Below are 55,493 nucleotides of genomic sequence, written 5' to 3'. Positions count from 1 at the left end.
CCCCGGGCGGGTACGCCGAGGTCCGTATCGTCGCCGACTCGCCCGAGGCCGCACGTCGGGTCGCCGAGGCTCTCCGACGCTGCTTCGCCACCACCGAGCAGCGCAGCTATCCCGCCGGTGCCGACGGGGGAACACGCCTCGATCTCACTGTGGACACCGCCCGCGCGGCAGAACCGGCACGGTCGTGGCTGGAGAGCAGCCGGCCCGAAGAGATCACCCGTCGGCGGAAGTGAGCCGGGGGGCACGGAACGGTCCCCCCGGACCCCTGCGGGGAGTAGCGTGAAGGCATCGGGAGCACTTCGCACACCGGCTCCGATGCCGGTGCCGTTCCCGGTGAGCGACGACACCGGACGGCTGCGCGACGCAGGGTCCGGAGACGGGTCTTGCGTGATGTCCGCGACCATCCCTCTTCCTCCGCCGCGGGCCGTTCCCTTCAGGGCTCCGACCGCGCGCCTCGCGCTGAAGTCCGAGAGCCCTTCCGGTGGGTCCGCCGGGCTGGACGGCGCCTGGTGGCCCCGCTCACGCGAACTGTCGGCCGAACTCTCCGCGCTGGCCGACGTGCTGGATCCGCTGTGGGGACGGATCACCCGAGTGGCCCTCAACACCCGGCACTGGCCGATCCTCCCGTCCAGGGTCTTCGTCAACGGCCATGCGGTGAGGGTCGGTTGGTTCACGGCGGAGCTGGATCCGCACGCGATCCTTCTGCAGTCCTTCACGGCGGGCCGCTGGAACCTGCTGGTGATTCCTCCGGAGACCGGTGCCTCCTCGGCCGCCCGGCTGCTGGCGGCCACGAGTGCGGATACCGGCCGGCCGACGACCGCGACCGCGCTCATGACGGCGGAACGGGCTCGTGGGGCAGGCCCGGAGGCCGGAAAGAGCGGGAGTGGCAGGGCTTTGTCGTCGCCCGGCATGAACCAGCAGCACGCCGTGGGGGTGTGAACGCCGTGTTCGCCGCCCTGGTGGTCAGCGCTCTGCTGATCCTGGTGGTCGTCGCGACCCGCCTGGTTCTCCGGTTCGAGGCACCGCGCGCGCAACCCACCGACTGCCACGGCCGCGAGGTGCGTGGCGGGTCGCGTCACACATGACCGTCGGCCGCAGCCGCCATGAGCGGTCCCGCGGCCTCCTCGGTCGTGTCGGGGGGCACGACCACCAGATCCCAGCGCCCCTGGCCGGGAGTGAGCAGGACGATGGTGTGAGGGGCGGACGGCGTGAGGTTCCTGCGCAGCCGTAGGACCTGGTTGGCGACGAGCATCCGGCCAGGTCCGGCGGGCCAGGTCGCCCCGTTGACGGTGACGCTGGTGATGTGGCCCCACGTGCACGGCAACCCGGCGAGCAGCCGGGGAAGCTCGGTGAACAGGTCGTACGACCGGGGCCACCACGCTCCGTCGATCGGCCTCGGCAGATTGCCGCGGGGGGCGAGTCGAAGGCGCAGGAGAGGATGAGAGGGAGGCGGGGGTTGCAGTGCGGTGGCCACGGGGGGCTCCTGCCGGCGAAAGGTACACGGATGAGGGGGTGGCGGATGCCGACGGCTACAGGTCGGGTCCCCGGGCTGCCACTGAGGACGGGTGACGTGCGGTGGAAGGAGCGCGGTCCGGTGGACTCACCGGAACACGAGGACCGGAATACGAGAGGGCGTTCCTGAGCCGGTCCGAGTTTCGGCATACGAAAGGTCCTCGTCTCCTTCACCGTACTCCCGCCTGTGTAACAACCGCGGCTGCTCGCGAGCGGCAGTCGTGCTGATCGCCCTGACACAGGCCGATGTCCGCACGACACAAGGGAAAGCGGTACTCGACGATGTACGGCCGGACACGCTCCCAACAACCCGCGGACCAGCCCCGGGACGTCGGGGGACACCATGTCCTCGGCCGGCCGCCGCTGATCCCTTCGGACGCGGGAGCCAAGATCCTCCGGCGCCTCGGGCGGGCCGTCAACACGTGAAAGACGACAAAGACGACGTCGACAGGGCTGTTCAGTCGGCCTTCCCGCGTGAGCGGACGATGTGGCGGCGGCCGTGAGGGATCGGAACGAAGGTCCGGCCGATCCTGACCTGACCGGGTGGTTCCGGACACCGAACGAGCGTCCGGAACCGCCCGGCAAGATCCCGCCAGGACTTTTAATCCATTGGTTGTGGGTTCGAGTCCCACAGGGCCTACGGTTCACGGGCGGAGTCCTCTTCAGCCTGCTGCGCGGCGCCCGAGTCTTCTCGTCGACTCGGGCGCCGCGGCGTCTGTCCGGACGGAGCGGCATCGGAGTTCCGGAACCGGCGCCAGGCGTCACGGGTACGGCTGGCCGAGTCGATCACGGATGATGGCTGCGTCGTCCACTGGTCCTCGGGTTCTCTGGCGTGGGCTGGGTCGGGCGTGTGTGCAGAGATGGCGATTGAATGTGGTGGATCTGTTCGTACTTGGCCAAGATCTGCCGAGCTTGGCCTGACATCCCGGTCTCGGCGCGGTCGCGGGCGATGCTGATGACATCCGCCATCTCGCGTGCGGCGGCTTGATCGTCACCTGCCTCCAAGTGGCCTCTGAGCTCGTCGAACTGGATCTGTGCGGCACGTTCGAAGTGCGAGATGGGCTTGCGTTCCATCTCGTTCTCGACTTCGAGCCAGGCGTTCCATATGTCCTGGAGCGGTCCCAACTCGCCAGGCATGGAACCCTCTTTCGTAGCAGAGTGCTCAGTCCTGGTCGTTGACCAGTGCGCGCAGCCTGTCGAGGTCGAGCAGCGTGAGGGCTACACGGCGTGTGACGTCGAGATGGGAGAGCGTGGCTCTCTCGTTGTCCGACTCCTGTCTGCGGCGGACGGCGCTTCGGTGCATCTGCGGCCAGGGGTGATGTCGGTCGACGAACGCCACGACGTCCTCCGCAGCGATGTCCAGACCGACGACATCACTCACGGCCTTGACCGTGGCCGAGCGTGGTTCACCCGTCAAGGCGCCCTCGTCGCCCATGAGTTCACCCGGGCCGCGGACGGTGAGCAGTGCTTCGGAGTCGTCGAGGGCGGTCTGTGTCACCGCCGTGTTTGTGCTTCGGGTGATCAGTGCGGAGCGGGAGGGCTGCTCCTGGCGGAAGATCACGTGGTTGGCGGGGATGGTTCCTGTCGCCGGTCTGGCGATGTTCCGGGGGGTACTGCTTGAGTGTGAAAGAAGGCTGGGGGGAGTGGCTGGAAGTCGAGCCTTCGGAGAGTGATCCGGTGGTCGAGATGTGCCTGATACCTGAATTTCACGGCTTTTTGCCCGAATCCACGCATCTCGTTTCGGCCGATTGGCGCTGTTGAGTCGGCGCGCGGATCCGGGCACCTTGCCGGCAGATATGCGAGCCGCTCATGCAGGCCGCAAGAGCAGCGGGGAGAAACAGGTGCGGAACGGGCTGTTGGCTGTCGGGGTGGCCGGGTGTCTGGTTGTGGGTGTGGCGGGGCCGGGGGTGGCTGTTTCGGACACGGGGTCGACGCCGTTGCCGGGGACGGGGGCGAAGGTGGAGGTCAACGCTTGGCACTGCAACGTCTACGCGGACAAGTGCTCGTTCAAGACGTCCACGAAGACCCTCAAGGGCGGCAAGAAGTACAAGGTCCGGAAGATCACGAACATGGCGACGGTCAAGGCCAACGGCTGGCAGGCGACGCTGGCGCTGAGTCCGAGCGGTACGCAGGTGAGTGAGAACACCCGGCAGGTCAGCTGGACGAACGAGAACACGTGGATCGCGGACATCAGCGGGATCGCGGATCCCGGAGGTTCGATCAACACGAGTATCACCACGTGCTCGGACGGGGGCGCCTTCAAGGCCGGAGTCAAGGCGTTCGCCTCGGCCTGTGCCAACGACTGATGGCCGGCAAGGGGATGCTCGCCGGCGCGGGTGCGGCGCTCGCCGCGCTGGTGCTGGGCGTCGTGATGCTGGACGGCGGCGAGGTCGAGCGGCCCGCGCGGCCCGGCGAGGACCTCGCCCGGCAGCTGGACGCCCTGCGGGGCGCCAACGACCTGGTGCGGGCGGGCCGTGCCGAGGTGGGCCGGGATCCGGCGCTGTACCCGACGGCGTACGGCCGTCTTGAGGCCGGCGTCGGGACAGGAACCCCGCCCCCGGTCCACCCGGACGCGTTGGCGGGCCTCGCACGTGACGACCGGCTGGACACCCCGGCCTGGCGGGCGCACTACGTCTGTCTCGCCCTCGCCGAGCCGCCAGAACCCGAACCGGGCCTCGGCTCGGAACCCGGCCTCAGCTCGGAATCCGGCCCGCGCCCCGGCCCGCAATCCCGCCCCGGCTCCGCACCCCGACCCACCTCCGCACCACTCCCCGGATCCGCCGCCGCGGTCCTGAGCAGAGCCGGTATCCGCGAGCGCGCCGAGAGCGAGACGCTCGCCTACCTGAAGGCCCCGGACGCGGACGACGACGCGCTGACCTCGCTCGCGACCAGGGCCGCGTTCCTGCGGACGGCGCGCTGTCTGGGCCGGGGCGCGGACGTGCCCCGGGAGGCGCTGGAGCGGCTCGCCGCCGACGCCGGGCGCGCTGATCAGGCCGTACCCGTCCTGTACGCGGTCGAGGCGCTCGCGGAGGCCGGCGTACGGGCCGAGGGGACGCGGGTGCTGCGTACCGGTCGTACCGGGGAGTGCGGGGACGCCACGCGACTGGCCGCCGTGTTCCTGCTCGGGAAACGGACCGTCGCGCGGGACTGTCTGCGGCCCGCGCTCGCCGACCCCGATCCGCAGACCCGGTGGCTGGTCCGGCGGGCGCTCGGCGGGAGCGGGGCGCTGCCCGCCCCGGTGGCCGAGGTGCGCGGCGACGGGCTCGTCGCCAAGTCGCCCGCCCAGCTCGGCACGCTGACCGCCACCTACAACGCCGTACGGGCGCTGACCGCGAGCGCGCGGCAGCAGGACGTACCGCCGTGGCTGACCCGGCGGCTGCGGCAGCTCGGCGCCGACCCCGCGCTGGACCCGTCCGACCGTGTGCTGCTCGCGATGGTGTGCCACCGGCTGGACCTGGACTGCGGACCCCAGGCCGCCCGGGGCAGGGCGGAGGCCGCCGCGCTCACGGTGCCCGCGCGGCTGACGGCCGGGAACCGGCGCGGCTGGTACGGCGCGCTGGCGGCGCGGGCCGAGTTCGGGCTCGGGTGCCGCCGTACGGCTGTCGCGGCGGCGCGGGCGCCCGAGGTGACGGTGCTCGCCGACGCGGGTTGCTCGGCGCAGGCCGAACGGCTCGGCGCGGGAACCGACTTCGTCGCGCAGGCCGGGGCCGCCCTGCGGACGGGGAGGCTGACGGCCGCCTCCGACGCCGTCCAGGCGGCGCTCGCCGCCGGACAGAACGTCCCGTAGGAGTTCTGGGACGGGCTGCCCGCCCAGCTGGAGCGCTACCGGGACCCCGAGTTCCCCGACCTGTACGCCGACGCGCCCGGCGGCGTCGCCTCCGCCGAGGCGACCCGGGCCGCGTACTACCTCCTGGCCTGACACGACCTCGACGAGAACCCGACGAGAACCCGACGAGCCCCCTGACGAGCCCCCCCGACGAGACAAGGACACCGTCGTATGGCCACCGCCCCACCACCCGCCGTCGAAGCCGAGGCCCTGTCCTTCACATACGACTCCGGGGGCGGGCTGGTCCACGCGGATCTGGTCGTCGAGGCGGGGGCGACGGTGGCCGTCCAGGGGCCGTCGGGATCGGGGAAGAGCACCCTGCTCGCGCTGCTCGGCCTGATCCTGTCGCCCGGCGCGGGCAGGCTGAGCATCGCCGGTACGGACGTCGGCCCGCTCACCCCGGCGCACCGGGACCGGATGCGGCAGGCGTCGATCGGGATCGTGCTCCAGGACCTGGGGCTCCTGCCGTTCCTCACCGCCTGGGAGAACGTCGCCGCCGCCTTCGGACCCCGGCTCGCCCCGCACCGTACGCGGGCCCGCGCGCTGCTCGCGGAGCTCGGGATGGAGACGCTCGCTGACGCCCGGGTCACCGGACTGTCCGGCGGCCAGCGGCAGCGGGTCGCCGTCGCGCGGGCCGCCGTGAAGCGGCCGGTGCTCGTGCTGGCGGACGAGCCGACCGCCGGGCTCGACCCCAAGTCGGCCGAGGCGGTGGTGAGTTCGCTGCGGGGGTGCGCCGAGCGGGGCGCGGGGGTCCTCGTCGTGACCCACGATCCGCTGGTCGCCGCGGCCTGCGACCGGCGGTACGCGCTGGAGGCGGGCGTCCTGGCCGCAGCCCACTGTGAGGAGAAGCCGTCGTGAGCCTCTGGAGCGTCCACACCTGGAAGCGCGACCCGGGGTCGCTGCGCCGTGCCGTACCGGCCCTCACCCTCCTCGCCGCGTTCCTCACCGCGTCCGCCGGAGTGGTGGCCGGAGCGACGGCCGCCGTCGAGCGGGATGTGCTCGCGTCGGGTGGGCTCACGCAGATCGAGTTGTCGGCCTTCGAGGGGGCGGCCAGGCCGTTGACGGGGGCGGCGCTCGGGGAGGTGCGGGGGGTGGCCGGGGTGCGGAAGGTGGTCGCCGACTATCCGGCGGCCTTGTACGCGGAGGACGAGGGGACGTACGACCTGGCGAGCCACACCCTCACGCCGGGGGACGATCTGCCGGTCACCGCCGGGACGCTGCCGGCGTCCCTGGCTCCCGGCGAGGTCGTCCTGCCCGCCCGTGCCCAGGGCACCGACTTCGGGCCGTATCTCGGGCGGAGCGTCGGTTTCGGGTACACCAGGGCCACCGGGGACGCGTCCGGCACCACCGCTGTCGTACGGCTGAAGGTCGTCGCCCTGTACGACCCGAGCTGGCAGGCCGACGGGCCCGGAGCCGCGTACCTCGCCGAGGACACCGCCGCGCTGCTGGCCGCGGCGCGGGCCGGGCAGTCGCCGGGGGACTTCCGGGCGCGTAAGGGGGCGCGGTCGGCGGTGGTCGTCGTCCGGCATCAGCGGGAGGTGGCCGGGGTCGCCGGGGTTCTTCAGCGCGCGGGGTTCGCCGCGTCGCCGGTGGCCGACCGGGTGCGGGAGCTGCCCGGGCTGTTCGGGGTGGCGGACCTCGCGATGCGCGTGGGGGTGGTGGCGGTGGCTCTCGGCGCGTTCGGGCTGGGGGTCGTCCGGGCCGGGGACAGTGTGCGGGCGCGGCTTGCGCAGTTCGCCGTACTGCGCGTACTCGGTTGCGGGCGGGGAGAGTTGCGGCGCGTACTGCTGGGGGAAGCGGCGCTCTCCGGGGGTGTCGCCGGGGGCGTCGGGGTGGTCGCCGGGTCCGTCCTGTCCGTCGTCCTCGCCGGGCAGCTCAGCGGGAGCCTCGGACTGCGGATCTTCCGCACGGACGCGCTGCCCGGGGCCGGCTGGGCGCTGGCGGCGCTGCTGCTGCCGGGGGTCGGACTGGCGGCCGGGACCTTGCTGGGCAGCCGGGGCGTGCTCCGACGGGACCCTTATCTGGTGGTGCGGGCGTCGTGATGTGCCGCCGATGAGCCGGAGGCGGGGCGGCGGGTCCGGTGGTGTCGGTGTTCACGCGCACGTTGACGGGCCTTCGACGGCCGGAGGCGGGGCGGCGGGTCCGGCGGTGTCGGTGTTCACGCCCACGCTGGCGGTCCTTCGACGGCCGGTGGCGCCGACGCTCACACCCACGCCGACGGCTCTTCGACGGCCGGTGGCGCTGACGCTCACACCCACGCCGACGGTCCTCCGACGCCCGCGCTGAGGGTCCCTTCGACGCCCACCCCGACGAGGCCCTCCGGCGCCCACCCCGACGAGGTTCTCCCCGATGAGGCCCTCAGACGGCCCCTGTCGGCAGCCCGCCCCGGCTCCTGCCGGCGGCCCTCCGACGGCCCCTGTCGGCAGCCCGCCCCGATTTCCGCCCCGCCCCTGTCCCACAGGCCGCACCCCCGCCCCCCAGCCGTTCTCACCCCGCGTTCAGCTCCGCCAGCGGCAGCGTGTGGCTCGTCTGGAGGACCTTCGCGCGGAGGTAGCGGACATTGTGGGGGGTCGTGAAGACGCCCGTGGGGACGCGGTCGCGGATGGCGACGCCGAGGGCGCGGAGCTGGGCGGCCTTGTCGGGGTTGTTGGAGAGGAGGTCGAGGGACGTGATGCCGAGGGCGGCGAGCATCTGCGCCGCGGCCGTGTAGTCGCGGCCGTCCTCGGGGAGGCCGAGCGCCTTGTTCGCCTCGTACGTGTCGAGGCCCTGGTCCTGGAGGGCGTACGCGTCGAGCTTGTTGTAGAGGCCGATGCCGCGGCCCTCCTGGCGGAGGTAGAGGAGGACGCCGCCGGTTTCCGCTATGCGTTCCACCGCCTCGCGCAGCTGCGGGCCGCAGTCGCAGCGGGCGGAGCCGAAGACGTCGCCGGTGAGGCACTCGGAGTGGAGGCGGACGAGGGGGGTGGCGGAAGCGGGGTCGCCGAGGACGAGGGCGATGTGTTCCTGGCCGTCGGCGAGGCCGTCGAAGGTGACGATCTCGGACTCGACGCTGTAACCGTCGGCGAAGCGCAGCGGGACCCGGACGCGGGAGCGCGGCGTGGCGGCGGGGAAGTCGGGCATGCGGGTCTCCGGGGGCCGGGGCGGGTGAGCCAACGGGCATCTGTTTCAGATTTGAAGCAGATGCTCGGTTCCCGACCATACTCCTCGTTTTAAAGTTGAAGCAACTGGTTTTGATGTACGTCACGTGACGCCTTCGCACCCCGAGGATCTGCGCCGCCAGGGGACCTCCTCCCCTTCGAGCCCCTCGGTGATCCGTCGGCTGATCTCCTCCAACTGCCCCACCTGCTCCGGCGTGAGCCGGTCGAACAGCACCGAGCGGACCGTCTCGACGTGGCCCGGCGCGACGCGCTCCAGGATCGCCAGCCCCTCCCCGGTGAGCGCCGCGATGCTCCCCCGCTTGTCCCACCGGCACTGCTCGCGCCGGACCAGACCGTCCTTTTCCAGCCGAGTCACGGCATACGTCAGACGGCTGCGCGTGATCTTCGTACTCTCGGCGAGGTCCGTCATGCGCATGCGGTGTTCCGGAGCGTCGGAGAGGTTGGCGAGGATGGAGTAGTAGAGGTGAGGCATACCGGCGTCCTGCTGGAGCTGCCGGTCGAGCGCGTCCTCCACCAGGAACAGCGCGGAGACGTACGCGCGCCAGGCGCGCATCTCGTCGGGACTGAGCCAGCGGGTCGTCATACGGCCAGTGTAGTTTTGTTTCAAACTTGAACCAAGCGTCAGCCATGCGAGCCAACGTCAGCCATACGAGCCTGGGGAGACCGCACCGATGCCCTACCCGTACGTCCTCCTCTCCGCAGCCGTCTCCCTCGACGGCTACCTCGACGACACCGCCCCCGCCCGCCTCCTCCTCTCCGGCCCCGCCGACTTCGACCGCGTCGACGAGGTCCGCGCCTCCGCCGACGCGATCCTGATCGGCGCCGGCACGATCCGCGCCGACAACCCGCGCCTCCTCGTCTACTCCGAGGAGCGCCGCGCCGCCCGCCTCGCCGAGGGCCGCGCCGAGTACCCCCTGAAGGTGACGGTCACCGCGTCCGGTGACCTCGATCCCGACGCGAAGTTCTGGCACACCGGCGGCGAGAAGGCCGTCTATACGACGGACCTGGGCGCCCGCCGCGTCGCGGAACTCGGCATCCGCGCCGACGTCGTACCCCTCGGACCGGAGCTCGACTGGCACCGGCTGCTCACGGACCTGTACGCGAAGGGGGTCAGGCGGCTGATGGTCGAGGGCGGGGGGACGATCCACACGCAGCTCGTGCAGGCGGGGCTGGCGGACGAACTCCAGCTCGTGGTGGCCCCGTTGTTCGTCGGCGACCCGAAGGCGCCCCGGCTGTTCGGGCCCGGCGAGTACGAGCGCGGCCGGCTCCGGCTGATCGAGACGCGGCAGCTGGAGGACGTCGTGCTGATGCGGTACCGGCCCGGCGTGACCCCGGCCGACCACCACTGGCTGGGCGTCGCCTGCGACCTCGCCGCGCTCTGCCCGCCCTCGGAGACCGCCTTCAGCGTCGGGGCGGTGATCGTCGCGCGGGACGGTACGGAACTGGCGCGCGGGCATTCGCGGGAGGGCGCCGACACCGTCGTCCACGCCGAGGAGGCGGCGCTCGCGAAGCTGGACCCGGCGGATCCGCGGCTGGCCGGGGCGACGGTGTACTCCAGCCTGGAGCCGTGCGCGCGCAGGGCCTCCCGGCCGGCGCCGTGCGCGCGGCTGATCCTGGACGCGGGGGTGCGGCGGGTGGTGACCGCCTGGATCGAGCCGGACACCTTCGTCCAGGACGCGGACGGGAACGGGCTGCTGCGGGACGCGGGGGTGGACGTGGTGCTGCTGCCGGAGTACGAGGCGAGGGCGAAGGCACCGAACGCGCACCTGACGGAGGCGTGAGGCACTGAGGGGGCGCGCGGCGTACGGCTGCCGCCTCCTCGGGGCGCCTCAGAGGTGCGGGGCGCGGCTGCCACCGCGTGAGCGGGCCCGCGCGCACCCCACACGACCGGCCCACCCCAGCCTGCGTACCGCCCTCGCGCGGGTGACGCTGCCCACATGAGGTCAGCCAACGCCGTAACCGCCCTCCTCCTGGGCGCAGCCCTAGCCGCCTGTTCCACCTCCGCCGGTGAGACCCGCCAGATGGCCCGAGCCCTCCCCCCGGACGCGTCGTTCACGCATCCGGGGGTCCTCGTGAACGGTGCCCAGCTCGACGCCGCCCGCGAGAACGTGCACGCGGGCAAGCAGCCCTGGCTGCGCGCCTACCTGGACATGCGGGACAGCGAGTACGGCTCGTACAAGTACCGGCCGCAGCCGTACGAGAGCGTCGACTGCCCCGGCGGCGACCAGCCGGACCGGCCCGCGCACGGCTGCGTGGAGGAGCGGCGGGATGCGATCGCCGCGTACACGCAGGCCCTGCTGTTCCGGGTGACCGGCAAGCCGGCGCACGCCGTGAAGGCGCGGGAGATCATGGACGCCTGGTCGGGGAGGATCCGGCGGCACACCGAGGACGACGCCGGGTTGCAGACCGCGTGGGCGGGGTCGACGTGGGCGCGGGCGGCGGAGATCGTCCGGCACACGCCGGGGGCGGGGTGGCCGGCGGAGCGGGTGCGCAGGTTCGAGGACATGCTCAGGAACGCGTACCTGCCCGTCGTATCGCGCGAAGTCCCCGACTACAACGGGAACTGGGACCTCGCGATGACGGACGCGGCGATCGGCATCGGGGTCTTCACGAACGACCACAAGGTGTTCGACCGGGCGCTGAGCCGGTTCCGGGCGCGGGTCCCGGCGTACTTCTATCTGGAGAAGGACGGCAAGGTCCCGATCGCGCCCGCCCGCTCGGGGCTCGACGACCCGGCGAAGCTCACGAAGTACTGGTTCGGGCAGACGACGTTCAAGGACGGCGTCTCCCAGGAGACGTGCCGCAACTTCAAGCACGCCGGGTACTCGCTGGCCGCGGCCTCGCACATCGCGGAGACGGCCTGGCACCAGGGCGTCGACCTGTACGGCGAGGCCAAGGACCGGCTGAAGGCGGCGGCCGAGCTGCACGCGCGCTACCAGGAGGGCGAGAAGGCCCCGGCGTGGCTGTGCGGCGGCAAGGTCGACCGGAACCTGGGGCCCGACCTGGAGGTCCTGGTCAACCACCTGGAGGGCCGCCTCGACGAGCCCGTCCCGGCGGCGCACCGGCTGGTGGAACGGCACCGGCCCGCCGGGACGGACGACCTGTTCGTGGCCTGGGAGACGCTGACGCACGCCCGTAACCCCTGAGCCGCTCGCGGCGGCAACCTTCTCGTCCTGTGCGGCAACTGGGAGCCGGAAGGCCGAGTCGAACTACCGGATGGACGGGCATGAGGGCAACGAAGCACGCCGCGCCGAGGCCGTGGCGCAGGCGCGGACCGGTCACGGCACCGCCGTGCGGCCGGACGTCGAGCAGCAGCCCGGCGTCCGGTCCGCCCGGCCTTGACTAGCCCGCCGGCCAGCCTTCACCGCCCCGCAACCGAGCACGGCCGCCGTTCGAATCCCGGGCCGGGCACTGTTGGGCTGCGCCCCCAGTCGTTGAAAGCACAAGTAACGCGCACGTCATGGCAAGGAGAGGGCGACCGGGGGATGGTCCTCGATGACGCGTCCGCGGAGTTCCACGAATTCTTCGAACGCCACTACGCCGAGCTCGCTCGTCTGGCACACCTCCTGACCGGCGAGAGCGACGCGGCGGACGACCTCGCGGCGGATGCCCTGGTCGCCCTGTGGCAGCGCTGGGACCGGTTGCGGCAGGCCGACCACCCGCTCGCCTACGCCCGTGGCGTGGTGGCCAACCTCGCGCGGGCACGGATCCGCAGCACGGTGCGGGAGCGGCGCCGGATCACGCTGTTCTGGTCCCGCAGTCCCGAGAAGCCCGAGAAGGTGGAGGGGCCGGACGCGGCGGCCGTACTGGACGTCCGCGCGGCGCTCGCCCGGCTGCCGTTCCGCAAGCGCGCCTGCGTGGTGCTGCGGCACGCCCTCGACCTGTCGGAGAAGGACACGGCGGCGGCACTGGGCATATCGGTCGGAACGGTGAAGAGCCAGACCTCCAAGGGAATGGCCGAGCTGAAGAAGCTCCTGGGCGCCCACGCGGCCGGGGCCCTGGTGCCAGGGAGGGGGAACCGGTGAACGAGATCGACCGTCGGCTGCGCGAGGCCGCCGAGGCCCACCGGCCCGACCGCGCGCGGATGCTGGCCCGGGTGGAACGCGGCATGGCCGGCCCCGCCGTCCGGCACCGCGCGCGACCGTTCGCGAAGTCCGGGACCAGGATCGCCCTCGCCGGGCTCGCCGCCACCGGCATCCTGACGACCGGCGGCCTCGCCGTCGCCGCCATCGTCGCGACCCCGGCGCCCACCGTGACCACGCCTGCCACCCCGTCCCCGACCATCAGCTCCCCGCCCCCGGCATCGGCCCGCCCCACCCCTGTCGCGCCGCCCCCGGCCACCACCCCGGGCAGCCCGCGCCCCACTCCGCCGGCCTCCAGTCCCTCGCCCTCGCCGACCGCTGACGAGAGCCGGAACGGGCCGCTGTGGTCGGCCGGCTCGCTGGACCCGAAGAGCACCGTCTACTGGACGGGCAGCGACCTCGTCCTCAGGACGACCCGGCCCCTCACCTCGCTCACGGTCGAGATCCGGATCGTGCAGACCGGCGGGGCGAAGAACACCGGCACCTGGCAGACCCTGCCGGACGGCGACTTCACCGTCACCGTCCAGGAGACCGGGGGCGCGCTGGTCCACCGCTGGGTCCTCAAGCCGGGCCTGACCGTGCCGGCCGGGAGCCATGAGTTCGCCGCGCAGTTCAACAACGGCCCCGGCGTGCGCAGTGCCGCGGGCGACGGCTACCGCGTCGACGCACAGGGGCCGGACGGCTCCGCGTCGGTCCGGGGAGGGTTCGTCCCGGCCCGGTGAACGCCGCTGTGCGGCAGGCAGGGCGACGGCGCACGGGAGGGGCCGCGGGCAAGCCCGGCGGCTCCACGCAGGCCCTCAGCCCGCCGAAGACGAGGAAGGGCGCCCCCATCGAAGGAGATGGGGGCGCCCTTTCGCGCTGTGTGCTGTACCGCTACTTGAGCGCTGTACCGCCCGAGTTGTGATAGGCGATCGTCTTGTTGATCAGGTTTCCGCCGTCGGACTCGACCGTGGTCTGTTCGTCCTGCCCCGGACCGAAGAACAGGCCGGCGACGTGGGCGTCCGCGACCCGGTCCATGTGGGCGAAGAACCAGTCCACCTTGTCGTCCTTGTAGTGGTTGCGGGTGTTGTTCTGCGCCATGTTGCCCACGGGGATCTGCCACAGGACCACCGGCTTGCCGACGGACTCGGACATCGTCTTGTAGAACTTCAGCGCGGCGGCGGCCTTCTGGTCGGTCCAGAACTTGTCAAGGCCGCCGTGGGCCGACTGCGCGTACCAGCCGGCGTCGCGGTCCGAGACGTCGCTGACCAGGAAGTCGGCGTTCTTCGCCCCGAGGTCCGCGTAGTCCTTGACGCACTTCTGGAGGTTGCTCTCCCAGTCGAAGCAGGAGAGGTGCAGCCCCACGCCGGCGTTCGGCGCGTACGTGTGCGCCATCGAGATCAGGCACTGGGCCAGGCCGGCGGCGCTGTTCTCCCGCGATCCGCAATCCTTCGGATTCGCGCCCGAGACCTGCGCGGGAACCTTGTGCAGATCGCCGAGCGACCGGGCGAAGCCCCAGAAGTCGGGCTCAAGGTCGATCATGTCGTGGGACGTGCCGATCTTCTGGAGGAAGAAGCGGTAGTCGTTCAGGTACCGGGTGAGCAGGTCGGTCCGGTTGATGGCCTTGACCTCGCCGGGGCCGTCGCCCTCGCCCGCCGCGTCCCCGAGGTCGCGCAACGAGTACCAGGTCCAGAGCATCTTCTGCGGACGCGCGCCGCCCTTGTACGTCGCCTTGGACGCCACGTCGTCCCGCCAGGTCACGTACGTGCCGGGCGCCGTGGTGCTGCCGTTCCAGCAGCCCCACCAGCTCGACCACGCGTCCTTGCACTTCGCCGCCGTGTAGTAGTCCGACGAGGGCGCGGGCCGGCTGTGCACATAGGCGTAGCGCGCGTCGAACGGTGCGGCGGTCGCCGAGGCGTCGGTCATCGAGCCGCCGATGATCACCTTGTCACTGCCCATGAACCGCTTCGCCGAGCTGCTGCCACCACCCGCGGGCGACGACGGCGACGACGAGGACGACGGTCGCGTGCCGCCCGGAGCCGGGCTCGCGGGAGCGCTGCTGCTCGGTGCGGTGGGCGTACCGGCGCCGCCGACGCTCCCGGCCGGGACGAGTTGCCACTGCTGATCGGCGCCGCCCCGGTCGCGGTTCTGGACGACGCCGTTCCCGTCGGCCTTGGCGGCGTCGCGGACACCGACAGCCAGGCCGCTGAAGCGATTGACCAGACGCACGTAGCCGTTCGACGACTTGGCCAGTCTGAACTGCTGGTTGGTGCCGTTCAGGTCCTTCCACTGCACGAGGGCGGAGCCGGCGGTCTTCGACCAGCCGAGGTCGTCCAGCACCTTGCCGGAGGTCCGGTTCTTCAGCCGGTAGTACCCGTCACCCGCGTCGATGAACTGCCACTGCTGGTTGGCCCCGCCGTGGCGCGCCCACTGCACCACGGCCGCGCCGTCGTTCCTGGCGGCGCCGAGGTCGTCCAGCACCTTGCCGCTGTTGCGGTTGACCAGGACGTACCACTTCTTCACGTCCAGGGTCTTCTGGTCCGCCGAAGCCTGGCTGACCACGACGGCCGAGCCGGCCACGATCACCATGGCGAGTCCTCCCCAGAGGCCCCGACGCGCGAGCAGCCGACGGCCACGATGCTTCGGACGGCCGCCGCGCGCGCCGCCGTCGGCACGGTGGCCGCCGACATGTCTGCGTTCTCGTTCCAGGGACATGCCTGTGCTCTCTTTCGACTCTTGCGCGTGACCGGACCACTTGGCCGGGCACCACTGAGTGGTCGGAGAGGCCGGGAAAGGTTGCCGCGGAGATCCACAGAGCAGCGATTTGGTGATCCGCCCGGCGTCTGCCTATAGTTAGGCCAACGGCGCGGGGTGGAGCAGCTCGGTAGCTCGCTGGGCTCATAACCCAGAGGTCGCAGGTTCAAATCCTGTCCCCGCTACTGAAAAAGGACCGGGATCCTGGAAACAGGGTCCCGGTTCTTTTGTGCCCGCAGTCGATCACTCTGTGTATCCCACTGTTCTCATCGGCACCCCAACTCGCCCGTTTTTCCCTGCGGTTGACCCAATAATCCCGGGCCAAAAATGTTTGTCGATCAAGAGGAACGGCTTGGAAACGGGCACCCGGGTCGATTAACGTTCGATAACGCAGCACGGTTGTCCCAGCCGTCACCAGAGACGGCTCCGTGCGCACGCGCCGAATCCCGCGAGGGAACCGGGGAACCACCACCTTGGGGTGAATCACGCGGACGCCACCGCTCACGAGCGGCCGGTTTACGCGCGTAGGAGACCTTCCCGCTCCGAACCCGTCAGCTAACCCGGTAGGCGGCGGAAGGAAAGGAGTGCGCCCGCGTGGCGAACCCGACTGCCCAGGAAACCCCTAAGCCGACCTTCGGGTTCGGCGGCTACCGTGCCGAGGACGAGGGCCTCTGGGAGGAGTGGAACCCCACCGCCGACTCCCTCGCGCCGGTCAAGGGCAAGCACCGCGTCGCCAGGCAGCGCGCCGGTGGCGGCGGCTTCGCCCGCAGCTCCACGGTCCTCGGCGTCGGCGTCATCGCCGCGGTCAGCGCGGGCGGCATGGCCAGCGCCAACACGGGCAACGCACCCGTCTCCATCAACGTCGCCGACATACCCGGCGTCGGCTCCCTCGTCTCCGACAGCGGCGACGAGGCCCAGGACCCCGCGCCGATCAGCAACATCGTCGCCGAGGCCGGCCAGGAGTCCGCCGACGCCGCCGAGGCGCTGCGCAGCCGGATCATCGCGCAGGCCGAGTCCCAGCAGACGCAGGCCGAGCAGCAGGCCAAGGTCGCCGCCCAGCGCGCCGAGGCCGAGGCCGCGGCCAAGGCCGCCAAGGCCGCGCAGGCCAACGTCGAGGACGCCAAGGAAGAGGCCGACGCCGCCGCCAAGCGCAAGGCCGAGGAGGCGCGGCTCGCCGAGCTCGCCAAGCAGTACGCGCTGCCGACCTCGTCGTACACCATCACCTCGACGTTCGGGCAGTCCGGGGCGCTGTGGTCGTCCGGCTACCACACCGGGCTCGACTTCGCGGCGCCCACCGGGACGCTCATCAAGGCCGTCCACAGCGGGACCATCACGGAGGCCGGGTACGCCGGGTCGTACGGCTACCGCACCATCCTCACTCTGGATGACGGCACCGAGATCTGGTACGCCCACCAGTCGTCCATCAGCGTCAGTGTCGGCCAGAAAGTCGGTACGGGGGATGTCATCGGGCGGGTCGGGGCCACCGGGAACGTGACCGGGGCGCACCTGCACCTGGAGGTCCACCCCGACGGGGCCGCGACCGGGATCGACCCGATGGCCTGGCTGCGGAGCAACGGGCTGAACCCGTGAGGTCGTTGTAGGACGTGGTTGTTCTGGGGCCGCCTCGGTGTTCGGGGCGGCCCCGGTCTGTGCGGGTCCGGTTCTGACCGGAACTTTGCGGTCCCGGCGGAATGCGCCCGTCCGTGGCCGTCGTTGACGTACATCATGACTACTCTGCGCCCGCTCGGCTCCTCCGACCTCGAAGTCTTCCCCCTCTCCCTCGGCGGCAACGTCTTCGGCTGGACCGCGGACGAGGCGGCCTCCTTCGCCGTCCTCGACGCGTACGCCGCCGCCGGCGGCAACTTCGTCGACACCGCCGACGCCTACTCCGCCTGGGTCGACGGCAACAGCGGCGGCGAGTCCGAGACCATCATCGGCAAGTGGATCGCCTCGCGCGGCAACCGGGACGACGTCGTCATCGCGACCAAGGTCAGCCAGCACCCCGAGTTCCAGGGGCTCTCCGGCGACAACATCAAGGCCGCGGCCGACGCGTCCCTGAAGCGCCTCGGCACCGACCACATCGACCTCTACTACACGCACTTCGACCAGCCGGACACGCCCGTCGAGGAGATCATCGGCGCGCTCGACGAACTCGTCCGGGCGGGGAAGGTGCGGCACATCGCCGCGTCCAACATCTCCGCCGAGCGCCTGCGCGAGTCCCTCGACTTCTCCGACCGCGAGGGCCTCGCCCGGTACGTCGCGATCCAGCCCCACTACAACCTCGTCTCCCGCGACACCTACGAGGGCGCCCTCCGGTCCACCGCCTCCCAGGCCGGCCTCGCCGCCGTCCCCTACTTCGCGCTCGCCTCCGGCTTCCTCACCGGCAAGTACCGGCCGGGCACAGTCGTCGAGGGCGCCCGTGCCGCCGCCGGGGCGGGCAAGCACCTCGACTCCGAGCGGGGCGTCAAGGTCCTCGCCGCGCTCGACGAGGTCGCCGCGGCCCGGGGCGCCGAGGTCGCCACGGTCGCCCTCGCCTGGCTCGCCGCCCAGCCGACGGTTGCCGCGCCGATCGCCTCCGCGCGGGTGGTGGAACAGCTTCCGGCACTCCTCGCGGTGGGCGAGCTGGAGTTGACGGCGGCGGAGGTGGGGCGGCTCACGGAGGCTTCGGCGTAGGGGTACGGGGGCTCGTCGACGCGGGTTCCCGGCGGCGGGGGGTGACGGCCTCGCCGCCGAACCGACTTTCCTCGCCCCCGCCGCCCCTACCCTCCCCCAAGCTCTTCGAGCAGGGGGGATCCCACATCCTCCAGGGGCTCCGCCCCTTCGACCCCGTTCGGCCCGGAGGGCCTCGTCCTCGATCGCCGGACAGGCTGGGTGTGGCTGAGCCGGAGGCTTCCCGAAAGCACACCCCCGCTCCCACCCGTAAAATCGACGCACTGTGTCTGATTCACCGAACCCCAGCAGCGAGCCGGAGACCCCCGGCTCCGAAGTCCACGCCTCCGTCCGGCGCGCCCGCCCCAAAGGCGAGCCCCGGTTTCCCGACGGGCCGAAGGCCGATCCCGCCGGGTCGCATTTCGAGCGGCGGATCCGGAGTTTCCAGCCGCGCCGCAGCAGGGTGACGGCGGGGCAGGCGGACGCGTTGCAGCGGCTGTGGTCGCGGTGGGGGATCGACATCGACGGGCACGCCGTCGAGCTGAGCGAGCTGTACGGGGACGACGCGCCCGTCGTCCTGGAGATCGGATTCGGGATGGGCGAGGCGACGGCGACGATGGCCGCCGCCGACCCTTCGACGAACGTGCTCGCCGTGGACGTCCACACCCCCGGCCAGGGCAACCTCCTCAACCTCGCCGAGCGCGGCGGGCTGACGAACGTCCGGGTCGCCAACGGGGACGCGATCATCCTGTTGCGGGAGATGCTGAAGCCGGACGCGCTGGACGGGCTGCGCGTGTACTTCCCGGACCCGTGGCCGAAGAAGCGCCACCACAAACGGCGGCTGATCCAGGCGGAGTTCCTCGACCTGGCGGCGACGAGGCTGCGGCCCGGGGCGGTCGTGCACTGCGCGACGGACTGGGAGCCGTACGCGGAACAGATGCTCGAAGTCCTCACCGCGCACCCGGAGTTCGAGAACACGCAGGCGGACGGCGGGTTCGCCCCGAGGCCGACTTTCCGCCCCCTGACGCGCTTCGAGGGCCAGGGCATCGAGAAGGGCCACGTGGTACGGGACTTGTTGTTCCGCCGGGTAGAACATCGCCCCTAAGGGGCGCGGGGCTGTATCGATGTGCGGCTCCGCCGCGTGGGCGCGACAAGCCACAACGAACCCGCACCCGCCCAACAACCCATCGCGGCAGAACCCTTCCCTCGTTATGGTCATTGACGTGTCGACCAGTGCCGCGTACCCACCCGTCCCCCTGATACCCCGCCCCCGCTGGTGGCAGCGCCCAGCCGTCCGCTACACCGCCCTGATCACCCTCCTCGCGATCTCCGGCGTCGTCATCCTTGCGCTGGTGCGCGAACAGACCGGCACGCAGGGCCTGTTCGTGGGCCTCGGCCTGGCGGTCTTCCCCGTCCCCCTCCTCGTCACCGCGTTCCGCTGGCTGGACCGGGTGGACCCGGCGCCCTGGCGGAACATGGTGTTCGCGTTCGCCTGGGGCGCCTGCGCGGCGACGCTGATCGCGATCGTGGCGAACACGTTCACGACGCAGTGGATAGCGAACACGACGGCGGACCCGGACGGCGCGGACACCCTCGGCGCCACCTTGATCGCGCCGATCGTCGAGGAGTCGGCGAAGGCCGCGGCCGTCCTGCTCGTCTTCCTGTTCCGCAGGCGGCAGTTCACGGGCCTGGTCGACGGCGTCGTCATCGCGGGAACCGCCGCTGCGGGCTTCGCGTTCACCGAGAACATCCTCTATCTGGGCTCGGCGTACGGCACGGACCAGATCGCCGGCGACAAGGTGTCGGTGACGGCGGCGACGTTCTTCGTACGGGTGATCATGTCCCCGTTCGCGCACCCCCTGTTCACGGTCTTCACCGGCATCGGCTTCGGCCTCTCCGCGCTCACGGTCGCCACCCGCCGGGTACGCCGCGTCCTGTTCCCCCTCACCGGCCTGCTCCTCGCGATGGGCATGCACTCCCTGTGGAACGGCTCCGCGCACTTCGGCCCGCTCGGCTTCTTCGCCGTCTACGGCGTGTTCATGGTCCCGGTGTTCGGCCTCCTGACCTGGCTGGTCATCTGGACCCGTCAACGCGAACTCCGCCACCTCCGCGAGGAACTCCCCCCGTACGTCGCGGCGGGCTGGCTCTCCCCCGCCGAACCCTTCGCCCTCGCCTCGATGAAGGCCCGCCGGGTCGCCCGCGACTACGCGACGCACTACCTGGGCAAACCGGCGGCGCAAACCCTCACCGAGTACGAGTCGACAGCCCTGGCCCTGGCCCAACTCCGCCGCCGAGGCCGCCTCGGCCACGCCCCCGCCGACTTCGTGGCCCGCGAGCAACGCCTCCTGACGGCCCTCTGGACCGCCCGCACCACAACCCGCCCGGCCCTGGAGTACGCGGCCCGCGCGACGGCTCCGCCGATGCCGGTGATCATGCCGTGGCAGCACCACGGCTGGCAGCCGCCGGTGACGTGGCAGCAGCCGGTGGCGTACGGGGTGGCGGCGTATCCGCCCTACGGCGGCTACCGGGCTTAGCGGCGTACCTCAGACGGGCAGCGCCCAGCTCGGGCCGTCCGGCGTACCGAGCCAGACCCGCTGACCGTCCGGGGTGATCGTCAGGCCGAACCCGGAGAGGTGCGGCGACCCGTGGGCCTGCCAGGTGGTGATCGCGTCCTCGACGCTGTCCCAGAGGGGGAGCGGGCCGCGCCGGGTGACGGTCCAGCCGTCGCCGTCGGCCTGGGTCCTGGCCTGCGAGCCGGTGGCCACGTCGAGCAGCACCTGCCCGGCGCCCACACCGAGGCGTTCCGCCGAGGGCGCGGCGAGCTGGGCGACGAAACTGCCGGTCCAGTCGTCGAGGAGGGCGGGGTCGATACGGCTCGGACGCTCGTCCCCCGGCAGGACGTCGTACACGCCGTGCGGCGGGCGGTCGTGCGGGCGCGCGATCATGAACGACGTGTAGCCGGGCAGGAAGCGGCCGTCCGCTGTATCGCCTGCGTCGCCGACGGTGAGCCGGACGAGCCCGTGCGCGAGGCTCCAGCCGGAGAGGGTGACGAGGAGGGTGCCGCCGGGGGCGATCTGGCGGAGCAGTTCGTACGGGACGTACCGCATCGAGCAGAACGCGATGACGACGTGGTACGGGGCGCGGGCGGCGTGGCCGCGCAGGCCGTCGGCGGTGATGAGCGTGGGGGTGTGGCCGGTCGCGGTGAGGGCCTTGCGGGCGCGCTCGGCCACTGACGGGTCGGTCTCGACCGAGGTCACGTTCTCGGCGCCGGCGACCTCGGTGATGTAGGCGGTGGAGAGGCCGGTTCCGGTGCCGATGACGAGTACGCGTCTACCGGGAGCGATACCGGCCTGTTCGATCATTCGGAGGACGAGGCTGGGCAGGGTCGACGACGAGGTCGGGCTGAGACCGGTGACAGGTCCGGTGGCGTTCTCGGCGAGTACGCCGTCGATCTGGGTCACCCAGGTCTGGTCCTGGTAGGTGAGGCGCAGCCATTCGTCGGCCGGAATGTCGTCGCGGCGGACAGGCGTCCAGACAGTGCCGCGTGGGGAACTGTCCGGCCGGTAGACCGCGCTGCCGAGGAACACTTCACGGGGGACCGCCTCAGCCGCGCGACGTACTTCGGGGTCGTGCAGTTCGCCGTCGGCGACGAGCTGTTCGACGAGGCGGTGGCGTAGGTCGGCGGCGGTCTCTCGGGTCATACGGTGTCGCCTTTCTGGAGGGTGTCGGCGAGTGCGCTCGCGATGGCGCGGGTCGTGACCTCGTCGACGAACGCCCACTGCCCATTGGGGTTGCATTCGAGGAACCACCATCGACCCTCCGCGTCGAGGGCGAAGTCGAAAGCGCCGAAGCGGAGCCCGAAGGTGTGAAGGAAGGCCCGCGCGGCGTCGTGGACGGGACGAGGGACGGCAACGGGGGCGCAGGTGATCAGGCTCTGGTCCTGGCGCCAGTCGAGGTGATCACCGATGGTGTCGATGCGGCTCGCGAAGGCTTCGTCTCCGATCATGGCGAGGCGGATGTCGGCGATCTTCGGGACGCAGGCTTGAAAGAGATGCGGGCACAGGGCGATCGAGTCGTCCAGCTCGTCCGCCTGGACGGGCCGTACCCAGACGGTTCGGTTACGGCCGTCCTCGCAGGCGAGGTGGACCCGGTGAACCGGCTTGTAGATCACGCTTCCGTGCTCGGCCGTGAACTGCGAGGCGTCCGCCGGGACGTTCGTGACGAGGGTGTCAGGCACGGAGAAGCCCAGGCGGGCCGCCGTGGAGAGCTGGAGCACCTTGTTCTCGGCGTCGCGGTTTCGCGCGGGGTGGTTGACGTACAGGGCTCCGGGAAGCGCGTGCAGAACTCCCAGGTAGCCGTGGCGTGATTGCTCGGCCGCGAACCGCTGCGCGGGGGGCTCGTTCGGCGTGCCGAAGGGAGTCGGGCGGCGCCAGTAGACGGAGCGGACGTCCGACAGGTCGAGGCGCCGGGTCTTGGTGGTGACCTCGCCGGTGACGGCGCCCTGTCCGAGCCGGGCACTCATCCGGGCGGCGTGCGGGAAGTCGGCGGCAGGGTCGAGCCGTACGGCCGGGACGCCCCGGCCGTAGAGCTCGTCCAGCACCAGGTCGGCTGTGACGTCGCCGAGCGCGGTGACGACGAGAACCGGTGCGTCGGTCATGTCAGGTGTCCGAGTCGGAGTCTTCGGTGAGGTCGGAGTCCGAGGGCGGGGGCGGGTTCGGGCCGCCTCCGTCGGACGAGGTCGAGGTCTGGTCGGCGGTGGTCGTGCCGGTGCCGTGCTTGTTGCCCATGTCGATGCGGGTGCCGTCAGCGTCGAAGTAGCGGGTCGTCTGCGTTTCCGGGTCCAACTCGGTTCGGAGGTAGGGGACTTGGCCGACTTCGGGGTACAGCGCCAATCGCCGTACGGCCCAGGGGGGCGAGGTGGGTACGGTGCCCCTTCGAGAGTCTTGACTCTCTGTGTCGTATCGATCACATAGTGAACGGGGGTGGCGTACGCGCCGAATACTTCGGCAACGAAGTCAAGGCGCTCCGCGAGGCGTTGGGGATGTCGCAGGCCGAGTTCGCGAAGGAGTTGAAGTACGGGGCGGCGCAGGTCTGCAAGGTCGAGGGCGGGCAGGTCCTGGCGTCGGAGTCCTTTGCGGTGGCGGTGGACAGGGTCGCGGGGACACCAGGGGTGTACGCCAGGCTGCGGGCGCGGCTCGTCAACCTCGGCCACCCGGACTGGTTCCTGCCGTACGTCACGCTGGAGGAGAAGGCGATCTGGGTGCGGATGTTCCATCCTCAGCTCGTGCCCGGCCTGGCGCAGACGCCGGAGTACGCGCGAGCGGTGCTGCGGACGGGGCGTCCGGAGAACCTGGAGGAGTTGGTGGCCGCGAGGATGAGCCGCCAGAAGATCCTGCACCGTGAGGACGAGCCTGCCCGTCTGTGGGTGATCATCGGGGAGGCCGCGTTGCGGAACAGGGTCGGTGACTCGGCGGTGATGCGGGGACAGCTCGATCATCTGCGGGCTCTGGCGGAGGTTCCGCGCAACCGGGTGCAGATCATTCCTGACAAGGGGCCGTATCACGGTTACCCCAGTCCGTTCGGTGTGCTGTCCTTCGGCGACGGACCGGACGCGGTGCACGTCGACGGTTACCCCAGGGGGTACGTCCTGCTCGAACCGGACGACGTCCGACAGGCTCGTGAAGCCTATGATCTGATTACGGCCGCCGCCGCGCCGCCGGACGAGACGGCCGCTCTGATCGACTCCGTTCTGAAGGACTGCTACTCATGAACTCCACCGCCCCGCAGAGTGGTTGGCGTGCCTCCTCGTACAGCGGCAACAACGGCGGTGAGTGCCTTGAGTGGGCGCCTGAACACGCCCGTACGACCGGCGAGTTCAAGGTCCGTGACAGCAAGTCCCCTGAGGGCCCCCACCTCACCCTGACCCGCGCGGCCTTCACCGGCCTCATCGCCCTGGCGGCTCGCGGCATCGACGTGCAGTAGTCCCGTTTCAGCCCGTCCGGGGGGCACCTCTCTGCTCGAAGAGGTTGGGGGAGGTGCAGGGGCGAAGAAGCCTCCGTCACACCCCCTCCAGCACCCCCAACGCCCTCCGCGCCACCTCCCGCCCGATCGGCAGCGACGCCGTGGCCGCGGGCGAGGGTGCGTTGAGGACGTGGACCGCACGCGCGCCCTCCTGGATGAGGAAGTCGTCCACCAGCCCCCCGTCCCGGAGGACGGCTTGGGCCCGGACGCCCGCGCCGCCGCGCACGAGGTCGGACTCCTCGACGCCCGGCAACATGCGGCGCACCGCGTCGACGAAGGCGGCCTTGGACAGGGAGCGGTGGATCTCGCCCGCGCCGTAGCGCCAGTGGCGGCGCCCCATGCGCCAGGCGCCCGGCCAGGTCAGGGTCGCGGCGAGTTCGGAACCCCGGACCACCCCCCACCCGTACCCCTCCCGGGCGAGCGCGGGAACGGCGTTGGGCCCGACGTGGACGCCGCCGTCGATGCCCCGGGTGAGGTGGACGCCGAGGAAGGGGAAGGCGGGGTCGGGGACGGGGTAGACGAGGCCCCGTACCAGAGAGGGACGCGTCAGTTCGTAGTACTCGCCCCGGAAGGGGACGATGCGGACCGGCGGTACGTCGCCGGTCATGCGGGCCAGCGTGTCGCAGTACAGCCCGGCGCAGTTGACGAGGACGCGCCCGCGTACGACGTCGCCGCGAGCCGTCAGGACGGCGACGCCCCGGTGCGCGCGCCGGTCGACGCGGACGACCTCGGAGTCGTACCGGATGTCCGCGCCGGAGGCGTCCGCGAGGGCGTGGGCGACGGCGCCGTAGTCGCAGATGCCGGTGCTGCCGACGTGGATGGCGGCGAGGCCGCGCACCTCGGGCTCGTACTCCTGGATCTGGGCGCTGCCCAACTCCCGTACGGTGATGCCGTTTTCCCGGCCTCGTTGCACCAGCGCGTGCAGGCGGGGCAGTTCCGCGCGGTCCGTCGCGACGATCAGCTTGCCGGTGACCTCGTGGGCGATGCCGTACTCGGCGCAGAACTTGACCATCTCGGCGCCGCCCTGGACGGCGTACCGGGCCTTCAGGGAGCCGGGGCGGTAGTAGATCCCGCTGTGGATGACGCCGCTGTTGTGGCCGGTCTGGTGGCGCGCGGGAGCGGTCTCCTTCTCCAGGACGGCGACCTTCGTCCCGGGGGCGGCACGGCTGACGGCGTACGCGGTGGCGAGCCCCACGATGCCGCCACCGACGATCAGCACGTCACAGTCGTACGGAACCCCACCGGACACGAGCACCACCTCCACTCTCGATAGTGCACTGCGCCACTGACAACGCCCTCAAACGTCGAGAACGCCGGGAAACTACGCGGGTGTCATCAGCAGCGGCCGGGCCCGCTCGCGGAGTTCCACGACGCGCGGCTCGTCGCCGTAGGGCTCCAGGCGGTGGAGCAGGTCCTTGACGTACTCGGTGGTGCGGACGGAGGAGATGCGGCCGGCGACCTCGACGGCGCGCACGCCCTGTTCGCAGGCCGCGTCGAGGTTGCCGGACTCCAGCTCGGCGACGGCGGAGACGACGAGGCGCAGGCCGTGGGAGCGGACGAACTCCTCGGTGGGCTGGGAGAGGGCCTGTTCGGTGAAGCGGCGGACCTGGCGGGGCGCCTTGAGGTCGCGGTAGCACTCGGCGGCGTCGGCGGCGAAGCGGTCGTAGGAGTAGAAGCCGAGCCAGGAGGGGTCGCTGTCGCCCTCGCGCGCGCGCTCCAGCCAGCCCTCGGCGGCGCGCAGCGCGGCGCCCGCCGCGTGTGCGTCGCCCGCGCGGGCGTGCGCGCGGGCCTCGACGAGGCGGAAGAAGCTCATCGTGCGCGCGGTCGCGAGGCCCCGGTTGCGCTCCAGGGCGGCCTGGGCGAGGTCGACGCCCTCGTCGCCGAAGCCTCTGTAGGTGGCCTGGAGGGACATCGAGGCGAGGACGTAGCCCCCGAGGGGGACGTCGGCCGCCGCGCGCGCGAGGCGCAGCGCCTGGATGTAGTACCGCTGGGCGGCCTCCTGCTGGCCGGTGTCGAAGGCCATCCATCCGGCGAGGCGGGTGAGTTCGGCGGTGGCGCCGAAGAGGGCGCGGCCGACCTCGTCGGAGTACGCGCCCAGCAGCAGCGGCGCGGCCTCCACGCGCAGGCACTCGGGGACCATGGACGAACGCCAGTCGCCGCCGCCGTACTTGGAGTCCCAGCGGCGCGCGTCCTCGGCGGCCTCCCGGAGCTTGCGGACGTCGCTGTGGCCGACTCTGACCGGCGCGCCCGCGCTCTCCGCGAGGGGCGCCTCGCGGGCGACGGAGCTGTCGGCCGGGGTTATGAGCCACCGGGAGGCGGGTGTCGCGTACGCGCTGACGGCGAACGAGCCCGCGAGGGACTGCCAGATGCCGCCGGAGCCCGCGCGCCTGCCCGCGAGGTCGAGCCGGTACAGCTCGGTCGCGGAGCGGACGGCCTGGCCGACGTCCCGGGGGAAGGCGAGGCCCACCTCGGGCGCGGGATCGGCGTCGGCGAGGCCGATCTCGTGCAGCGGGACGGGCCGGCCGAGCTTCTGGCCGATCGCGGCGGCGATGAGGTGCGGCGCGGCCCCCTGGGGGACCATCCCCTTCGACACCCAGCGCGCCACGGACGTCTTGTCGTACCGCAGCGTCAACCCGCGTTGCGCGCCTAAGTCGTTGACGCGACGCGCGAGCCCCGCGTTGCTGATTCCCGCGAGGGCGAGAACGGCGCCGAGTTTTTCGTTCGGCCCGCGTTGCTCCCTGGACATTGCGCCACCCCTCGACACAGACGGCTGCCGCGCTGGCATAACCACGCGGCATTCGTAAACCCAGCGTAGTTCGCCGCATCCCAAGCGTTAAGAGGCATTGTTCCGGTTGGCGGGATTGTTGCCCGTACGGAAGTGCGGGCTCCGTAGCGGTCCGTCGCGATGTGCTCCCGCTGTGTGGCCGTGCGCCTGTGCGTGCGCTCTTCTCCGGCCATCGCGGGAGCGCTTCGATGGGCCCTGCGTGGGTCGGCCCGCTGTACTGGATCCAGTGGGCTGGGGGACACCGCCGCCTACATCCCCGCGGGCGGCGGAACGGTCCGGGGGGCGAACCCCGTCTCCCGGATCGCGCGCTCGCACAGGGTCGTGCGGGCCGTGTACGGAGCGTGTGCGCGGCGTTCCCGGAAGCTTCCGCAATCGCCGCGTCACGCTACGGATTTGGCCGAAAAACGCCCCTCGGGCCGCCAGGTGATCAAGGCCCCGACCATGGGAATCGAGGGCGCACAGGGCGTCCGGGGGGAGCGTATCGGGGGCGCATTCACGTCGCGGGCGCGGGGGCGCACGCGGGGGTGTACCGGGGTCCCGACCTCGGCAACGGCACGCGCGCGTAGGCGCGTTGCGGTGCCTGTCAGGCGTTCTGCCTTCCGTCATGGGCGCGTTCTTCGTGGCAGCATGGTGAATCGGTTCGTACGGTGCACCGGTTGTCCACAGCCTGTGGAGGCGTCGATGCGGTGGTTGGTGGGTTGGAGCATGACCGCCGCGGGGTCCGCGCCGGGCTTCGGTGACCCCTACGGCGGGTACGACGGCGGCGGCGCCGTCGGCCTCGACGGCGAGGTCGTCCAGCCGGTCGGCTCGCAGCTCCTGTGGGGCGACCCCGACCCCCTGTGGGCCGTCGGCGACTGGCGGCCCGACGAGATCCGCGTCGTGCGCGCCGACGAGCGCACCAGGATCGCCGTACTCGGCCTCTGCGGCGCCAGCGACGAGCAGTTGCGCGTCGGGCTGCTGGCGGCCCGTGGCGGCGCCCTGCGGCACCTCACCGCCTGGCCCGGCAGCTACACCGCCGTCGTCCAGGTCGACCGCCGGATCACCGTCTGCGGCGACCTCGCGGGCGCGCGCCCCGTCTTCCACACGCCCTGGGCGGGCGGTACGGCGTACGCGACCGCCGCGCTCCCGCTCGCCGACCTCGTCGAGGCCAACCTCGACTTCGGGCACCTCGCCGCGCTGCTCGCGGCACCCGACGTACCGGCCGCCCTCCTCGATTCGACGCCCTACGACGGCGTGCGACGTGTGCCCCCGGGGCACGCGCTCGTCCTTCGCGCGGGCGCGCGGGAGGTCGCGAACTACGAGCCGGTCGCCTCGCTCGCCGTCGCCGCCGCGTCCACCGATCCGGACAGCGCCGTCGAGGGGGTGCGGGACGCGCTCGTCGAGGCGGTGCGTACGCGCCTGTCGGCGCCCCGGCATGTGCCCGACATGGACCCCGGGCCCGTGCCCGGGATGGGGCCCGCCGAACGGCGTGCCGCGCGCGGGATGCCGGTGCCGGGGATCGGGGCGGACCTGACGGGCGGGCCCGCCTCGGGGACCCTCGCCCTGCTCGCCGCCGGGCTGCCCGGGAGACCGGGGACGCTCCTCGGGCACGGCACCGGCGCGGGCGAGCGGCTCCTCGCGGTGACCTTCAACGACCTGACCTCCCGGCGTCAGCAGGAGGAGCTGGAGCGGGCCGGCGAGCTCGCCGCGAACCCCCGCCTCCACCACGTCGTCGTCACCGGCGACGCCGAGATGCTCCCCTACGCGGCCCTGGACGGCCCGCTGACGGACGAACCCGGCCCCTCCCTCGTCCTGGCCGCCCGGCACCGCGCACGGCTCGCAGCGGGCAGCGCGGACCACTTCACGGGGCACGGCGCCCGGCAGGCCCTCGACGCGCATCCCGCCCGCCTCGCCGACCTCCTGATGGACCGCAAGCGGCGCCATCTCGTCCGGCCCATGGCCGCGTTGACGAAGGCCGACGGGTCGGTGCTCGTCCCCGCGCGCGTGTACGGCGCCGCCCGGCGGCTCGCGCGCACGCCCTACGCCGCCGGGCTGGAGTCCCTCGCCGACCGTCTGCTGTCCCGGCGCTTCGAGGACACGCCGGGGGCCGTGGGCGCGTCCCTCGCCGCCCTCACCTGGGCTCCCGCCGGGCCCGCCGCCCGCTGGCTCACCGGCGAGGCGCTCGCTGAAGTATCGGTTCGCCTCCAGTCCTCCACGTCCCGCGCGGTCGGGCCCGGGCAGAGACCCGGCGACCACCGCGCGCGTGCGGCTCTCGCCCGGCACGCCGCCGACCTGCGCGTCCTGGAGCAGGCCACCGAGATCCGCTCCCAGCGGCTCCACGCGCCCTACCTCGACAACCAGGTGGTCCGCGCCTGTCAGGCGCTGCCGGAGACGCTTCGGGTGCAGCCGGGGGCGCGTGCGGCGATCCTTCGCCGGGTGCTGAAGGCTTCGGGGGTGGGGGAGTTGCCGCCCGGATGGGGCACCCCGACGCCGGGTTCCGCGACCGCGACGGCTCGCGCGGGGTTGCGGGCGGCGACAGGGAGCGTCCTGACGCTCTTCGAGACGCCGCTGCTCGCCGAGGCGGGGCTCGTCGAGGCACGGGTCGTACGCAAGGCGGTCCGGGCGGCGGCTGCGGGGGAGCCGTTGCCCCTCGCGGGGCTCGCCGACCTGGTGTCGCTGGAGCTGTGGCTGGGGAGGCTCCTCGCGCGCAGGGGGACGTGCTGGACCGGCACACCCGCGCGGGCGCGCGCGGTGCCTGCCGGGATCGCGCCGAGGCGGGGGGCGTTGTCCTCGGGGGGCTGAGGGCGGCCCGGCTCGCAGCGTGCCGGAAATGTCACATTCGAGGCACTTGCTCCTCTTGCTAGCCTCAGGGGACATTTTGTACGCCCGTGTGATCATGTGATGGGGGTTGATCTTGGCCGCTGTCAGCCCTGCCGCGGGTAATCTGCCCGCTGCCCTCAACAGCTTCGTCGGCAGGCGCCGCGAACTCGGCGAGATCCGCCGCCTGCTCGGCGTCGCTCGGCTGGTGACGCTCACCAGGGCGGGCGGTGTGGGCAAGACGCGGCTGGCGCTGGAGGCTGCCGGGGCCTCAAGGAAGGCATTCCCGGACGGCGTGTGGGTCGTCGACCTGGCCTCGGTGCGCGACCCGTCGGCGGTGGCCGCCGAGACCGCGGGTGCGCTGCGGGTCCCGGACCGTGGCGCCAGGCCCGCCCTCGACCGGCTCACGGACCATCTGGCCCGGCACCGGGCGCTGATCGTGCTGGACAACTGCGAGCACCTGACCGACGCGTCCGGGGGGCTGGCGAAGGCGCTGCTGTCGGCCTGCCCGGAGCTGCGCGTCCTGGCGACAAGCCGCCGGACACCGGGGGGCACGGGCGAGAACGTCTTCGTCGTCCCCCCGCTGTCGATACCGGACGAGGCGGTCGAACTGCTGCGGGAGCGGGCCGCCGCCGTACGGCCGGACTTCCGCGTCACCGACGGCGACCGCGCCGGGGCCGCCTGGCTGTGCGCCGACCTCGACGGGCTGCCCCTGGCCATCGAACTGGCCGCCGTGCGGCTGCGGACGCTGACGGTCGAACAGGTCGTGGAGCGACTGGAGGACCGCTTCGCGCTGCTCACCGGCGGTTGCCGGACCACGCTTCCACGCCAGCGCGGGCGGGAGCGGCTCGACGAGTCGGGTTCGGGTGATGCGGGTGATTCGGGTGAAGAGCGACGGCTGCTGCGGCGGCACCGCGATTTCTTCCTCGACCTCGCCGAGCGCACGGCCTCCGGCTGGTTCGGTCCCGGCCAGGAAGAGGCGCTGGCCCGGATGCGTGCCGAGCACGGCAATGTCCGGGTGGCCCTGGACGTCGGGGCGCACCAGCCGGATCCCGCCGACGCACAGGAAGCGCTCCGCCTGGCAACAGCCCTCCGCTTCCACTGGTGCGCCGACGGCTACCTCGCGACGGCCGGCCGCTGGCTGGACGAGGCCGACGAGCTGGACGACGCGTCGGTCCAGCCGTACATCCAGGGCTACCGTGGCGCGTCGGCGGCCTTCCAGGGGCGGATGGCGCAGGCCGTTCCCCTGTACGAAGGGGCGCTGGCCGCTCACGAGAAGGCGGGGGAGGAGCCGGAGCAACTGTTGTGGCTGTTCCAGCTGGTGATCGCCCAGATCTTCCTCGGGGACCCGCGCGCGGCGGAGGAGACGGGCAGGCGCGCGGTGCGGCTCGCGGAAGCCTCCGGGGAGCGGCTGTACGGGGCGTACGCGAAGTGGGCGCTGGGCTACGTGCTCTGGGCACGCGGTGACAGGGACGAGGGGACGGCGCTGACGCGGGCCGCGCTGGAGATCCTGCGGGGCTTCAACGACTACGCCGGCACTGCGGCGGCCCTGGAGGTGTTCGCCTGGAGCACCGCGTCCCTGGGCGACCACGAGCGGGCGGCCCAGCTGCTCGGCGCCGTGCACGCCCTGACCCGGGACATCGGGGACTGCCCCCGTCTCCGCGCTCGGCGCGCACCGGGCCCGCTGCGAGGAAGCGGTCGGCTCCGCCCTGGGCCCGGCCGGTTACGAGAAGGCCCTCGCGGAGGGCGCCCGGCACGACAGCCCGGCCCGCGCCGTCGCGCTCGCCCTGGACACCGGGACCGTGTCCGGCGGCGGGCCGGAGGCTCCGGCGGCCACCGCGCCGAGCCCGCTGAGCCGCCGGGAACGGCAGGTCGCCGCACTGGTCGCGGAGGGCATGACCAACCGGCAGATCGCCGCCGAGCTGGTGCTGTCGCCGCGTACGGTCGGCGGCCACATGGACAGCATCATGACCAAGCTCGGCTGCGGTCGCCGTACCCAGGTCGCCACGTGGTGGGCGGCGACCCGGGTACCTACCGCGTAGCAGCCGGTGGCTACTGGAGCGCGTAGCCGCCCGCGTTGCGGTACGCGGTCGCCTTGTTGACCAGGTTCCCGCCGTCGGTCTCGGGCGACGTCTGGTCGAACCACTCGGCGCCGAAGAACAGGCCGGCGATGTGCGCGTTCGCCACCTGCCACATGTGGGAGAAGAGCCAGTCGACCTTGTCGTCCTGGTAGTGCTGGTAGGTGTTGTTCTGCGCCATGTTGCCGAGGGGGATCTGCCACAGGACGACCGGCTTGCCCACCGACTCGGACATCGTCTTGTAGAACCCGAGCGCGGCGGCGGCCTTCTGGTCGTTCCAGTAGGTGTTACGGCTGCCCTGGGCGGGCAGGGCATCGGCGTTCTTCGCCCCGAGGTCCGCGTAGTCCTTGACGCACGCCTGGGTGTCGGTCTGCCAGTTGAAGCAGGAGAGGTGCAGCCCCACGCCGGCGTTCGGCGCGTACGTGCGGGCCATCGAGATCAGGCACTGGGCCAGGCCGGTGGCGCTGTTCTCCTGCCAGCCGCAGTCCGTCGGGTTCGCGGCCTTGACCTGCGCGGGAACCTTGTGCAGATCGCCGAGCGAGCGGACGTAGCCCCAGAAGCCGGGCTCCAGGTCGATCATGTCCTGTGACGTGCCGATCTTCTGGAGGAAGAAGCGGTAGTCGTTCAGGTACCGGGTGAGCAGGTCGGTCCTGTTGATGGCCTTGACCTCGCCGGGGCCGTCACCCTCGCCCGCCGCGTCCCCGAGGTCCCGCAGGGAGTACCAGCTCCAGAGCATCTTCTGCGGACGTGGATTGCCCTTGTACGTCGCCTGGGCCGCCACGGAGTCCCGCCCAGGTCACCTGGTTTCCGGGCGCCGTGCTGCTGCCGCCCCAGCAGCCCCACCAGCTCTTCCACTCGTCCTTGCAGCGCGCGGCCGTGTAGTAGTCCGAGGAAGGCGCGGGCTGGCTGTGGATGCAGGCGTACCGCATGTCGAACGGCGCGGCGGCTGCGGTGGGGTCGTCCATCTGGGCGCCGACGAGCACCGTGCCGCCGCCCATGAAGCTCTTCGCCGAGGCGCTGCCGGCCGGGGCGAGCTGCCACTGCTGGTTGGCGCCGTTCCAGTCGTGGGCCTGGGCGATGTGGCCCCCGTCGGCCTTGGCGTTGAGTGGGACCTCCGCCGCCATGCCGCTGAAGCGGTTGACCAGACGTACGTAGCCGTCCGGCGAGTCCGCCATGCGCCACTGCTGGTTGGCGCTGTTCCCGTCGCTCCACTGCACCAGCTCGGAGCCCTCGGTCTTCGACCACCCGCTGTCGTCCAGCACCTTGCCGGAGGCCCGGTTCAGTAGCCGGTAGTACCCGTCACCCGAGTCGAGGAACTTCCACTGCTGATTGGCCGCGCCGGTACGGCTCCACTGCACCACCGGAGCGCCGTCGTTTGTGGCGGAGCCGTAGTCGTCCAGCGCCTTGCCGGTGTTGCGGTTGACCAGCGTGTACCAGGTGTTCGTGTCCGCGGTCTGCGCGGAGGCGGTGTCGACCATGGCCACGGAGCTGCCCACGACCGCCAGGCACACGGTCGCCCAGAGACTCTTTCAGGTGGTGCCGCTGACCGGGTCGGCGGTTGCGCCCCGCCTGCTGGGCGTCATGCGGCCAGGATCAGTGCGGGCCCGCTCCCGGGGATGCGTCGTTCTACGGGGGTGGGTACCCGCTTCTCCGTGTTGGGCAGATGCCTCCCCCGTAAAACTGGACTCCCCTGTACGCACGTCCCCTCCAGGAGTCCCCTCATGTGGTCCAGCGTCATAGCCGTGGCCGGCACCCTCCTCGGCGGGATCTGTGATCCGGTACCGGCGGTCCTTCGACGGACGCGGCGACACACCATCGGTCCGGAGCTTCCGACTGGACGCGGTGGCGTTGGAGCACGCGGCGGCCGAGCGCCGTCCTCATGACCGCCGGGTACGTTCCTGGCGGCGCAGGCCGAGGCGCCATCAGGGGAGGACGCGGCCTGCGCGGAGTCCGTCGATCGTCGCGGCGCTGAGGAGCACGGCCATAAGCGCTGCTCCCGCCGGGCGTAAAGGCGCTACGCGCTTCGCAGCCCGATCGCGACGAGGGCACGAACGGCTTCGGCGCGCGAGCAGGCGTTCTGGTCGGCGTAGGAGTCCACTGCGTCAAGCAGCCCACCCAGCCGTACCTGCACGCGGCCACCGATCTCAGGGCGCCCCGGCCCGCGCTCGGGCGGTAGGTCATGGAGCCAATGCTGGATGGTCTGCTCGTGGCCATTGCGGGTGAGCCAGGCCAGGGCCTGATCGTCGGTCAGGAACCGGTACCGATCTTTGACGGCGTGCCGCGTGCCGGTGTCGTGCGGGATTACGTGGGACTCCAGCACCCAGCGGCGCTCTCCGGTACGCAGGAGGGTGTTTCGTGTGGCCCGGATGGCTCCGGCCTTCCTCGACCGGCGGCGGCGCTCGAACTCCTCGTCCGAGATCGTGTCTGCTTCGGGGTACGAGGCTTTGATGTCGTTGAGGTCGAACCATCCGTCGATCTCTCTTCGGTCACCGTCGTGCCGATGAACCGGCGTCAGCGTCATATACGCCCCCTGGAATAGACGACATCGTTTAATGTCCCGCGCTTCCGGTGCGCAGCCAAGGTGTGCCGTCGGCCAAGTCGCTGCGCGGCCACGGCTCGGGTGGGTACGGGCCGATTACACGCTCTGGCATCATGGCGAAAGAGTGCGGCCTCCCGAAGGTCGAGTTCGGGAGGCCGCACCGTCACTTGGGCGACAGTGGTCGCCAGTTGCTGTGCGTCAGCACGACCTGATGCCGTCGAAACGCATCCAGGAGTGTGCTCTCTTCTGACTCCATAACTCGCCGGGGCCAATGGTGAAGCATTCGCTGTCAGCGCCGTACGCCCACGCGAACTTGATCCGGTAGCTGCTCCCGCACTCGCTGTCGGCGTAGGCGTATCCGTCGGAGTACCACGCCTCGATGCACTGCGGCGGGGCTGCGAGTATGCCCGCGTCCGACTTCGCCGACGGGGCCACGTGAGTTTCTGCACTGGCGGTGCCGACAGCGCCCATGCTCAGCGCCGCGACGGTGGCGGCGAGCGCCAATCCTCGTTTCATGGAACGCAACTGTGCCTCCTTGGTCTGGAGTTGGTGAGGGATTTTTACGTGGTCACGCTAAGCGTGCGCGAAAGTCGTGTAAATGAGTTCATGTGAGGGCCGAGAGGCGGAATTAGCCGTCCCGGAGGAAGGGATGAATCGCGATCTTTCCCGGTTTTCATGGTCATTGCATCGGCTGCTGCGGGCAGGGGTGATGGCTGCGGTGTGCGGCATGTCGGCATGGTTATGGAAGTGCGATATCGAGACGGCAGTGGACAGCGCCACGTTCCGGCAGTGCTGCTTCATCGGTGGCTGTCCGGAGTGGCTCTCTGTCGTGATCGCCCCGTCGGCAGCCGACCGTTGTCGACCACCGGTCGGGATCGCAAGGGCGGTCCGCAAGTGGAATGCGGAGGCATCGACACCGGGGCTGGAGATGTGATGCAGGTCACATGATCGATGCGAACCGTTCGGTGGTCTGCGTCCGACGAGCAGGTGTGAGTTGGCAGGGACGGAGGGAGGTGCAGGAGTGGAGACGGGGGAACAGGACGGGGACGATGAGCTGTTAGCCGCGCTGGGCGAGGGTGATCGGGCCGCGTTCGAGACGCTGTACCGCTGCTATGCGCCCTGGCTCGCCACCCGGCTGCGTTACCGCTGCGCCGACCCGGGGCAACTCGACGACATCGTCCAGGAAACCTTCCTGGCTGTGTGGCGACGGTGCACCGAAGGCCGTCAGCCGGTGGTGCGGGATTTCGGCGGCTGGTTGTGGCGCATCGCCGCCCGGCGCTTGACGGACGAGGCGCGCACGCATGGGGTACACAGCCGCCTGCAGCGGGCGCTGTACGGGCTGCGGGCGCCCGTGAATCCGTCCGCTGAGGACCTGGTTCTGGCGACAGGTCGGTTCGGCCCGCTGGAAGCCGCCCTGGGCAAGCTTTCCCCGGATCTGCGTGAGGTTGTGCAGGCAACCGTGGTGGACGGGCTGACGACGCGGCAGGCCGCGCGACGGCTGCGGGTGCCCCCGGGGACGGTCAAGACCCGCACGATGCGGGCGCGTCGCCTGCTGCGCGAAGAACTCGACCGCTCCGGCGAGGCCGATGACCCGACGCGTGGTCATACGGGCCGGGAAGGGAGACAGGACCCATGACCATCGACACGCCGTATCCGCATCCGCCCGACGAGGTGCTGCGCCACTACGCAAGCGGCGCCCTCGCGGCGGGCCCGCGGCATCGCATCGAGCCGCATCTCGACCGCTGCGCACATTGCCGCACACGGCTGGCCGACTTCACAGACACCCGGTCGCTTGAGCGGATCTGGCAGCGCCTTGACCACGCCATCGACCTTCCCAGCCCGGCACGCTGGGAACGGCTGTTGCTGGCGATCCGCGTGCCGGACCATGTGGCGCGGCTGCTGGTCGCCACCCCGGCGCTGCGCGCTTCGTGGCTGTGCGGCACCGCCGTGACGCTGCTCTTCGCCGTGCTCAGCGCACGGTTGGTACAGCCTGGTGGTGCGCCGCTGACATTCCTGGCGATCGCACCGCTGCTGCCGGCCGCTGGAGTGGCGGGCTCCCTCGCCAGGCGCTTCGACCCGGCGTACGAGCTGGGGCAGGTCGCCGCCCCGAGCGCGTTTCGGCTGGTCCTGCTGCGGGCGTGTGCGGTCCTGGCCGTCACCACGGTCTTGACGGCGAGCGTGTCCTTCGCCCTGCCGCACCTGAGTTACGTCGCCTTCGGCTGGCTACTCCCGTCGGCATTGCTGACCGTGCTCAGCCTGCTCCTGCTGCCCCGGATCGGCGCAGTCCCGGCAGCCGGCGCCACGGGTGCGGCCTGGGTGGGCGCGGTGGCGTTCACACACCACTCCGTCGTGCTGTTCTCCCCCGCCGGGCAGGGGGCCCTGGCGGTGCTGTTGCTCACCGCGCTGCTGATGCTGGTGCGGCTGCGCGCCGACTTCGACTTCGAGAAGGGAACACGGTTATGACGCGCAACACCTCCGCCGCGGCCACAGGCCCCGTCTCCGACACCACGCCCACCTCCGTGCAGGGGCTGACCGTGCGCTACCGCCACACGCTTGCCCTGAACGATGTGACACTGCACCTGACCCGCGGTGTCACCGGGCTGCTCGGCCCCAACGGGGCCGGCAAGACCACTCTGCTGCGCATCCTGGCCACGGCGCTGGTCCCCACCGCCGGCACCGTTCAGGTCCTCGGCCGCGACCCGCTGAGCCCCGACCAGCGCCAGGAGATCCGTCGCCGCGTGGGTTACCTTCCCCAGGCCCCGGGCTTCCACCGGCACTTCACGGCCTTCGAGTTCGTCGACTACGTCGCCATCTTGAAGGAACACACCGTTCGCGCATCACGCCACGCCGAGGTGCGAGAGGTTCTGGAGGCGGTGGGGATGCACACCGAACGCAGCAAGAAGATGAAGGCGCTCTCCGGCGGCATGCGCCAGCGCGTGGCGCTGGCCGCCACACTGATCGGCGACCCGGAACTACTGATCCTCGACGAGCCGACGGTGGGCCTGGACCCGGAGCAACGCCTGCGCTTTCGCGAGCTGATCGCAGACCTGGGAGAAGGCCGCACGGTCCTGCTCTCCACCCACCAGACCGAGGATGTCGCCGCCCTGTGCAGCCGCGTGGTGGTTCTCAGCGCAGGCCGGGTGGTCCACGACACCACCCCGCAAGGCCTCAGCGAGGTAGCCCGCGGCCGGGTCTGGTACAGCCAGGACAAGGACCCACGCTCCGTCGCCGGCTGGCGCACCGGCGCCGGCCAGTACCGCAACATCGGCCTGCCGCCCGAGGGCGCGCACATCGCCGAACCCACCCTGGAAGACGGCTATCTGCTGCTGAACTCCGTGCCGGAAAGGGCCGGGGCATGAGCACCACCGAACGCGACAACGCCGCACCGGAGATGCCGCTGACGATCACCGGCCCGGCGGCCGGGATCCGCGCCCTGGCCCGCGTCGAGGCCCGACGCCTGCTGAAGCACCCGGCGCTGCTGGGCTCCCTGGCCCTGTGCCTGGGCCTGTGGATCTACACCACCGTGGTTTCCGGCAGCACCGACTACCCGGTGCTGCACGATGAGGACCGATACCTGCAGAGCCAGCTGTTGGTGCCGGCCGCCGGCACCTTCCTGGCCATGCACCTGGCCGTGCTGCGACCCTCACGCGAGGACACGGACGCCTGGTTCCAGGCGCTGGTCCTCCAGCCGTGGCAGCGCGCCGTGGCCCATCTGCTGGCGGTGATCCCGGCCGTCGTTCTCACCGCCCTCCTGGGCGGGGCCCGGATGCTCTGGCTGTCTCTCCTGCCCGGTGCGGTGGGCAGCCCATCGCCCAGCGAGCTGGCCACAGGACCCGCCTTGGTGTTGCTCGCCGGCACGCTCGCCGTGCTGACGGGGATGATCACCAGGTCAGTAGCCGCCGGCCCGATCGTCCTGGGACTGGTGGGCATCGCCACTGTCGTCGCCGGTCTCGCCCCGTTCTCCGGCTGGCGCTGGTGGGGCCCCGTCGCACTGGAGGACAGCAGCCGCAGCTCTCTGCCCTCCGGGCTCCTGTACCGCCCGGCCGTCTGGCACCTGCTCTACTTGCTCTTGCTCGCAGCCGCGGTCGCGGTCGTCGCCGTGCTGCGCTCCGGGCTGCGTACCAGAGTTGTGCAGGTCGCCTTCGCACTCGCGCTGGTCGGAGCAGTGGCAGCCGGCGCCATCCAGTTGCGCCCCACGCCGGATTCGGTGACTGCCGCCCGCGAGCATGCGCTCAAGTCGCCGGCCGACGAGCAACGCTGCGTACACCAGGGGCAGCTCACCTACTGTGCGTACCCGGAGTTCGTGGACCGGCACCAACAGTGGTCGAAGGTGGTGGAGGGAGTCCTGCGCTGGGCCCCCGAGCGGGTGCGGGCCGAGAAGTACACCGTGCGGCAGCACGTGGGTCCCTTCACCGAGTCCACCGGTCTGTCGCGGATACAAATACCCGTAGACAGCTGGGCCGAGGACGATCGTCGGGCGGGCACTCCCGGCGCAGTGGTGGTGGGCACCGATTGGGGCAACGGCAGTGACTCCGGTGACGATGCCACCATCGGCCTCGCCACTGCCTTCGCCGAACGGCTGGTCGAGGGCAGCGCGCCCGAAGGCTCCGGCACGCGACAAGGCGGCCCGGTGGGCGGTGTCGAGTCGATGGTCTGCGGCTCGCGCAGCGTCGTGATGCTGTGGCTGGCCGGCCAGGCAACGCAGGAAACCGGCACCGCGTTGCGGTCGCAGCTGGACCGAAGCTTTGGCGGGCTTGTCCATTTCGGCAAACTGACCATGATCCGCACCCGGCGGGCCGACGCCGAGACTGCTCTGAGACTGCTGGACCAGCCCACCAACCAGGTGGGGAACAAGGTCAACCGGCACTGGGACGAGCTCACCGATCCGGACACTACCTCTGCGCAGGCGGCGCAACTCCTCGGCGTCCGTGCCCCCGCCGCGCCGACTGCCGATGAAGGGGAGGCTCCGTTGTGTGTGCGCGACTGACCCCCCAGCCCGATGCCCCCGAGCCATCCAGCCGACCGGTAGATGACGGCCGGCCACGGGGGCGTTCCCGGGTGCACGGCGGAAAGGTTCGTACGAGAGACCTCCTGCCGCACCTGCGTGCTCTCCTGTCGGCCGAGCTCCATGCCGCCCTCACTGTGCCGCTGCTGTGCGGCGCCGCGCTGGGGCTGATCATCTGCGCTGTTCCCCTCGTTTTCTCCCTCCGACTGGGGCTGGGAGCTGCCGCGACCCTGCTGCACCTCGCTGCCGTCATCGGCGGCCTGGGTCTGGCTTTCGTCCTGGACGATCCCGCAGCCGCGACTACCGCGGTCTGCCCCACTCCGTGGTGGCTGCGGCGCTCGCCACGCATCGCCGGTGCTCTTCTCGGCCTCGCCATCACCTGGAGCATCGACGTCCTCCTCGTGCGCGGCGCACTCCACCCGCAGATGCGCCCGGCCTTCCCACGCTGGGAACTGGCGGCCGAACCCGCGGCCCTGTGGCTGTTGGTAGTGGCCTTGGCCTTACTGGGGGTGTGCTTCACCCAGGGCCAGGGCGGCGGAGTGGTCGGAGCATCGGGACTGCTCATTGTCGTGCTCGTGCTCGCGTTCCTCCCGCAGGACGCGGCCTTCTTCGTCGACCCGGCCGACACACGGCGCTGGGGCAACGCGGTGGATCGTTGGCGTCTCATGGCTGTCCTGTCGCTTCTGGCTTCGTTGGCTTTGCTGCCTACGCAACCTTCAGCTCGCCGGTAGCCGAAGCACATCCAGGTGACGCCCAACTGCTCGAAGTCCTGGACCTTCACCTCGCCGCCCGGTCCTACCTGTGAGAGGAGGGGGCGGTCGGGGGTCTTGCTGTCGCGGACGGGGAGGCCGTCGGCGACTGTGAGACTGGACTGCCCTGTACGGACGTTCACCCCAGGAGTCCCCCCATGTGGTCCAGCGTCATAGCCATAGCCGGCACCCTCCTCGGCGGCCTGCTCGCCGGCTTCCTCCAGCAGCGCGGCGAGCGAGCGGCGCGCGCCGAACGCCGGGAAGAGGCGTTGCGCGTGGCGTTGGGGGAACTGGTCGCGGCGTTGGGGGATCACCGCAGGGCGCTCTGGCATCGCGAGGAACTCCGCTTGCAGGGGGCGTCGGAGGAGGCACGCCACTCCGCCAGAACCGCCTCCCACGCGACGCGCTCCGCCCTGACGGCCCCTCTCGTCTCCGTATCCGTCCTGGCCCCGCCCCTCGCCGTCACCGCCCGCGCGGCGGTCCTCGCGGCGGTGAACCTGCGTGACGTCCCGGACCTGGAGGCGCTGTCAGCGCGCAGGGAGGCGGCGATCAGGGCGACGGACGAGCTGGTCGCGGCGGCGGGGAGGGCGTTGGCGGCGTAGGGCCCCTACACCTGCCGATCCCCCCTCCAGCTGACCGAAGTCATCGCACCGAGCCCCCCATTGGCCAGCCCCTTGTACGTCACGGTCCGGGTGGCCCCGGCCTCACGCGCGACCCGTTCCGCCAGCCCGAACCCCTCCCGGAACAACCTCGCGCACTCACTCTCGTACGCCCCGTCCGCCCGATCCCCGGGCCAGGGATTCAGCGCGGCGTCGATGTCACGCGCCCACGCGCGCAACGCCCCCACAAGCCCCTCGGAGAGTTCCAGCGCGGCAACGGGATCGTCGGGACGGAAGTCCCCGAACCCCTCGGCGCGGAGGGGGCTGTACGCGAACTCCCCCTCGACGACGAGGTGGACGGGATGCGGCGGACGATCCTCCGCGTGCTCGTCGTAGAACAGCCCGCACCCCCAGCACACCCGCCGAGCATCCCCCCGGCGCTCGTCCCAGCACCGCACCACCCACTCGTCCCCCAGATGCCGAGCGAGCCGCCGAGTAACGACGAGCCCCGCCTCGTAATCCGCTCCCCCCGCAGCCCACGACCGCAACGCGTCGACGAGACCGGCGTCCAGCCCGAGCCGATCATCATCGAGCGGCACGCTGAACACGTAGTCGTCGTCGAACATCCGCTCCCCGAAGTCGAGCACGCCCCACAGGGGAGACACCCCACCCCGGGCCCGCACGAGTAGGTGAGCCCAGTCGGTCATACGGCCTTTGTACCGCGTACGACGATGGGCGCCCCCCTCACAGCGGCCAGGCGGCCAGCAGATCGCCAGGGCTGTAGGCGGCGTCGAGCCCGGCGCAGTCGACTCCGCCGCGCGAGACCGCCACGACGGGAACGGGGACGTCGGTGAGGGCGGCGCGGTGGCGGTGGAGGGCTGCCAGGTCGTGGCGGTCGAAGGGGGACTGCTCCAGCCATTTGACGGAGCCGACGAAGAGCAGCTCCTTGGCGACGGGAGCGCGGTCGGCTCCGACGATGTCGATCTCGACGTCGTTGGTGCGGGTCCAGTAGCCGCCCACGGCCGGAGCCGCCGGGAGCCGGTCGTCGGGCAGTACCCGGGCGAGCGCCTCGCGGACGATCGGCTCGATCGCCCGGCCACGCCAACTGGTCCAGTTCTCCCGGACTCTTGCGAGGGTCAGGTCACCCCGACCCCGCTCGATCTCCTGCATGGAGGGGCCGATCAGATGCAGCCAGAACCGCAGGTAGGGGTCTGTGACCCGGTACCGGCGGTCCTTCGACGGACGCGGCGACACGGGAAGCTCCGCAGCAACGATCCGCTTGTCCGTGAGCAGCTCCAGCGCCCGCTGCAACGGCGTGGCCCCGATCCCCCCGGCCGCGCGGCCGATGTTGGTGAAGGTCCGCTCGCCACTGCCGATGGCCCCCAGGACCGTACGGGCCTGAGCCTGCGGGGGGAACTCGGCGGCCAGCGACCGCTCGGCCGACACCAGCAGGGCCGAGACGGGATCGTTCAGCGCCTCACCGAGGAAGTCCCACAGCCCGGCGCCGTGCGGCCACTCCGCGCAGATCAGCGGCAGCCCGCCGGTGACCAGCGCGGCGTCGAAGGCCGACGCCGGTTCCAGCCCGAGCATCCGTCCCACCTCGGCGGGGTTCAGCGGCCCGAGCACCATCTCCCGGCCGCGCTGGTGGAAGGGCCTCCCGTAGCTGTTCAGCGCCTCCATCATCGACAGGTCCGAGCCGATGAGGACCAGCAGTACCGGCTTGGTCTCCAGCACCCGGTCCCAGGCCCGTTGCAGCATCCCCTCGAAGGCGCCTGCGGCATCCATCAGGTACGGCACCTCGTCGATGACGAGCACGCTCGCCCGGTCGGCGGGCAACGCCGCGCCCAGCACGTCGAACGCGGCGTCCCAGCTCTCCGGCCGCGCGGCGGCCACGAGCCCCGCCGACGGCAGCGTCGATGCCTGGGCGTCCCGGGCCAGCCGCGCCAGATCGTCCCCGGGGGACGCCCCGGTCGCCGCGTAGAACAGGAACGGCGCTCCGGAACGCTCCGCGAACCGCTCGACCAGCCGCGACTTGCCCACCCGGCGCCGCCCGCGCAGCATCACGCACCGACCGGGCCGTTCACCGCCGACCCCGGCCGCCACCTTCCGCAGCTCTCGCTGCAACGTCGCCAGTTCCTGCCGACGGCCTACGAAATCCACCATGTCTGCCGACCTCCACGCGTGACACTAACCTAAATGTTACTAACATTTGAGTTAGTGAAGAGCTGTCGCCGTCAGTAGCGGTAGCGGGCCGCGAGGATGACGATCTCCTTGTCCGCGGCCAGGTAGACGAGCCGATGCTCGTCGTCGATGCGTCGCGACCACGCCCCCGGCAAGTGGTACTTCAACGGTTCCGGCTTGCCGATTCCCGTGAAGGGGTCACGTCTGACGTCCTCGATGAGCTTGTTGATCCGGGCGAGCATTTTGCGGTCGTTCCTGAGCCAGGACGTGTAGTCCTCCCAGCCCTGGTCCTCGAAGACGAGCCTCACTCGGCACTCGCGGTCGGGTCTGTCGCATCCGGATCGATCAGCTTCCGCTCCGACACGTCGATGTGGGCCAGCGCGTTCTCGTAAGCCCTGAGCAGTCGCCGCGCATTCGCCGGAGAGCGCAGTAGGTACGAGCCCTCGCGCAGCGCCGCGTAGTCCTCGGCCGAGACGAGTACGGCGTTGCCGTGCTTGGAGACGATCTCGATGGCCTCGTGATCGTCGTTGACCTTCTTGATCAGCGGGAACAGAGACTTGCGGGCTTCACTCGCAGTTATCGACATCGCCCGACCCTTCCATCAAGTGGTACTCGATAACGTACCACTCCTGGGCGAGCCCGGGCAGGCGAGGATCTGTCCCGGTGAGCGTCAGGTGGTCCGATGCCGGCCGTCGTGGCCGCCCGGGAACTCGGTGAACAGCGCCCCCGGGTGCGTGTACGGATACTCGATCCCCATCGAGAGGATCTCGGCGGCCTCGGCTTTGGAGGGACTGGTCCAGGGGCGGGACCAGGGGCTCTCGGGGATTACGGGGGCGGGGGCGCCGTGGCGGTGAAGCGGTCGGCGCTGTGGCGGCCGGGGCGGCGTCGGGGCATGAGGGCGCGGAGGGCGCACGAGGGGGCGCGGAGGATAAGGTCGTACAAGGTTGGAACAGCTCCTTAGTCAAGCTGGTTCGGCTTAGCCCCGGGGGATCGTTCCCGCGATCCATCGGGGCGCTTCTGTGTCGTGGGCGCAGACCGTAGGGCATCGCACACAACTGGAGAAGTGGCTCAACTGGCTGCCCTTTAGGGCAAGTTCAGCGTCACCCACACCACTTTCCCGACCCCGTCCCGAGCCCCGGTCCCCCACTCCGTCGCGAGCGCGTCCACCAGTACGAGCCCCCGCCCGCCCTCGTCCAACGCCCCGGCGTGCCTCAACTCCGGCTGCTCGTCACTGGCATCGGCGACCTCGATCCGCAACTCCCGCTCGGTGAGGGCGACTTCGACGAGGATCTCCCGCCCGGGAAGCGTCTTCGCGTTCACGGCGTTGGTGACCAGCTCGGAGAGCAACAGCTCGGCGTTGTCGGCGAGTTCACCGCCGATACGCCAGCGGGCGAGCTGGCGGCGGAGGTCGTCGCGGGCGAGGGGGACGGTGCGGTGGAGGCGGGGGTACTGGTGGCTGGTGGTCTGGGGGGTGGTGGTGTGTGCAGCCATGGTTCAGCTCCGGTGGGGGATGACTGGACGTCGAAGTTACTCATCGCGCCTGAAGTTACGCGTTGAGTAACTGGAACCAGCGTCCTCCGGTCCATCGCGATTCGCAATTAGAACTTGGAAATTTTCCATGATCTTTTGTGGACGCTAGAGTTCTGCGGCTGAAGCCCATTCCGGAGGGGGTACTCGTGGCCGGTTCACGCCCGACCGTTCGACGTCGTCGACTCGCCGCTCGGCTGGTCGAGTTCCGTGAGGCCGCAGGCATGAACATCGACGACGCGGCGGAGCGCATCGGCTGTCACCGCACGAAGATCAACCGCATCGAGAACGCCCGACTCGGCATCTCCCTGGGCGAGTTGCGGGACCTGCTGACGTTCTACGGCGTGACGGACCCCACCCAAGTGGACGAGATGGTCGCGCTCGCCCAGCGGAGCCGGGAACCGGGCTGGGTGCAGCGCGCCGGGCTGGCGCGTCCGACGTACACGGAGTTCATCGACTACGAGAAGACGGCCGACTACATCCGGTCGTGCCAGAACAACCTCGTCGCCGGTCTCTTGCAGACCCCCGACTACGCACGGGCGATCCTCTCCGCCGCCCCCTCCACCCTGAGTCCGGAGGACGTGGATGCGCTGGTGGAGGCGCGCATGAAACGTCAGGAGATCCTGCGGCGCCCCACCCCGCCGCGCCTGTGTGTGATCCAGAGCGAGGCGGCCCTACGGCTCGAAGTGGGCGGTCGGGAAGCGATGCGCAAGCAGTTGGAACACCTGGAGACGATGGCCGGCCACCCCTCCGTAGAGGTGCAGGTCATCCCCGACCGGGCGGGCGCACATGCCGGGTTGGCCGGGTCGTTCGTCCTGTTCTCCTTCTCCAACCTGACGTTCCCGGACGTCGTATGCGTGGAGCACCGCACAGGAACCCTCTATATGGAGACCCCGGAGGAAACGGCGGACTATACGCTCATCTTCGATTCGCTGCGGTCGATCGCGTTGAGCCCCAGGGACAGCCTTGAGACGATGGCCCGCGTGCGACAGGAGATGTAACAGCGCACCACGTGGAGAGGCAGTACATGAGCACCCCCAGCCCCGAAACCGCAGTGTGGCGTAAGAGCAGCTACAGCGGCCAAGGCGGCGACTGCCTGGAGGTCGCCGACAACTTCCCCGGCACCCTCCCCGTCCGCGACAGCAAGACCCCGGACCGCCCCCCTCTCCTCTTCACCCCCACCACCTGGACCGCGTTCATCCGAACCCTCTGAACACACAGGAGAAGCCGGCACCTCCTCGCTGGAAGTGCCGGCTTCGCCTGTACCCGGGTTACGACTTCTGCCGCCCGATCGACATGTCACCCTTGCGCGGGGCCCTCACGGTGATGGTCTTCGTCTTCTTCGTGCACGGCGGCGCGTACCAGGTCTTCACCGACGTGAGCTTCCAGCCCACCTGCCCGAGCACGGCGCGGTACCCCTTGCTCGTGTTGTTCGTGTCGGTGACCCTCTGGGACCCCGTCCACGTCCACGAGTTGCCGATCTTGACGTCGACCTTCACCTTGGCCTTCGCCACGATGATCTTGGCCTCCGCCTCGTATCCACCGGTCACGTCGAACGTGAAGGTGTGGGAGCCCGACACCTCCCACGACACCGACTGCCGGGGCAGCAGCCACGTCGACTGCGGCTTGCTCTTGTCCGGCAGGAAGTACGGCTTCCCCTTCACCGTGTACGTGGGCGGCTGGTTCACCTCGGGGCAGACGGAGCCGAACGGAGTCTTCGCCGGCCTCGGCTCCGGCTCGTCCCCCTCGAACGCGAAGTCGGTCTCGTCGTCGACATTGACGACCGTCCCGTCGTTGAGGACGATCTGCGTACCGTCGGCCGGTATCGGCTCGTCGGACTCGGCGGCACCGGCGCCGGACGCCGCCAACAGCACCGTCGCTGCGGTCACGAGCGGAAGTGCGGTGCGCGTCAACGTGTTTCTCATGGGTCCCCGTTTCGGTGAAGCTGGTCGCTTGCTCACAGGCGGCAAGGCAGGCGCACACCACCGCAGCGCCTCAACGACGCTCCCCGGCTGGCATGTTCACGCCGCCTCCGCCTGCCTGTGATTGTTGGGCACGCGGGACCGGATAAACCTCAGGGGTACCTCAGACTTCAGGAACACCGGAACCGGGACTCCGCCCAGTCCACCAGCGCCAGTTCGTCGAACGGCGTGTACGGCTCCACCACCAGCCGGACCGTCTTCCGCCCGGTCAGGTCCACGTGGACGGGCACGGCAGGGTCCCCGCCCTTGACGAGCCCGGACCGCCACAGCCGTACCCCGTCCGCGTAGACGGCGAAGTACGCCTGCCCGAGCCGCAGGGTCGTGTCGTCGATGCCGACGAGGGCGTCGTACGACGTACACGTCCGGTTGAGGTCGATGGTGACGGAGGACCCCGCGCGGACGGTCACCCCGCTGTAGGACCGACCGGCGATGGAGAGGCTGTCCCGCTGCCAGACCCAGCTGCTCTCGAAGAGGCGGATCTCGGGGTTGGTGCCGTCGCCGTTGGCGTTGTAGGCGAGCTGGTTGAGGGGGTAGACGGCGGGCGGGCGCGGGGGTGTGGGGGTCGGGGTGGGTGAGGGCTCGGCGCTCGGTGTCGGGCTCGGTGCCGGGGAACTCGGCGTCGGACGCGGCACGACGGGCGCGGGCTTCGGCGCGGGGGGACGCGGTTTCACCGGAGGCTTCGCAGAAGGCGCCGGCGCGACCACCACCGGCTCCGGCACCTCCCGAGACGGCGAAGGCGAGGGCGAGGGCGACGGCGGCACCTCCTGCCGCACCACCGGCGCCGACGACGGCGGCGGAGCAGCGGGCGTCTTCACCGGCTCGTCGTTCCCGACCAGCGCCAACGCGACGGCGGCAGCGGCCACCGCCACCACCCCCGCCGCGATCCCGGCCTTCACGGGCGCCCCGAGCCCCTCGGACGCAGCGGCGCCGGACCCGCCGTTCGCCGCGGCGGCGGCACCACCGACACCGGCCGCCCCCGCCCCCACGCCACCCGCGATGAGCGCAGCCGCCTTCGCGTACCCCGCGGCCCCGAACCACCCGATGACCGCGATCGGCACGACCGCCGGGATCCCGCTGGCGACTTCCTCGATCTGCAACGCCGCCAGCCGGCACTTCGCGCACTCCTCGAGATGCTTGCGCAGCCCCCGCTCGGCCCGCGTCCGCAACCGCTTGCGCGCGTACGTCCCGAGCTGGTCGGCGTACCGGCTGCACTCCTCGTCGGAGGTCAGCGTCGCGGAGACATGGGCCTGGAGATACGCCTGCTTGAGCCCCTCGCGGGCCCGGGAGGCCAGCACCCGCGTCCCGTTCGCGTCGAGCCCGAACAGCGTCGCGACCTCGCTGGGCGACTCGTCCTCGACCTCGGTGTGCCACAGCACGGCCTGCCACCGCTCGGGCAGCGACCGGAACGCCTGCATGGCCATGGACTGCTCGGCCTCGTGCATGGCCCGTACGTCGGCGCCCAGCTCCAGCGTGTCGTCGTCCCCGACCTCGGAGGCCCGCCCGGCCGCCTGCGCCGCGAACACGGCGAAGTCGTCGACGAGTTGCTCCCGCTTCGCGGACTGGGTCCACTGCGCGGCGACCCGCCGCACGGACGTCAGCAGATAGGCGCGTACGGCGTACTCGGGCCCCGACCCGCCCCGCACCGCCTGGAGCATCCGCGCGAACACCTCGGCGGTGAGGTCGTCGGCGGTGTGCCCGTCCCGGCAGCAGGTGCGCGCGTAGCGCCGTACGGCGTCGGCGTGCCGGCGGTAGAGCTCCTCGTACGCCGAGTCGTCCCCGGCGCGCATGGAGGCGATGAGGTCGGCGTCGGCGGGAGGCAGCTCCCGCAGCGGCGGCAGCACGCTCTCGTCACGCCGTTCACGCTGCGGAGGAACCTGCGGCGCGTCGAGCTCACCGGTGTCGCCGCCCTGCGACTCGTCCCGCCCGTCAACACTCATCGCGGAAAGCCCCCGCCGCCAGCCCGTCCAGTCCCGAACACCGGCTCAGAGTGCCACACACATTTCGCCCGACGCCCCCCACGAACGCCCCCTTCCACCCGTAAGTGCCCCCTTGCCGTTCCCTTGTACTAGAAGCGGCCCGGCGGGGGAATGCTCAACTGCCGCGGGAAACACGGCAGTTACCTCGGGCGACCGGAACGGGGCAGATGTTCGACGGCAGGGCTGTCACCCTTTCGGGTAACAGCCCTGCGCCCGGTACCCCTACCGCGACCGCAGTCCCTCCAGCAGGATGTCCAGCAACCGCGCCGAAGCCGCCGCCTGCTGCACCGCGTCCGGCAGGGACGGCGCCGCCGTCGCGATCACGAGCAGCACATCGGACACGGACACGTCCGCCCGCAGCTCCCCGGCCGCCCGCGCCCGGTCGACCAACTGCCCGACCACGTCGAGCAGCGCGGCCACGCCCGGATCGTCCAGCGGCGACAGGACCTCCGCCTCGGGAACGAGCCGCAGCTCACCCCCGCCCGGCTGCGACCGCTGCTGAGGCACACGTGCCTCCTCCTCGGCCACCCCCACCCGCAGCACCTGCGGCGGCAGCAGCCGCCCGGCCCCGGACGCCACCGACGTCCGCAGGAACCGGGACAGCGCCGACCAGGGCTCGTCCTCCTGACCGAGAGCCGTCCGCGCCTGCTCGGTCAGCCGGGCGGTCTCCTCCTCGGCTATCCGCCGGACCAGGACGTCCTTGCTGGGGAAGCGCCGGTAGACGGTACCCACCCCCACGCGGGCCCGCCGGGCGACGTCCTCCATGGGAGCCCCGTAACCCAGCTCCCCGAACACCTCGCGGGCAGCCCGCAGGACGTGTTCGAGATTGCGCTGTGCGTCCACGCGCAACGGCGTCGTCCGCGAGGCGTCCCCACGGCCGTTCCCCGTCGCGCTCATGATGGCGCCGCCCGCGAGAGCGGACGCCGTAGACCATTGCGAGTCCTGAATGTGCATCAATGATCCCCCGGTAAATGTCGTCTCCCCCCGGAGACTTTCTCCGCCATTGAATGCCGGAGCGTGTGGAACCGGGAGCAGCGCGCCCACCCCCGCGTGTCGCGGGTCCGGCGGCACACCTCCCCCGTCGGGCGGCCCGGCCGACGGACACACGGCGGACGGAAGCCCTACACCCCGTCGTCACACGAACATAGTTGAGGGACGGTCAATTCAGAAGGGGCACGTTCCGCACAGGGGACCGCCCGAACGGAGTACACGGGGTGTGTATCCCCGTCGCACACCCCCGCACACCCCGGCGCACCTGGCCTGACCTGCGCGCCTGGCGCACGTGCGGGCGGCCCGGCAGCCCCCGGCCACACCGGGGCGCCCGCCCCGCTGCGCGCCGGGACTGTGGACAAACTCCGGTGCCGGGTGCGTCATGGGGTGGTGAAGGAACGTGCGCGCATTCTCGTTGTCGGCGGCGGCTACGTCGGGATGTACACGGCACTGCGACTCCAGCGGAAGTTGAGGCATGAACTGAAGCGCGGGGAAACCGAGATCACGGTCGTCACCCCCGACCCGTACATGACGTACCAGCCGTTCCTCCCGGAGGCCGCGGCCGGCTCCATCTCCCCGCGCCACGTCGTCGTCCCGCTGCGCCGCGTCCTGCCGCACTGCCGGATCGTCGTCGGCGAGGTCACGGCGATCGACCACGCGGCGCGCACCGCCACCCTGACCACCCTCGCCACGGCGGACGAGGGCACAGGCCCCGGGCGGCTGCCGTACGACGAACTGGTCCTCGCGCCCGGCTCCGTCTCCCGCACCCTCCCGATCCCCGGACTCGCCGAGCACGCCATCGGCTTCAAGACCGTCGAGGAGGCCATCGGCCTGCGCAACCACGTCATCGAGCAGATGGACATCGCCTCCTCCACCCGCGACCCGGCCGTCCGCGACGCGGCCCTGACCTTCGTCTTCGTCGGCGGCGGCTACGCGGGCGTCGAGGCCCTCGGCGAACTGGAGGACATGGCCCGCTACGCCTCCCGCTACTACCACAACGTCACCCCGGACGACATGAAGTGGCTCCTCGTCGAGGCATCCGACCGCATCCTCCCCGAGGTCGGCCCCGACCTCGGCCGCTACACGATCAGCGAACTGCGCCGCCGCAACATCGACCTCCGCCTGAACACCCGCCTGGAATCGTGCCTGAAGCGCACCGCCGTCCTCAGCGACGGCTCACGCTTCCCCACGCGGACGATCGTCTGGACGGCCGGCGTCAAACCGCACCCCCTGCTCGCCGCGACCGACCTCCCCCTCACCGACCGCGGACGCCTCAGGTGCACCCCGGAACTGGCGATCGAGGGCACCGCGCACGCCTGGGCCGCCGGAGACGCCGCCGCCGTCCCCGACACCACCGCGCGGCCCGGCACCCACACCGCCCCCAACGCCCAGCACGCCCTGCGCCAGGCCAAGGTCCTCGGCGACAACCTCGTACGCTCCCTGCGCGGCGAACCCCTCCAGCAGTACGCGCACGCGTACGCCGGCTCGGTCGCCTCCCTCGGCTTCCACAAGGGCGTCGCGCAGGTGTACGGCCGCAAGCTCAAGGGGTACCCCGCGTGGTTCATGCACCGCGCCTACCACCTCAGCCGCGTCCCCACCTTCAACCGCAAGGCGCGCGTGCTCGCCGAATGGACCCTCTCCGGGCTCTTCAAACGGGAGATCGTCTCGCTGGGTTCCCTCGAACATCCCCGCGCGGAGTTCGAACTGGCCGCCGGTGGAAAGTCTTCCGATGAAAGGACCGGCCCGCCCGGGAATCCCGGTTCCCCGGGCGGCGAGGACAACCCGAAGGAGTAGTCCTCACCCGATCCAGGAACTCCGCCGAACGCCCCCGCGTCGAACGAATACCGGGCCCGACGCCCGCACTGCCACACTGCATCCCGACGACCCTCCTACCGCCCCCCGACCGACCTCAGCACCCCCGACCAAGGCAGCACACGGCGTGTCCCCGCCGCACGGCCGCCCCGGAGCCGGCCCACCACCACGACACGAGGCAAGGATTCGTGAACTTCACGCGCTGGAGCGCCCGGCTCCCCGGAACGCAGCGCCGCGCCGCCGCGCGGGCCGAGCACCCGCACGCCACCCCCGACCGGCGCGGCGAGGGCTCCGTCCCCGCGGCCCGCGCCGAACACCTCACCGACCCGGACGACACCCAGCCCGCCCAGGCCGTCGACGCGCTCCCCGTCCGTGAGGTCCTCGACCGGGTCCCCGCCCTGGTCGCCCTCGTCCACGGCCCCGACCACCGCCTCGCCTACGTCAACGACGCCTACGCCGCCGCCTTCGGCCCCCGCCCGCCCGGCGAACCCGCCGCCGACACCCTCCCCGAACTCTCCGAACTCGGCCTGCTCCCCCTCCTCGACCAGGCCCTGCGCAGCGGCCGGCCCCGCACCCTCAAGTCCCGCAAGGCCCCCGACGGCCGCTCCTACACCTTCACCTGCACGCCGGTCACCGAAGGCGACGGCGGCGAGAAGGACGCCGTCCTCATCTTCGCCGTCGACGTCACCGACCACGCCGAGGCCGCCGAGCGCCTGCGCGCGAGCGAACGCCGCCAGCGAGAGACCGCCGTCACCCTCCAGCGCTCCCTCCTCCCCCAGGAGCTCGAACAACCCGACGACCTGCGCATCGCCGCCGTCTACCACCCCGGCGGCACCGAAGCGGCCGTCGGCGGCGACTGGTACGACGTCATCACCCTCGGCGGCGGCCGGACCGCCCTCGTCATCGGCGACGTCATGGGCCGGGGCGTGCGCGCGGCGGCCGTCATGGGCCAACTCCGCACCGCCGTCCGCGCGTACGCCCGCATGGACCTCCCCCCGCACGAGATCCTCCAGCTCCTCGACGGCCTCGCCTCCGAGATCGACGCCAACCAGATCGCCACCTGCGTCTACGCCGTCCACGACCCCAACGAGGGCCGCCTCGTGTACGCCTCCGCCGGCCACCTCCCGATCCTCGTCCGCGACGAGACGGGCGCGGTCACCCGGGCCCCCGAACCCACCGGCCCACCCCTCGGCACGGGCGGCCTGATGCACGCCTCGTCCACGATCCCCCTCGGCCCCGGCTCCACAGCCGTCCTCTACACGGACGGCCTGGTCGAACGCCGCGACGAAGACCTGGACGAGGGCATCGCCGCCCTGGAACGCGCCCTGTCCGGCGCCACGGGCACCCCCCAGGTCGTCTGCGACCGCCTCGTCCGCTCGGCAGGCGTCACGGCCGACCACGACGACGACGTAGCGGTCCTCGTCCTCCAGCACCCCAGCCGCACGGGCCCGGAGGGCGAACTCTTCCGCAACGCGGCGCTGGAGCTGCTGGGCGGCATCGAAGCGGCCCCCCGCGCGCGGGCGTTCGCCTCCGGCGTCCTCACCAGCTGGCGCTTCCCCGCAGACCTCCACGACCACGGAGTCCTCGCGGCCAGCGAACTGGTGGCGAACTCCCTCCAGCACGGCACTCCCCCCATGCGCCTGCGCCTGCGCCGCACCGACCGCCGCCTGATCATCGAGGTCACGGACGGGGACGACCACCTGCCTCGACGCCGGCAGGCGGAGCCGGGTGACGAGTCGGGCCGAGGGATCGCGATCATCGCGACGATCGCGACGAGCTGGGGGTCGAGGCGGACGCCGGGGGGCGGGAAGGCGGTGTGGTGCGAGTTCGCGCTGCCGTAGGCAGGTGAGGGAAGGGGGTGCGGGTGGGTTCGGGCCGGGGGTCGGGTGCGGGTTGGTGGGTGGCTGGGGTGGGGGTGTTGTCGCTTGCCCGCGCTGGCGGGGTGCCGCTGCGCCCACCCGTGCCGCCCCTAGCGGCACGACTGCCCGCAGCTACGGCAGGGGGGTGGAGCGGGTGCGGGCGGGTGGGGGTGTGGCGCGGCTGGCCGCAGCTGGGTGGGCGGGGTGGAGTGGGTGCGGGTGGGGGGTGTGGGGCGGCTGGGGGTGTGGTGGCCCGCAGTTAGGTGAGTTCCTCAAGCACTGACCGACTCCACCTGCGCTCCACCCCGCGCGACCACCCTGTTCCGGGCCAGCCACGGCTGGTCCTGAGTCGGGGTGAGCCGGCGGCCCAGCTTCAGTGCCAGCCACGTGATCCCCAGCGAGAACAGCAGGAACGTCACGACGTACGGGGCGTGCAGCGAGGCCCCCATCGGGCCGCCGATCGCCGGGCCGATGGCCAGCGCGAGCTGCTTGACCAGGGCGAACGCCGAGTTGTACTGACCGGCCATGCCAGTGGGGGCCAGGTCCGCGACCAAGGGGGCGACCGTGGGGGACAGCATCGACTCGCCGAGACCGAACAACGCGTACGTCGAGACGAACGCGGCCGTCGCCACCTCCGGGCTCGCGTGGCCCAAGCCCGCGAAACCGGCCACCGCCCAGGCGACGGCCCAGATCAGACCGACGGCCGCGATGACACGGGAGCGGCGTCGGCGTTCCACGAAACGCAGGATCGCGAACTGGGCGACGACGATCATCGCCGTGTTCGCCGCCAGCGCCGTACCGAGCGTGGACGGCGAGATGCCGGCCGCCTCGACGCCGTACGCGCTCAGACCCGACTCGAACTGGCCGTAGCAGGCGAAGAAGAGGACGAAACCGAGCACCGAGAGCTGGACCATCGCACGGTTGGACAGCAGCTCGCGCCAGCTCGCCTTCGCGGAGCGCGGCGTGTCGGTGCCCTGAGGGGCGTGCGGCACGCGGACCGTCGCCATCAGGACGACCAGCAGCAGGAACATCGCCGCCTCGATCGAGAACAGCAGCACGAACGAGGACGCCTTCGACGTGTCCACGAGATGCCCGCCGATCAGACCACCGACGCCGAGACCGAGGTTCTGGAGGAAGAACTGCGTCGCGAACGCCCTCGACCGCGTCTGGGACGTCGAGCAGTCCACGATCATCGTTGCCAGCGCGGGCGACATCACGGCCTGCCCGGCCCCGAGCAGGGAAGCGGCGGCGAGTACGGCGACGGCGCTCGCCGCGAGGCCCAGCGCGAGGGCGCCGAACGCGGCGGTGACCAGGGCGACGAGGAGCACCGGCAGCGGGCCGCGCCGGACGATGGCCCGCCCGGCGAACGGCAGCACGATCAGCGCGGCGACGGCGAAGACGGCGAGGACGAGCCCCGCTGTCATGGCGCCGAGTCCCCGCACCTGCGCCACATAGACGTACAGGTAGGGGACGGTGAAGCCGAGCCCGAACGCGCTGAGTGCGTTGCCCACGTGGATCCGGCGCATCGCCGCGCCCTTCTCCCTGGTCACGTTCACCTCTCTCAAGTAGTCGCCGCATCGTTGTTGCGGGGTTCCAGTACTTAGGAACGAAGACTTCGAAGATAAAATTTCGAGCTAAACCGTACACCTTGAAGAACTTGAACGCCAACAGGCCCATGCGATACTGACCGGCATGGGCGACCACCCCGACACCCCCGGCGAGCCGACTCTCGACGAGCAGATCGCCGCCTACCAGCGCGAGTTCCGCGACCTCGACCCCCAGGTCGAGAAGATCGTCTCGGCGCTGTCCCGGCTGAACCGCCGGATGAACGTCGCCTACGGCCGCCAGACCTCCGCGCTCGGCATCTCCAACGCCGACTGGGAAGTCCTCAAGGCCCTCGTCCTCTCCGGCGCCCCCTACCGGCTCGGCCCCGGAGACCTCGCCAAACGCCTCGGCCTCACGCCGGCCGCGATGACCCACCGGATCGACCGCATGGTGACCGAGGGGTACGTGACCCGGGCACGCGACGAGTCCAACCGGGTCCGCGTCATCGTCGAGCTGACTCCCGAGGGCCGCGAGATGTGGCTGGAGGCCATGCGGCTCGCCTCCGTCTTCGAGGAGGACCTCCTCCAGGACCTGTCCCCGCAGGAGCGCACGACGCTGGGTGAGGTTCTGACCAGGCTGCTACGCCGGGTGGAGCACGCTCAGCCGGATGCCGGGGGCCGTCTCAGCGATCTTGATTAAAAGATCTTGACAGGAGCGTCTTGACAGGGGTCTGGGCGATCCGTAAGATTCTTCGAGTTGCCACGGAGCCGTAACGGTTCTCCGGTAGCACTCCCGCCGCGCGAGCGGCACTCACACCATCAGCACGGTCACTCCCGACGGGGTCGAATTCGGCATGTCCGCGTGCTCGAATTCAATTCGAATCGGGGCCCGGATCCCCGATTGGGAATCACGGAGCGGATCCGCTAAGGTTTGAGACGTCGGAACGGCCCAACAGCCCGGAAGACAAACCCCGCTGACTGGGAATCAGACGCCGAAAGGATCTGATAGAGTCGGAAACGCCGGAAGGGAAACGCGAGAGCGGGAACCGGAAAGCACCGAGGAAATCGGATCGGGAAAAGGATCTGATAGAGT

At 71.3% G+C, this 55,493-nt stretch carries 55 protein-coding genes, 1 tRNA gene and 1 riboswitch (1 of these 57 running past the window's edge); of the genes, 32 read left to right on the top strand and 24 right to left on the bottom strand.

The annotated features are described in order from the left end of the window. The 3 genes from PV682_RS28520 to PV682_RS28510 all read left to right on the top strand — a co-directional run. Nucleotides 1-233, top strand: the 3' portion of a protein-coding gene (locus PV682_RS28520) for a hypothetical protein (protein WP_319734741.1). The gene continues 19 nt to the left of window position 1, outside the view; the window shows 233 of its 252 coding nt (coding positions 20-252); its start codon lies beyond the left edge, outside the window; its stop codon occupies nucleotides 231-233. Between the two features lie 157 nt (nucleotides 234-390). After that, on the top strand, nucleotides 391-939 hold the full coding sequence (locus tag PV682_RS28515; protein ID WP_319734672.1) for a DUF5994 family protein: 549 nt from the start codon (nucleotides 391-393) through the stop codon (nucleotides 937-939). Next, nucleotides 936-1,085, top strand: coding sequence for a hypothetical protein (locus PV682_RS28510; RefSeq protein WP_319734671.1), 150 nt, complete (start codon nucleotides 936-938; stop codon nucleotides 1,083-1,085). Before PV682_RS28515 ends, PV682_RS28510 begins: the two co-directional genes overlap by 4 nt. On the opposite strand, the gene PV682_RS28505 is transcribed toward PV682_RS28510, so the two are convergent. The 3 genes from PV682_RS28505 to PV682_RS28495 form a co-directional block, all read right to left on the bottom strand. After that, nucleotides 1,076-1,474, bottom strand: a complete 399-nt coding sequence (locus PV682_RS28505) for a DUF5994 family protein (protein WP_319734670.1) — start codon at nucleotides 1,472-1,474, stop codon at nucleotides 1,076-1,078. The genes PV682_RS28510 and PV682_RS28505 overlap by 10 nt on opposite strands. A gap of 824 nt (nucleotides 1,475-2,298) precedes the next feature. Next, a complete protein-coding gene (locus tag PV682_RS28500) occupies nucleotides 2,299-2,649 on the bottom strand; it encodes a hypothetical protein (protein WP_319734669.1) in 351 nt (116 codons plus the stop codon). A gap of 25 nt (nucleotides 2,650-2,674) precedes the next feature. Continuing rightward, nucleotides 2,675-3,295: a Crp/Fnr family transcriptional regulator gene (locus tag PV682_RS28495; protein WP_319734668.1), complete on the bottom strand. Its 621-nt coding sequence runs from the start codon at nucleotides 3,293-3,295 to the stop codon at nucleotides 2,675-2,677. 124 nt (nucleotides 3,296-3,419) lie between these two features. Here PV682_RS28495 and PV682_RS28490 point away from each other — a divergent pair, with 124 nt between their 5' ends. From PV682_RS28490 to PV682_RS28475, 4 genes are all read left to right on the top strand, one after another. Further along, nucleotides 3,420-3,818: a hypothetical protein gene (locus tag PV682_RS28490; protein ID WP_240001574.1), complete on the top strand. Its 399-nt coding sequence runs from the start codon at nucleotides 3,420-3,422 to the stop codon at nucleotides 3,816-3,818. Continuing rightward, nucleotides 3,818-5,299, top strand: a complete 1,482-nt coding sequence (locus tag PV682_RS28485; RefSeq protein WP_319734667.1) for a hypothetical protein — start codon at nucleotides 3,818-3,820, stop codon at nucleotides 5,297-5,299. Before PV682_RS28490 ends, PV682_RS28485 begins: the two co-directional genes overlap by 1 nt. Before the next feature lie 210 nt (nucleotides 5,300-5,509). Next, nucleotides 5,510-6,196 carry an ABC transporter ATP-binding protein gene (locus PV682_RS28480; protein ID WP_319734666.1) on the top strand — a complete coding sequence of 229 codons (687 nt, stop codon included), beginning with the start codon at nucleotides 5,510-5,512 and terminating at the stop codon, nucleotides 6,194-6,196. Continuing rightward, on the top strand, nucleotides 6,193-7,380 hold the full coding sequence (locus tag PV682_RS28475; RefSeq protein WP_319734665.1) for an FtsX-like permease family protein: 1,188 nt from the start codon (nucleotides 6,193-6,195) through the stop codon (nucleotides 7,378-7,380). The genes PV682_RS28480 and PV682_RS28475 overlap by 4 nt, the downstream gene beginning before the upstream one ends. Nucleotides 7,381-7,825: 445 nt before the next feature. Here PV682_RS28475 and PV682_RS28470 read toward each other — a convergent pair whose 3' ends face one another. After that, on the bottom strand, nucleotides 7,826-8,455 hold the full coding sequence (locus tag PV682_RS28470; RefSeq protein WP_319734664.1) for a GTP cyclohydrolase II: 630 nt from the start codon (nucleotides 8,453-8,455) through the stop codon (nucleotides 7,826-7,828). A 120-nt stretch (nucleotides 8,456-8,575) separates the two neighbouring features. Then, the gene (locus tag PV682_RS28465) at nucleotides 8,576-9,076 is read right to left on the bottom strand and encodes a MarR family winged helix-turn-helix transcriptional regulator (RefSeq protein ID WP_112474674.1); all 501 of its coding nucleotides are present in this window, start codon (nucleotides 9,074-9,076) and stop codon (nucleotides 8,576-8,578) included. An 88-nt stretch (nucleotides 9,077-9,164) separates the two neighbouring features. On the opposite strand from PV682_RS28465, the gene PV682_RS28460 reads away from it, so the two are divergent. From PV682_RS28460 to PV682_RS28440, 5 genes are all read left to right on the top strand, one after another. Further along, on the top strand, nucleotides 9,165-10,274 hold the full coding sequence (locus PV682_RS28460; protein ID WP_319734663.1) for a dihydrofolate reductase family protein: 1,110 nt from the start codon (nucleotides 9,165-9,167) through the stop codon (nucleotides 10,272-10,274). Nucleotides 10,275-10,430: 156 nt separating this feature from the next. Beyond that, entirely contained in the window at nucleotides 10,431-11,639 is a 1,209-nt protein-coding gene (locus tag PV682_RS28455) for an alginate lyase family protein (RefSeq protein WP_319734662.1), read from the top strand. Nucleotides 11,640-11,709: 70 nt separating this feature from the next. Then, complete coding sequence (locus tag PV682_RS28450; RefSeq protein WP_319734661.1) at nucleotides 11,710-11,835, top strand: hypothetical protein; 126 nt, start codon at nucleotides 11,710-11,712, stop codon at nucleotides 11,833-11,835. A gap of 143 nt (nucleotides 11,836-11,978) precedes the next feature. Beyond that, nucleotides 11,979-12,518: a SigE family RNA polymerase sigma factor gene (locus PV682_RS28445; protein ID WP_319734660.1), complete on the top strand. Its 540-nt coding sequence runs from the start codon at nucleotides 11,979-11,981 to the stop codon at nucleotides 12,516-12,518. Then, entirely contained in the window at nucleotides 12,515-13,297 is a 783-nt protein-coding gene (locus tag PV682_RS28440) for a hypothetical protein (protein WP_319734659.1), read from the top strand. The genes PV682_RS28445 and PV682_RS28440 overlap by 4 nt, the downstream gene beginning before the upstream one ends. 151 nt (nucleotides 13,298-13,448) lie before the next feature. On the opposite strand, the gene PV682_RS28435 is transcribed toward PV682_RS28440, so the two are convergent. Next, on the bottom strand, nucleotides 13,449-15,143 hold the full coding sequence (locus PV682_RS28435; RefSeq protein WP_319734658.1) for an RICIN domain-containing protein: 1,695 nt from the start codon (nucleotides 15,141-15,143) through the stop codon (nucleotides 13,449-13,451). Nucleotides 15,144-15,419: 276 nt separating this feature from the next. On the opposite strand from PV682_RS28435, the gene PV682_RS28430 reads away from it, so the two are divergent. The 5 genes from PV682_RS28430 (at nucleotide 15,420) to PV682_RS28410 (ending at nucleotide 20,491) form a co-directional block, all read left to right on the top strand. After that, nucleotides 15,420-15,493 (top strand) — tRNA-Met (locus PV682_RS28430). 242 nt (nucleotides 15,494-15,735) lie between these two features. Next, nucleotides 15,736-15,893: riboswitch (cyclic di-AMP (ydaO/yuaA leader) on the top strand. Nucleotides 15,894-15,902: 9 nt separating this feature from the next. Continuing rightward, entirely contained in the window at nucleotides 15,903-16,898 is a 996-nt protein-coding gene (locus PV682_RS28425; protein WP_319734657.1) for a M23 family metallopeptidase, read from the top strand. A gap of 135 nt (nucleotides 16,899-17,033) precedes the next feature. After that, nucleotides 17,034-17,981: an aldo/keto reductase gene (locus PV682_RS28420; RefSeq protein ID WP_319734656.1), complete on the top strand. Its 948-nt coding sequence runs from the start codon at nucleotides 17,034-17,036 to the stop codon at nucleotides 17,979-17,981. A 262-nt stretch (nucleotides 17,982-18,243) separates the two neighbouring features. Beyond that, nucleotides 18,244-19,062 (top strand): tRNA (guanosine(46)-N7)-methyltransferase TrmB, encoded by an 819-nt coding sequence (gene trmB, locus PV682_RS28415; protein ID WP_319734655.1) that lies wholly within the window; start codon nucleotides 18,244-18,246, stop codon nucleotides 19,060-19,062. A 106-nt stretch (nucleotides 19,063-19,168) separates the two neighbouring features. After that, nucleotides 19,169-20,491, top strand: a complete 1,323-nt coding sequence (locus tag PV682_RS28410; protein ID WP_407705753.1) for a PrsW family intramembrane metalloprotease — start codon at nucleotides 19,169-19,171, stop codon at nucleotides 20,489-20,491. 9 nt (nucleotides 20,492-20,500) lie between these two features. On the opposite strand, the gene tgmC is transcribed toward PV682_RS28410, so the two are convergent. Genes tgmC through tgmA form a run of 3 tightly spaced genes read right to left on the bottom strand, consistent with a single transcriptional unit; the run spans nucleotide 20,501 to nucleotide 22,957 of the window. Further along, nucleotides 20,501-21,658: an ATP-grasp peptide maturase system methyltransferase gene (tgmC, locus tag PV682_RS28405; RefSeq protein ID WP_319734653.1), complete on the bottom strand. Its 1,158-nt coding sequence runs from the start codon at nucleotides 21,656-21,658 to the stop codon at nucleotides 20,501-20,503. Then, nucleotides 21,655-22,614, bottom strand: coding sequence for an ATP-grasp ribosomal peptide maturase (gene tgmB / locus PV682_RS28400; protein WP_319734652.1), 960 nt, complete (start codon nucleotides 22,612-22,614; stop codon nucleotides 21,655-21,657). Before tgmB ends, tgmC begins: the two co-directional genes overlap by 4 nt. 1 nt (nucleotide 22,615) lies before the next feature. Further along, nucleotides 22,616-22,957: a putative ATP-grasp-modified RiPP gene (gene tgmA, locus PV682_RS28395; RefSeq protein ID WP_319734740.1), complete on the bottom strand. Its 342-nt coding sequence runs from the start codon at nucleotides 22,955-22,957 to the stop codon at nucleotides 22,616-22,618. On the opposite strand from tgmA, the gene PV682_RS28390 reads away from it, so the two are divergent. Together PV682_RS28390 and PV682_RS28385 are read left to right on the top strand one after the other, a co-directional pair. Then, entirely contained in the window at nucleotides 22,930-23,727 is a 798-nt protein-coding gene (locus PV682_RS28390; RefSeq protein WP_319734651.1) for a helix-turn-helix domain-containing protein, read from the top strand. The two genes, tgmA and PV682_RS28390, sit on opposite strands and share 28 nt — an antisense overlap. Continuing rightward, complete coding sequence (locus PV682_RS28385; protein ID WP_319734650.1) at nucleotides 23,724-23,939, top strand: DUF397 domain-containing protein; 216 nt, start codon at nucleotides 23,724-23,726, stop codon at nucleotides 23,937-23,939. Before PV682_RS28390 ends, PV682_RS28385 begins: the two co-directional genes overlap by 4 nt. A 76-nt stretch (nucleotides 23,940-24,015) precedes the next feature. On the opposite strand, the gene lhgO is transcribed toward PV682_RS28385, so the two are convergent. Then, on the bottom strand, nucleotides 24,016-25,236 hold the full coding sequence (gene lhgO / locus PV682_RS28380; RefSeq protein ID WP_319734739.1) for an L-2-hydroxyglutarate oxidase: 1,221 nt from the start codon (nucleotides 25,234-25,236) through the stop codon (nucleotides 24,016-24,018). 63 nt (nucleotides 25,237-25,299) lie between these two features. Next, a complete protein-coding gene (locus PV682_RS28375) occupies nucleotides 25,300-26,724 on the bottom strand; it encodes an MFS transporter (protein WP_319734649.1) in 1,425 nt (474 codons plus the stop codon). A 720-nt stretch (nucleotides 26,725-27,444) separates the two neighbouring features. On the opposite strand from PV682_RS28375, the gene PV682_RS28370 reads away from it, so the two are divergent. Together PV682_RS28370 and PV682_RS44560 are read left to right on the top strand one after the other, a co-directional pair. Further along, entirely contained in the window at nucleotides 27,445-29,544 is a 2,100-nt protein-coding gene (locus PV682_RS28370) for an asparagine synthase-related protein (RefSeq protein ID WP_319734648.1), read from the top strand. A 112-nt stretch (nucleotides 29,545-29,656) separates the two neighbouring features. After that, nucleotides 29,657-31,627, top strand: a complete 1,971-nt coding sequence (locus tag PV682_RS44560; protein ID WP_456154978.1) for an ATP-binding protein — start codon at nucleotides 29,657-29,659, stop codon at nucleotides 31,625-31,627. On the opposite strand, the gene PV682_RS28360 is transcribed toward PV682_RS44560, so the two are convergent. The 4 genes from PV682_RS28360 to PV682_RS28345 form a co-directional block, all read right to left on the bottom strand. After that, on the bottom strand, nucleotides 31,612-32,373 hold the full coding sequence (locus PV682_RS28360) for a hypothetical protein (protein ID WP_319734647.1): 762 nt from the start codon (nucleotides 32,371-32,373) through the stop codon (nucleotides 31,612-31,614). The two genes, PV682_RS44560 and PV682_RS28360, sit on opposite strands and share 16 nt — an antisense overlap. Next, the gene (locus PV682_RS28355; RefSeq protein WP_319734646.1) at nucleotides 32,318-33,133 is read right to left on the bottom strand and encodes an RICIN domain-containing protein; all 816 of its coding nucleotides are present in this window, start codon (nucleotides 33,131-33,133) and stop codon (nucleotides 32,318-32,320) included. The genes PV682_RS28360 and PV682_RS28355 overlap by 56 nt, the downstream gene beginning before the upstream one ends. Before the next feature lie 518 nt (nucleotides 33,134-33,651). After that, entirely contained in the window at nucleotides 33,652-34,158 is a 507-nt protein-coding gene (locus PV682_RS28350) for a hypothetical protein (RefSeq protein WP_319734645.1), read from the bottom strand. Between the two features lie 216 nt (nucleotides 34,159-34,374). Next, entirely contained in the window at nucleotides 34,375-34,692 is a 318-nt protein-coding gene (locus tag PV682_RS28345) for a hypothetical protein (RefSeq protein WP_319734644.1), read from the bottom strand. 505 nt (nucleotides 34,693-35,197) lie between these two features. On the opposite strand from PV682_RS28345, the gene PV682_RS28340 reads away from it, so the two are divergent. From PV682_RS28340 to PV682_RS28315, 6 genes are all read left to right on the top strand, one after another. Further along, nucleotides 35,198-35,812 carry an RNA polymerase sigma factor gene (locus PV682_RS28340; RefSeq protein ID WP_319734643.1) on the top strand — a complete coding sequence of 205 codons (615 nt, stop codon included), beginning with the start codon at nucleotides 35,198-35,200 and terminating at the stop codon, nucleotides 35,810-35,812. Continuing rightward, nucleotides 35,809-36,639 (top strand): cupin domain-containing protein, encoded by an 831-nt coding sequence (locus tag PV682_RS28335; RefSeq protein WP_319734642.1) that lies wholly within the window; start codon nucleotides 35,809-35,811, stop codon nucleotides 36,637-36,639. The genes PV682_RS28340 and PV682_RS28335 overlap by 4 nt, the downstream gene beginning before the upstream one ends. Next, nucleotides 36,636-37,535: an ABC transporter ATP-binding protein gene (locus tag PV682_RS28330; RefSeq protein WP_319734641.1), complete on the top strand. Its 900-nt coding sequence runs from the start codon at nucleotides 36,636-36,638 to the stop codon at nucleotides 37,533-37,535. Before PV682_RS28335 ends, PV682_RS28330 begins: the two co-directional genes overlap by 4 nt. Next, nucleotides 37,532-39,163: an ABC transporter permease gene (locus PV682_RS28325; protein ID WP_319734640.1), complete on the top strand. Its 1,632-nt coding sequence runs from the start codon at nucleotides 37,532-37,534 to the stop codon at nucleotides 39,161-39,163. The genes PV682_RS28330 and PV682_RS28325 overlap by 4 nt, the downstream gene beginning before the upstream one ends. Nucleotides 39,164-39,234: 71 nt before the next feature. Next, nucleotides 39,235-39,912: a hypothetical protein gene (locus PV682_RS28320; protein WP_319734639.1), complete on the top strand. Its 678-nt coding sequence runs from the start codon at nucleotides 39,235-39,237 to the stop codon at nucleotides 39,910-39,912. Nucleotides 39,913-40,088: 176 nt separating this feature from the next. Next, the gene (locus PV682_RS28315) at nucleotides 40,089-40,532 is read left to right on the top strand and encodes a protein kilB (protein ID WP_319734638.1); all 444 of its coding nucleotides are present in this window, start codon (nucleotides 40,089-40,091) and stop codon (nucleotides 40,530-40,532) included. Between the two features lie 5 nt (nucleotides 40,533-40,537). Here PV682_RS28315 and PV682_RS28310 read toward each other — a convergent pair whose 3' ends face one another. From PV682_RS28310 to PV682_RS28290, 5 genes are all read right to left on the bottom strand, one after another. Continuing rightward, the gene (locus PV682_RS28310; protein ID WP_319734637.1) at nucleotides 40,538-41,236 is read right to left on the bottom strand and encodes a hypothetical protein; all 699 of its coding nucleotides are present in this window, start codon (nucleotides 41,234-41,236) and stop codon (nucleotides 40,538-40,540) included. 37 nt (nucleotides 41,237-41,273) lie between these two features. Then, the gene (locus PV682_RS28305; protein WP_319734636.1) at nucleotides 41,274-42,692 is read right to left on the bottom strand and encodes an ATP-binding protein; all 1,419 of its coding nucleotides are present in this window, start codon (nucleotides 42,690-42,692) and stop codon (nucleotides 41,274-41,276) included. Between the two features lie 71 nt (nucleotides 42,693-42,763). Continuing rightward, nucleotides 42,764-43,018: a Txe/YoeB family addiction module toxin gene (locus PV682_RS28300; protein ID WP_319734635.1), complete on the bottom strand. Its 255-nt coding sequence runs from the start codon at nucleotides 43,016-43,018 to the stop codon at nucleotides 42,764-42,766. Then, entirely contained in the window at nucleotides 43,015-43,296 is a 282-nt protein-coding gene (locus PV682_RS28295) for a type II toxin-antitoxin system Phd/YefM family antitoxin (protein WP_319734634.1), read from the bottom strand. The genes PV682_RS28300 and PV682_RS28295 overlap by 4 nt, the downstream gene beginning before the upstream one ends. 497 nt (nucleotides 43,297-43,793) lie before the next feature. Beyond that, on the bottom strand, nucleotides 43,794-44,201 hold the full coding sequence (locus PV682_RS28290) for an ATP-binding protein (RefSeq protein ID WP_319734633.1): 408 nt from the start codon (nucleotides 44,199-44,201) through the stop codon (nucleotides 43,794-43,796). 137 nt (nucleotides 44,202-44,338) lie between these two features. Between PV682_RS28290 and PV682_RS28285 the strand changes: the two genes are divergently transcribed. Further along, a complete protein-coding gene (locus tag PV682_RS28285; protein WP_319734632.1) occupies nucleotides 44,339-45,238 on the top strand; it encodes a helix-turn-helix domain-containing protein in 900 nt (299 codons plus the stop codon). Nucleotides 45,239-45,264: 26 nt separating this feature from the next. Beyond that, complete coding sequence (locus PV682_RS28280; RefSeq protein ID WP_319734631.1) at nucleotides 45,265-45,450, top strand: DUF397 domain-containing protein; 186 nt, start codon at nucleotides 45,265-45,267, stop codon at nucleotides 45,448-45,450. A gap of 58 nt (nucleotides 45,451-45,508) precedes the next feature. On the opposite strand, the gene PV682_RS28275 is transcribed toward PV682_RS28280, so the two are convergent. From PV682_RS28275 to PV682_RS28265, 3 genes are all read right to left on the bottom strand, one after another. Continuing rightward, nucleotides 45,509-46,126: a hypothetical protein gene (locus PV682_RS28275; protein WP_319734630.1), complete on the bottom strand. Its 618-nt coding sequence runs from the start codon at nucleotides 46,124-46,126 to the stop codon at nucleotides 45,509-45,511. Nucleotides 46,127-46,329: 203 nt separating this feature from the next. Next, nucleotides 46,330-48,156, bottom strand: coding sequence for a sigma-70 family RNA polymerase sigma factor (locus PV682_RS28270; RefSeq protein WP_319734629.1), 1,827 nt, complete (start codon nucleotides 48,154-48,156; stop codon nucleotides 46,330-46,332). A 261-nt stretch (nucleotides 48,157-48,417) separates the two neighbouring features. Beyond that, nucleotides 48,418-49,149: a TetR/AcrR family transcriptional regulator gene (locus tag PV682_RS28265; RefSeq protein WP_055722101.1), complete on the bottom strand. Its 732-nt coding sequence runs from the start codon at nucleotides 49,147-49,149 to the stop codon at nucleotides 48,418-48,420. Between the two features lie 423 nt (nucleotides 49,150-49,572). Here PV682_RS28265 and PV682_RS28260 point away from each other — a divergent pair, with 423 nt between their 5' ends. Together PV682_RS28260 and PV682_RS28255 are read left to right on the top strand one after the other, a co-directional pair. After that, nucleotides 49,573-50,979, top strand: coding sequence for an NAD(P)/FAD-dependent oxidoreductase (locus tag PV682_RS28260; RefSeq protein WP_319734628.1), 1,407 nt, complete (start codon nucleotides 49,573-49,575; stop codon nucleotides 50,977-50,979). A 206-nt stretch (nucleotides 50,980-51,185) separates the two neighbouring features. Continuing rightward, nucleotides 51,186-52,838 (top strand): ATP-binding SpoIIE family protein phosphatase, encoded by a 1,653-nt coding sequence (locus tag PV682_RS28255; RefSeq protein ID WP_319734627.1) that lies wholly within the window; start codon nucleotides 51,186-51,188, stop codon nucleotides 52,836-52,838. Between the two features lie 290 nt (nucleotides 52,839-53,128). On the opposite strand, the gene PV682_RS28250 is transcribed toward PV682_RS28255, so the two are convergent. Further along, on the bottom strand, nucleotides 53,129-54,412 hold the full coding sequence (locus PV682_RS28250; protein WP_319734626.1) for an MFS transporter: 1,284 nt from the start codon (nucleotides 54,410-54,412) through the stop codon (nucleotides 53,129-53,131). Between the two features lie 136 nt (nucleotides 54,413-54,548). Between PV682_RS28250 and PV682_RS28245 the strand changes: the two genes are divergently transcribed. Continuing rightward, nucleotides 54,549-55,100, top strand: coding sequence for a MarR family winged helix-turn-helix transcriptional regulator (locus PV682_RS28245; protein ID WP_319734625.1), 552 nt, complete (start codon nucleotides 54,549-54,551; stop codon nucleotides 55,098-55,100). The last annotated feature ends 393 nt before the right edge of the window (nucleotides 55,101-55,493 follow it).

Origin of the sequence: Streptomyces niveiscabiei (assembly GCF_033794345.1) — a bacterium.
GTDB classification, from domain to species: Bacteria; Actinomycetota; Actinomycetes; order Streptomycetales; family Streptomycetaceae; genus Streptomyces; species Streptomyces niveiscabiei.
The sequence above is the reverse complement of the archived record's forward strand: the minus strand, read 5'-3'. Positions and strand labels throughout refer to the sequence as shown.

What these genes read in the sequence shown, in the direction of transcription:
- PV682_RS28435 (WP_319734658.1), bottom strand. Translation starts at nt 15,143, where the DNA reads ATGGTGATCGTGGCCGGCTCGGCCGTCGTGGTCAGCCAGGCTTCGGCG.
- PV682_RS28290 (WP_319734633.1), bottom strand. Translation starts at nt 44,201, where the DNA reads ATGGCTGCACACACCACCACCCCCCAGACCACCAGCCACCAGTACCCC.
- PV682_RS28485 (WP_319734667.1), top strand. Translation starts at nt 3,818, where the DNA reads ATGGCCGGCAAGGGGATGCTCGCCGGCGCGGGTGCGGCGCTCGCCGCG.
- PV682_RS28270 (WP_319734629.1), bottom strand. Translation starts at nt 48,156, where the DNA reads ATGAGTGTTGACGGGCGGGACGAGTCGCAGGGCGGCGACACCGGTGAG.
- PV682_RS28500 (WP_319734669.1), bottom strand. Translation starts at nt 2,649, where the DNA reads ATGCCTGGCGAGTTGGGACCGCTCCAGGACATATGGAACGCCTGGCTC.
- PV682_RS28370 (WP_319734648.1), top strand. Translation starts at nt 27,445, where the DNA reads ATGCGGTGGTTGGTGGGTTGGAGCATGACCGCCGCGGGGTCCGCGCCG.
- PV682_RS28445 (WP_319734660.1), top strand. Translation starts at nt 11,979, where the DNA reads ATGGTCCTCGATGACGCGTCCGCGGAGTTCCACGAATTCTTCGAACGC.
- PV682_RS28345 (WP_319734644.1), bottom strand. Translation starts at nt 34,692, where the DNA reads ATGAAACGAGGATTGGCGCTCGCCGCCACCGTCGCGGCGCTGAGCATG.
- PV682_RS28470 (WP_319734664.1), bottom strand. Translation starts at nt 8,455, where the DNA reads ATGCCCGACTTCCCCGCCGCCACGCCGCGCTCCCGCGTCCGGGTCCCG.
- PV682_RS28375 (WP_319734649.1), bottom strand. Translation starts at nt 26,724, where the DNA reads ATGTCCAGGGAGCAACGCGGGCCGAACGAAAAACTCGGCGCCGTTCTC.
- PV682_RS28315 (WP_319734638.1), top strand. Translation starts at nt 40,089, where the DNA reads ATGTGGTCCAGCGTCATAGCCATAGCCGGCACCCTCCTCGGCGGCCTG.
- PV682_RS28295 (WP_319734634.1), bottom strand. Translation starts at nt 43,296, where the DNA reads ATGTCGATAACTGCGAGTGAAGCCCGCAAGTCTCTGTTCCCGCTGATC.
- PV682_RS28480 (WP_319734666.1), top strand. Translation starts at nt 5,510, where the DNA reads ATGGCCACCGCCCCACCACCCGCCGTCGAAGCCGAGGCCCTGTCCTTC.
- PV682_RS28460 (WP_319734663.1), top strand. Translation starts at nt 9,165, where the DNA reads ATGCCCTACCCGTACGTCCTCCTCTCCGCAGCCGTCTCCCTCGACGGC.
- PV682_RS28280 (WP_319734631.1), top strand. Translation starts at nt 45,265, where the DNA reads ATGAGCACCCCCAGCCCCGAAACCGCAGTGTGGCGTAAGAGCAGCTAC.
- PV682_RS28350 (WP_319734645.1), bottom strand. Translation starts at nt 34,158, where the DNA reads ATGACGCTGACGCCGGTTCATCGGCACGACGGTGACCGAAGAGAGATC.
- PV682_RS28455 (WP_319734662.1), top strand. Translation starts at nt 10,431, where the DNA reads ATGAGGTCAGCCAACGCCGTAACCGCCCTCCTCCTGGGCGCAGCCCTA.
- PV682_RS28325 (WP_319734640.1), top strand. Translation starts at nt 37,532, where the DNA reads ATGAGCACCACCGAACGCGACAACGCCGCACCGGAGATGCCGCTGACG.
- PV682_RS28245 (WP_319734625.1), top strand. Translation starts at nt 54,549, where the DNA reads ATGGGCGACCACCCCGACACCCCCGGCGAGCCGACTCTCGACGAGCAG.
- PV682_RS28305 (WP_319734636.1), bottom strand. Translation starts at nt 42,692, where the DNA reads ATGGTGGATTTCGTAGGCCGTCGGCAGGAACTGGCGACGTTGCAGCGA.
- tgmC (WP_319734653.1), bottom strand. Translation starts at nt 21,658, where the DNA reads ATGACCCGAGAGACCGCCGCCGACCTACGCCACCGCCTCGTCGAACAG.
- PV682_RS28335 (WP_319734642.1), top strand. Translation starts at nt 35,809, where the DNA reads ATGACCATCGACACGCCGTATCCGCATCCGCCCGACGAGGTGCTGCGC.
- tgmB (WP_319734652.1), bottom strand. Translation starts at nt 22,614, where the DNA reads ATGACCGACGCACCGGTTCTCGTCGTCACCGCGCTCGGCGACGTCACA.
- PV682_RS28360 (WP_319734647.1), bottom strand. Translation starts at nt 32,373, where the DNA reads ATGCTCTGGAGCTGGTACTCCCTGCGGGACCTCGGGGACGCGGCGGGC.
- PV682_RS28265 (WP_055722101.1), bottom strand. Translation starts at nt 49,149, where the DNA reads ATGCACATTCAGGACTCGCAATGGTCTACGGCGTCCGCTCTCGCGGGC.
- PV682_RS28385 (WP_319734650.1), top strand. Translation starts at nt 23,724, where the DNA reads ATGAACTCCACCGCCCCGCAGAGTGGTTGGCGTGCCTCCTCGTACAGC.
- PV682_RS28465 (WP_112474674.1), bottom strand. Translation starts at nt 9,076, where the DNA reads ATGACGACCCGCTGGCTCAGTCCCGACGAGATGCGCGCCTGGCGCGCG.
- PV682_RS28515 (WP_319734672.1), top strand. Translation starts at nt 391, where the DNA reads ATGTCCGCGACCATCCCTCTTCCTCCGCCGCGGGCCGTTCCCTTCAGG.
- PV682_RS28310 (WP_319734637.1), bottom strand. Translation starts at nt 41,236, where the DNA reads ATGACCGACTGGGCTCACCTACTCGTGCGGGCCCGGGGTGGGGTGTCT.
- PV682_RS28450 (WP_319734661.1), top strand. Translation starts at nt 11,710, where the DNA reads ATGGACGGGCATGAGGGCAACGAAGCACGCCGCGCCGAGGCCGTGGCG.
- PV682_RS28410 (WP_407705753.1), top strand. Translation starts at nt 19,169, where the DNA reads ATGGTCATTGACGTGTCGACCAGTGCCGCGTACCCACCCGTCCCCCTG.
- PV682_RS28420 (WP_319734656.1), top strand. Translation starts at nt 17,034, where the DNA reads ATGACTACTCTGCGCCCGCTCGGCTCCTCCGACCTCGAAGTCTTCCCC.
- PV682_RS28330 (WP_319734641.1), top strand. Translation starts at nt 36,636, where the DNA reads ATGACGCGCAACACCTCCGCCGCGGCCACAGGCCCCGTCTCCGACACC.